We start from the raw sequence: 57671 nt of genomic DNA, 5'->3' as shown, positions 1-57671 counted from the left end.
TTTAATAAATAAAAAAAAAAAATTAGAAATAGAATATAAAAATATTATACAAATATTATCTTCAGATAAAAAAATTAATATTTTATTAAAAAAAGAAATAATATTATTATCTAATAATTATAATGATAATCGTCGTTCAATTTTAAAAAAAAGAAAAGAAGCAAAATTATTAAATGAATCAGAATTAATTTTAAGCGAACCTATTACAATTATCTTATCTAAAATGGGATGGATCAGATGTGCAAAAGGACATACTATAGATCCCTTAAATCTTAATTATAAATCTGGAGATTCATTTTTACTTTCTGTAAAAGGAAAAAAAAACCAAACTATAGTAATTTTAGATTCTACTGGACGTTCTTATAGTATTGATACGATTTCATTACCTGCAGCAAGAAGTCAAGGAGAACCTTTAAATGCTAAATTAAATATTTCTAAAGGATCTATAATTAAAAGTTTATTAATGGAATCTAATAATAGAAAAATTATTTTATCTTCTAGTTCTGGTTATGGATTTATATGTAAATTTCATGATTTAATTGCATGTAATAGAAATGGAAAATTATCTATTATTTTATCTAAAAATGCAGAAATATTATCACCTTTAGTTATTAAAAATAAAAATACTAAAATTTTAACTATATCTCTATTAAATAGATTTTTATTATTTTCCATAAATGAAATTCCTAAATTATCAAAAGGAAAAGGAAGTAGATTAATTTTTATTGATAGTAAAGAATTTATTCAAAATAAAGATAAATTAAAATGGATATTTTGTATTAATAAAAATTCTACAATTTATATAAAAACTAATAAAGAACAGTTTATATTAAATTATGAAGAAATAAAAAAATTTTATTCCTTAAAAGGTAAAAAAGGTTTTTTTTATAAGAATTTAAAAAATATTGAAGATATCTTTATTAAAGATAATAATTAAAAGTATTTTATTATTATTTTAATTTATATAAAATAAATAAATTAAATATTTTAGTTTTAATAAAAACTATATTAATATATATTTATTTTATAAAAATTATAAATATCTAACTATTTATATTTTTATATTTTAAAAATAAATATAGGTTTAATAATATGAAAGTATTAAAATTTGGTGGAACTTCATTAAAAAATGCAGAAAAATTTTTATTAGTAACAAATATAATTAATAATTATTTAAAAAAAGAAAAAATAGCTGTTGTCTTGTCTGCTCCTGCAACTATTACTAATAGTTTGGAATTAATAATAAAAAAAAAATTAGAAAAAAAAAATGCTAAAAAAGACTTTATATACATAAAAAATTTTTTTATTAATTTAATTAATAATTTAAAAGAAAGAGTTAATGATATAGATATTATTTTTTTACATGATAAAATAAAGAAAATTTTATCTCAAATAAAAGAATTATTACATGGTATTAAATTAATAAACTATTGTCCAGATATAATTAAAGCAAAAATTTTATCACAAGGTGAAAAATTTTCTATACTTTTATTAGAATCTTTATTAAAGATCAAAAAACATAAAATATATATTATTTCTCCTAAAAAATATTTATTAGCTTATGGTAATAATTTAGAATCAACAGTAGATATTTCTATAACTTCTAAAAATATTCAAAAAATTAATTTATCTAATATTGATCTAATATTAATGCCTGGTTTTTTTGCTGTGAATAAAAATAATAATACTGTTTTATTGGGTAGAAATGGTTCAGATTATTCTGCTGCAGTATTAGCAGTTTGTTTAAAAGCTAGTTGTTGTGAAATTTGGACTGATGTTAATGGTATTTATACTGCAGATCCTAATATTATACCTGATACACAATTATTAAAATTTATTAATTATCAAGAAGCAATAAATTTATCATATTTTGGCGCTAAGGTCATTCATTATAAAACATTACTACCTATGTTAAAAAATAATATACCTTGTGTTATAAAAAATATTATGAATCCACAATTTAATGGAACTTTAATTAAAAATTTTGATATAACTAAATATTTATCACCAAAAATAAAAGGTATTGTTGAATTAAAAAATATATCAATGCTAAATATTTTTGGTAATAAAAATAAATATACAAATAATATCATATCAAAAATATTATTTTTTATATTTCAATCCAAAATATCTATTTATTTTATAACTCAGTCTTCTGAAGACTGTAATATTAATATATTTTTATTAAATAAAGATTTAGATAATTTAAAAAGTTTATTAGAAGAAGAATTATATTTAGAATTTAAATATAATTTAATAAAATCTATACAAATAATTAGAAATTTATCATTAATTACTTTAGTTATTAATAAAGTTAATTATTCTAAAAATATAATTTCTAATTTTTTAAAAATATTTAAAATAACAAAAACAAGTATTTTTGGTATATCACAAAATATTTCCCAAAATTATATTACTGTGGCCATAAAAAAATATTATGCACAAAATATTATAAAAATAATACATGAAATTTTATTTCATAAAAAAAAAATATTAGAAATTTTTATTATAGGTACTGGAGGTATTGGAAGTACTTTATTACAACAAATTCATCAAAACATAGATTTTTTTAAAAAAAAAAATATTATTTTAAAAATTTGTAGTATTTTAAATACAAAATATTTATTAATAGATTTTAATGGAATTAATATTAAAAATTGGCAAGAACAAATAAAACATAATTATTCTTCTAATAATAAAATACAATATTTATTACACAATATTAAAAAATATAAATTAATTAATCCAGTTATTATTGATTGTACTTCTTCACAAGAAATTGCTGATCAATACATTAATTTTTTTAATTATGGTTTTAATATAATAGCTGTTAATAAAAAAGCAAATTCTTCCAGTATAAAATACTATAATCAAATACGTTTAACAGCAAGTAAATTAAATTTAAAATTTTATTATGAAACAAACGTTGGTGCTGGTTTACCAATTATTAATACTTTAAAAAATTTATTACAAACAGGTAATAAACTTAATAAATTTATTGGAATTTTATCCGGTTCATTATCATTTATTTTTGGTAAATTAGAAGAAGGAATAACTTTATCTAAATCCATAATAATGGCTCAAAAAATGGGTTTTACGGAACCAGATCCTCGTATAGATCTTACAGGTATAGATGTAGCTAGAAAATTACTTATATTAGCTAGAGAAATTGGTTTTAACATAGAATTAAAAGATATAATTATTGAATCTATTATACCTAATAAATTTAAATTAAATCAAGATTCTTCTATTAAAGAATTTTTAAATTCTTTATCAAAAATAGATGAAATTTATATAAAAAAAGTTCAATATGCAAAACAAAACAACAAAGTTTTACGTTATGTAGGAAGTATAGATAAAAAAGGTATATGTAAAGTAGAAATTATTCAAATTGATAATAATCATCCATTTTTTAATATAAAAAATGGAGAAAATTCTTTTGCTTTTTATACTAATTATTATCAACCTTATCCATTAGTATTAAGAGGATACGGTGCTGGTAATAATGTTACTGCAGCAGGGGTATTAACTGATTTATTACATATTATCTAGTAAAATAAATAAGGAATTATTATTTATGATAAAAATTTATTCTCCTGCTTCTATTGGTAATATTAATGTAGGTTTTGATACATTAGGAATAGCACTATCTAGAATAGATGGAGGAATTTTAGGAGATTTTATAACAGTTTCTACTTCTAAAAAATTTAAATTAATAAATAAAGGTTTATTTTTAAATGATTTACCAAAAAATGATTATGAAAATATTATTTTTAATTGTTGGATAAAATTCTGTGATAAAGTTGGAAAACAAATTCCTTTAAAAATAATTTTAGAAAAAAATATTCCTGTAGCATCAGGATTAGGTTCAAGTGCATGTTCCATAGTTTCTTGTTTAAAAGCAATAAATTTATTTTTTAATAATCCATTAAATAATTTAACTTTATTAAAATTAATGGGAGAATTAGAAGGATCTTTATCAGGTAAAATACATTATGACAATATTGTACCTTGTTTATTAGGAGGTATGAAATTAATACTTATAAATAAAAATGATTTAATTATTCAAAATATACCAATTTTTCAAAATTGGTTTTGGGTAATTGCATATCCTGGAATAAAATTATCTACATTACATTCTAGAAAAATTTTACCAAAATTATATAAAAGAGAAACTTTTATTAAACAAAATCAATATTTAGCTTCATTTATTAATGCTATATATACAAAACATGAATTATTAGCTGCAAAATTAATGAAAGATTTTATAGCTGAACCATATCGAAAATTATTTATACCTAATTTTGATAAAATTTCTCACAAAGCAAAAAAATTAGGAGCTTTAAGTTATGGAATTTCAGGATCAGGACCTACTATGTTTAGTATTTTTAATGATTTAAATATTGCATATAATATGGTTAATTGGTTACAAAAAAATTATTTAGAAAATAAAACAGGTTTTGTTCATATATGTAAAATAAATAATATAGGCACTAAAATTATGGAGAACAAATGAAATTCTATAATCTTAACGAGCATAAAGAAAAAAAAAATTTTAGTCAAGTTTTACAACAAGGATTAGGTACAAATCAAGGTTTATTTTTTCCTGAATATTTGCCTAAATTAAATAACAAAACTATTGAGAATATACTAAATCTTAATTTTATAGATAAGAGTAGTTATATACTTTCACTTTTTTTAAAAAAAGAAATAAAATTAAAAATTTTGAAAAAAAAAATAAAAAAAGCATTTAATTTCCCTTTAATATTAAATTTTTTTAATACAAATCTTGCTTGTTTAGAATTATTTCACGGGCCTACTTTAGCTTTTAAAGATTTTGGTGTTCGTTTTATGGCACAAATGATAGAATTTTTTAATAAAAAAAAACAAAATAAAATTATTATTTTAACTGCTACTTCTGGAGATACAGGAGCTGCTGTTGCCCATGCATTTTATAATATTAAAAATATTGAAATAGTAATATTATATCCCTATAAAAAAATTTCTATTTTACAAGAAAAATTGTTTTGTACATTAGGAAATAATATAAAAACTATTGCTATTGAAGGAAATTTTGATGATTGTCAAAATTTAATTAAACAATCTTTTAATGATCAAGAATTAAAACAAAATTTAAATTTAAATTCTGCTAATTCAATTAATATTAGTAGATTAATTGCACAAATATGTTATTATTTTGAAGCATTTAGTCAAATACCTTTAGATCAGAGGGGAAAAAAAATAATTATATCAGTTCCAAGTGGAAATTTTGGAAATTTAACTGCTGGTTTAATGGCTAAAGTTATTGGATTACCTATAAATAAATTTATAGCTGCAACTAATATTAATGATACAATACCTAGATATTTACATACAGGATGTTGGAAACCAAAAAAAACCATATCTACATTATCTAATGCTATGGATGTAAGTATTCCCAATAATTGGCCTAGAATTAAAGAAATTTTTAAAATTAATAATTGGGATTTAAATTTATTAGAATCTAAATCTATAACAGATTTAGAAACAAAAAAAACAATAATAAATGTATTTAATAAATACAAATCTATTTTAGAACCACATACTGCTGTCAGTTTTTGTGCATTAAAAAAATATATTCTAGAAAAAGATACTTTTAATATATTTCTTGGGACTGCACATCCAGCAAAATTTAAAGATTATATTTATGATATTTTACATAAAAAAATAATATTACCTAAAATTTTAGTTAATTGCATAAAAAAAGAAAATTTATCTTATAAATTACCTAATAATTTTTTAGTTTTAAAGAATTTTTTAATAAAAAATTATATTATTTAAATTATATACTTTTTTATATAAAGAAAATTAATTATGTTAATAAATAAATTAACTGATAATTATGAATATTTTATTTTATTTCAAATACTTGCTATTTTTATTAGTTGTATAATGATATTAATATCTTTTTTTTTAGGAGAACGTTCATCTAATTTAGATAAACAAACACCATTTGAATCAGGAGTAATTTCTTATGGAAATTCAAAAATAAAAATACATATTAAATTTTATTTAATAGCAATACTTTTTATTATTTTTGATATTGAATCCTTATATTTATATTTATGGTCTCTTTCTATAAAAAAAATAGAATTAGCAGGTTTTATTGAAGGAATTTTATTTATTTTAACTATTTTAGTTACTTTATTTTATTTATTTAAAACAAATATATTAAATTGGAAATTTAAAAATATTTAATAAAATTAAAATATTGAACGTATAATACAATATGAAATATATTCTTAATAAAAATAAAAATAAGAAAAAAAAATACCCCATACAAGAAGAAAAATATATTAGTACAGATCCTTTAAATGATCAAATTCATAAAAATATTTTTTTAGGTAATTTAAAAAAAATTACTCATCAAATTATTAATTGGGGCAGAAAAAATTCTTTATGGCCTTATAATTTTGGTTTGTCATGTTGTTATGTTGAAATGACAACATCATTTACATCAATTAATGATATTTCACGTTTTGGTTCAGAAGTTTTAAGAGCTTCTCCGAGACAAGCTGATTTTATAGTAATAGCAGGAACATGTTTTTTAAAAATGGCTCCTATAATACAAAAATTATATGATCAAATGTTAGAACCTAAATGGGTTATTTCTATGGGATCATGTGCTAATTCTGGAGGAATGTATGATGTATATTCAGTAGTACAAGGAGTAGATAAATTTTTACCTGTAGATATCTATATTCCAGGATGTCCCCCAAGACCAGAAGCATATATACAAGCATTATTATTATTACAAAAATCTATTAGTTATGAAAGACGTCCTTTATCTTGGATTATAGGAGATCAAGAAATTTATAAAGCTAAAATAAAATCACCTAATAAAAATTTTTATAATAAAAATTTTAAATTTAAATCACCTAAAAATATCTAATAATATATATAGGCATCTATTTATGAAAAATCTTTTTAACAAAATAGTTAATCAAATAGGAGATAAACATAATCAATCATTTTCTAAAAAAAAAATAGAACCCATAATAGATGAATTAAATAATAGATTTTCTTTTAAAGATTTTATTATACAAAATAGTTATAATAAAAAAATGCCATTAGTTATTTGGATTAGAGCTGATGATTTGATAAAATTTATAAACTTTTTTTCAAAAATTATTCATGATCCATATAATATGTTATATGATATGCATGGTGTAGATGAAAGATTACATTCAAATAAATTTTATCTAATGAAAAAAATAGATTTTTCTTTATTTTATCATTTAATTTCTATTAATAGAAATTCAGATATTATTATAAAAATTCCTTTTAAAAAAAAATCATTATATATTAATAGTATTACAAAAATTTTTAAAAATTCAAATTGGTACGAAAGAGAAATTTGGGAAATGTTTGGAATTAATTTTATTAATCATCCTTGTTTGTCACATATTTTATTACCAAAAAATTGGGATAATGGTTATCCTTTACGTAAGGATTTTCCCTCTAGAGCTACTGATTTAACACCATATATTTTAACAAAAAAAAAATATAAAATAGACATTGAAGCCACAAAATTTTCTCCAAAAGATTTTAATATGTTAGAAAAAAATAAATATGATGATTATATGTATCTTAATTTAGGACCTAATCATCCTTCTGTACATGGTGTATTTAGAATTATTTTACAATTATCAGGAGAAGAAATTATACAATGTATACCAGAAATTGGTTATCATCATAGAGGTGCAGAAAAAATAGCTGAAAGACAAACATGGCATACTTATATACCATATACAGATAGAATTGAATATTTAGGTGGTTGTATAAATGAAATGCCTTACATTTTAGCAATAGAAAAATTAGCTAATATTATTGTTACAGATAGAATTAAAGTAATTAGAATAATGTTATCAGAATTATTTCGCATTAATAGTCATTTATTATATTTATCAACTTTTATACAAGATGTAGGTGCAATGACTCCTATATTTTTAGCTTTTACAGATAGACAAAAAATATATGATATTATTGAAGCAATTACTGGTGCTAGAATGCATCCTGCTTGGTTTAGAATAGGAGGATTAGCACAAGATTTACCTCATGGATGGAATATTCTTGTAAAAAAATTATTAATATGGTTACCTAAAAGATTAATTCTGTATAAAAAAATAGCTTTACAAAATAGTATTTTAATATCCAGAACAAAAAATATAGCAGTTTATGATCAAAAAGAAGCAATATCTTGGGGAATAACTGGCGCAGGTTTGAGAGCTACTGGGTTAGATTTTGATGTAAGAAAATGGCGTCCTTATTCAGGATACGAAAATTTTGATTTTGATATTCCTGTTGGTAACAATATTAGTGATTGTTATTCTAGAGTATTATTAAAGTTAGAAGAAATTTGGCAAAGTTTACATATTATAAAACAATGTTTAAGTTATATGCCTACAGGAGAATATAAAGTTGATCATCCTTTAACAACACCACCACCAAGAAAAAAAATGTTAAATAACATAGAAAATTTAATTCATCATTTTATACAAGTATCATGGGGCCCATTAATACCTGCTAATGAATCATTCCAAATGATTGAAGCTACTAAAGGTATTAATAGTTATTACTTAATAAGTGATGGTAATACAAATAGTTATCGTACTAGAATAAGGACACCTAGTTTTCCTCATTTACAACAAATACCATCTGTTATTTGTGGTAGTTTAATATCTGATTTAATTGCTTATTTAGGTAGTATTGATTTTGTTATGTCGGATGTAGATCGTTAAAATAATATTATGAAAAAAAAAAATGATAATATAAGTTTATATTTAGATAAAAAAGATTGTAAAATCATTAATAAAATTATAAATAATTATGGGTGTAATAATGCGGCTATTATTGAAGTATTAATATTTTTTCAAAAAAAATATGGATGGATATCTGATAAAATCATTATGAATATTTCTAATATTTTAAATATACATCCTTCTGAAATTGATAGTATAGCAACATTTTATAGCCAAATTTTTCGTTCTCCAGTAGGTAAATATATTATTAAATATTGTGATAGTATTGTTTGTTATATAACAAAATATAAAAAAATTTTAAAACACATTGAACAAAAATTAAAAATTAAATCAGGAGAAACAACTCCTGATAAATTATTTACTTTAATACCTATATGTTGTTTAGGACATTGTGAAAATAGTCCTGTGATAATGATTAATGAAAAAATTTATACTTCATTATCTATTAATTATATAGATCAAATATTGGATAATTATATTAATGAAAATTACAAAACCCAACCCAGAAACACATCCCCTAACATGGCGTGTTAGTAAAAACAAAACATTATTTTTAAAACAATATATACAAAAAGATGGTTATAAAATTTTAAAAAATACTTTAATAAAAAATATACCACAAGATATAATTAATGTTGTAAAAAAATCAAAATTAAAAGGTAGAGGAGGTGCCGGATTTTATACTGGGTTAAAATGGAGTTTAATTCCTCAAAAAAAAAACGATAATGAAATTCGATATTTTTTATGTAATGCCGATGAAATGGAACCAGGAACATATAAAGATCGTTTTTTAATAGAACATATTCCACATCAATTAATAGAAGGAATAATTATAAGTGCTTTTGCAATACAAGCTAATAAAGGATATATTTTTTTAAGAGGAGAATACATAAAATGTATAAAAATTTTAAATATAGCCATAAAAGAAGCATATAATGCTAAATTTTTAGGAAGAAATATATTAAATAGTAATTTTAATTTTGATTTATATCTCCATACAGGGGCGGGAAGATATATATGTGGAGAAGAAACAGCTTTAATTAATTCTTTAGAAGGAAAACGTCCTAATCCTCGTTTTAAACCTCCATATCCTGCTACAATTGGTTTATGGGGAAAACCTACATGTGTAAATAATGTTGAAACTATTTTTAATATACCTAGTATAATAAAATATGGATTTAAGTGGTATCATAATATATCTAATAGTATATATGATAGTGGTACAAAAATGTTAGGTTTTTCAGGGAATGTTAAGAATCCTGGTTTATGGGAATTACCTTTAGGTACACCTGCTCGCATAGTTTTAGAACAATATGCAGGTGGGATGAAAAAAGGATTTTTTCTTAAAGCTTGGCAACCAGGGGGTGCTGGAACTAGTTTTTTAACAAAAAATCATTTAGATTTACCAATGGATTTTATGAATATTAGTAAAGCTGGTAGTAGATTAGGAACAGGTATTTCTCTTGCTATAGATACAAGTGTAAATATTATATCTATATTAAAAAATTTAGAAATATTTTTTGCTAGAGAATCTTGTGGATTTTGTACTCCTTGTAGAGAAGGTTTACCTTGGATTGTTAAAATATTAAATAAACTAGAAAAAAAAAAAGGATTAAAAAAAGATATTTATCTTCTTAAAGACGTAAGTAATCAGTTAATCAATGGGGGTTCTTTTTGTGCTCATGCTCCCAGTGCAATGGAACCTTTAAATAGTGCATTAAAATATTTTTTAAATGAGTTTGAAAATGGAATAATTAAAAAATTTTAATATCAAAATTTTATTTTGTATATTATAAATAATAAATTAAAAATATTTTTTATACTACTAAATTGTAGTAAGGAATATATATTATGATTAATATTAACATAGAAGGTCAATACTATAAAGTTAATAAACAAGATAATTTATTAAAAATATGTTTATCTTTAGGTTTTAATGTGCCATATTTTTGTTGGCATCCAATTTTAGGAAGTATAGGAGCTTGTCGTCAATGTGCGATAAAACAGTCTAATAATTTACAACAAAAAAATAAATTTATAATTATGTCCTGTATGTCTGCACCTATTAATAATTCATATATTACTATTAATGATGATGATTTAATTAATTTTCGTAAAAAAAATATTGAACTATTAATGTTAAATCATCCACATGATTGTCCTATTTGTGATGAGGGTGGTAATTGTCATTTACAAGATATGACAGTTATGGCAGGACATAATAATCGTAGATATGATTTCTCTAAAAGAGAATATAAAAATCAATATTTAGGTCCTTTTATCTCTCATACAATGAATCGTTGTATTACATGTTATCGTTGTGTAAGATTTTATAAAAATTATGCAGATGGAAAAGATTTTAATGTATTTGGATCTAAAAATAATATTTATTTTGGTAGATATTCAGACGGTAGATTACAAAATCCGTTTTCAGGAAATTTAATTGAAATATGTCCTACTGGAGTTTTTACTGATAAAATATATAATATAAATTATTCAAGAAAATGGGATTTACAATATTCTCCAAGTATTTGTCAAAATTGTTCATTAGGATGTAATATATTTATTGGAGAACGTTATGGAAAATTATCTAGTATACAAAATAGATTTCATGAAAAAATAAATCATTATTTTTTATGTGATAAAGGTTATTTTGGTTATGATTATACTTATTTAAAAAATAATCCTATTAAAATTATCCTTTTTAAAAATAAGAAAAAATTTTTTTATAATTATGATAAAATTATAAAAAATATTATTCATTTAATTTTAAATTCTAAAAATATTATTGGTATTGGCTCATCAAGAGCAAGTATAGAAAGTAATGTAATTTTAAAAAAATTAGTTGGAAAAAAAAATTTTTATTTAGGTATTTTAAGAAATGAAAAGAAACAAATCAATTATATTATTGATATAATACAAAATATGGATATATATTTTCCTACATTATCTGAAATTGAAAATTATGATACTATTTTAATAGTAGGAGAAGATTTAAGTAATACTAATCCTAGAGCTGCTTTAGCTGTTAGACAAGCTATAAAAAAATATTTTAATATTACAAAAACAAATAATAATTTAGATATTTCCTATTGGGAAACTGATGCAATTTTAAATATGAGAAATAAAAAACTGAATCCACTATTAATAGTGAGTCATAAGGAAACATTATTAGATGATATTTCTTTATTTAATTATTATGCATCTACTTTAGATCAATCTATATTTTGCTTTACATTGGCAGATTATATTAAAAATGATAATACTATTATAAATGATAAAAATTTAAAAAAAAAAATTATAAAAATAAAAAAAATATTATTAAATTCTAAAAAACCTTTAATTATTTCTGGCACAGGTTCTAATTCTTTATCATTAATTTCAGCATCTTATTCAATAGCAAAAGAATTATATAAAAAAAATCAAGATGTAGGATTATTTTATACATTAAATGAAGTAAATAGTATGGGAATTAGTTTAATTAAAGGAAAATCTTTAAATAGTTTATTTATAAATCAAAAATCTATTATTCATAATAATTCTAATATAGATACTATTTTAATAATGGAAAATGATTTATATATTTATGAAAATAAAAATATATTAAATAATTTTTTTAAAAAAATTCCTAACATTATCGTATTAGATCATATTTTAACTAGAACTATGAAAAAAGCAAATATAATATTACCAGTAACAAATTTTATGGAAAATAGTGGTACTGTTATTAATAATGAATGTAGAGCACAAAGATTTTTCCAAGTTTATGATCCTACTTTTTATAATAAAAAAAACGATAGAAAACCTAGTTGGAAATGGATATATAAAATATATGCAAAATTAAATAATTTAAATGAAAGTATTACTTTAGATGAAATTATAAAAAAATGTGAAAAATATATCCCAAGACTTAATGGTATTAGTTTAGCAGCACCCCCAGCCACTTATAAAGTATATAATAGAAAATTTGCAAGAACTCCAATTAGATATAGTGGAAGAACATCAATGTTTTCTCACATAAATGTACATGAACCTCAACAACCAAAAGATAAAGATACTATTTTTAGTTTTTCTATGGAAGGAAATTATGGTTCAAATATTAATTATAAACATATACCATTTTTGTGGGCTCCCGGATGGAATTCTTCACAAGCATTACATAAATTTCAAAAAGAAATTGGTGTTTCGTCTAAGTATGGTATTACAGGATTTAAAATTTGTCAAAAAAATAAGTATAAAGTACATATTAAAAGAATATATCATGTATGTAATAATATTAATAATAATCACAATCAATTAATAATTATTGCACATCAAAATTTATTTCAAAATAATAGTGTAATACAAAAATCCAATTTAATAAAAAAATATTTTAATAATTATTATATAATTTTTAATAAAAATGATGCTAAACAATTAGGAATTTTAAATAATGATTTAGTTCAAATATATTGTTTAAAAAACAAATTTATATTAAAAACACATATTTCAAATTTTTTAAATAAAGGTTTAGTAAGTCTTCCATTAGGTGTTAAAAATATTCCATTATCTTTTTTAGGTAAAATTATTGAAAAAATAAAGGTATTAAAATGATATTTTCTTCTTTATTTCATTCTATAAAATTATTTTATGTACTGCAAATATTATTTATATTATTATTATTATTAATAAGTAGTGCTTTTTTAAGTTTTATAGAAAGACGGATACTTGCTTTATTTCAAAATCGTTATGGTCCAAATAGAGTAGGATTTTTTGGATGTTTCCAATTATTAGCTGATATGATAAAAATTTTTTTTAAAGAAGATTGGAATCCACATTTTTCTAATAAATTATTATTTAATTTGGCTCCTATTTTAGCATTTAATACATTATTGTCTGTTTTCGCTACATTGCCTATTACTCCTTATATAATAATATCTAATTTAAATATTGGAATACTTTTTTTTTTAATGATGGCTAGTATTTCAGTATATTCTATCTTATTTGCAGGATTAGCAAGTAACAATAAATATGCTTTACTAGGAGTTATAAGAGGAGTAGCACAAATTATTAGTTATGAAGTATTTTTAGGATTATCATTAATGGGTATTGTGTGCCAAACAGGATCTTTTAATTTATTAGATATAATAAATTATCAATTTAATCATTATTGGAATATTATTCCTCAATTTTTTGCTTTTATCCCATTTTTAATTGCTTCTATAGCATTATGCCATAGACATCCTTTTGACCAACCAGAAACAGAACAAGAACTTGTTGATGGTTATCATATAGAATATTCTGGAATGAAGTTTGGACTATTTTTTATAGGGGAATATGTTAATATAACAGTATTATCTTCTTTAATTGTTATTTTATTTTTTGGTGGATGGTTAGGCCCATTTTTTACACCCATGTTATGGTTTTTAATTAAAACTATTTTATTTATAATATTATTTTTTTTAATCAGAGCATCATTACCTAGACCTCGTTATGATAAAGTAATATATTTTGGATGGTTTATATGTTTACCATTAACATTGATTAATCTTATAATTACTGCATGTTTAACAACATTTACATAATCTTTTAAAATTAAATAATGAATATTAAAAAATTTTTTATTAATATAATAAGTCAAATAAAAAGTATTTTTTTTGTTTTACTAAATTCTTTTAGTAAAAGAGAAACAATTATGTATCCAGAAAAAAAAGTTTATTTACCCCCAAGATATAGAGGAAGAATAATATTAACATCTGATTTAGATAATAATGAACGTTGTGTTGCTTGTAATCTTTGTGCAGTTGTTTGTCCAGTTAGTTGTATAACTTTAAAAAAATCTATAAATAAAAATGGACGATCATATGCAAAATTTTTTAGAATAAATTTTTCTAGATGTATTTTTTGTGGATTCTGTGAAGAAGCTTGTCCTACATCAGCTATACAATTAATTCCTGATTTTGAATTATGTGAATTTAATAGAAGAGATCTAGTATATGAAAAAAAAAATTTATTAATTAATAATCCAGGAAAAGATGTAAAATATAATTTTTATAATATTGCAGGAGTTAAAATAAAAAATAATAAAAAAAATAATATCAAACATTCAAGTATAGAAGTAGATATAAAAAATATTTTACCATAATTATGATTATTTAGAGGTATTTTATATGGAAATAATATTATATTTATTAGGATTTATATCAATAATTTTTACATTTTTAATTATTATTAGTGTTAATCCTATTTATACACTATTATATTTTTTAATCTCATTAATTTCAATATCATGTATATTTTTTTTATTAGGTAATTATTTTGCTGGAGCATTAGAAATTATTATATATGCTGGAGCTATTATTATATTATTTATATTTGTTTTAATGTTTTTAAATGATAAAAAAATTGAGTTAGAAGAAAAGTATTTTTTTATAAAAAAAAAATTATTTATAATTAACATTTTAATTATAAATTGTTTTTTTTTAATATTTATATTTTATATATTAAAAAATTTATATATACAAAAATTAATTATTCATAATTTTATTAATATCCAAAATATTGGTATAAATTTATTTACACAATATAAAATTATTGTAGAATTAATATCAATACTTTTATTATCTGGTGTAATTATTATTTTACACATAGGTAATAGAAAAAAATATTAAATATTTATTTATTTTTATATAATAAAGAAGAATATAAAATGATACCTTTATATCATATTTTAATATTTATTATAATAATATTTATTACTGGATTAATAGGAATATTAATTAGAAATAATATGTTATATATTTTAATTTGTACTGAATTAATGATTAATGCTTCTACCTTATCATGTGTAGTTTCTGGTAATTATTGGAAACAAACTGAAGGAGAAATTATGTATATTATATCTATTAGTATATCAGCTATAGAAACTTGTATAGGTTTAATTTTATTAATAAAATTATATTATTATAAAAATAATATTAATATTGATTCAATTAGTGAGATGAAGGGATGAAATTTCTTTTTTTAATTATCTTAATGCCATTAATTAGTTTTTTACTACTATCATTAATTTCTAATTATTTAAATAAAATTCAAATTTCAATTATTGGAGTTACTTTTATAGGTATAAGTGCAATATTAACATTAATAATAGGATATATTTTTTTAAAAAATAGATTATTTTTTTATAAACAATCTTTGTGGGAAATAGTAAATATTAATTCTTTACATATTAATTTTAGTTTGTATTTAGATATGTTATCTTTAATCATGTTGTTTATCACTACATGGGTAGGATTTTTTATTCACATATTTTCCATTTGGTATATGAAAAATGAAAAAGGATATTCTAGATTTTTTGCATATACTAATTTATTTATTGCTAATATGATATTACTTATTTTAGCTGATAATTTTATTTTGATGTTTTTTGGCTGGGAAGGAGTAGGAGTATGTTCTTATTTATTAATAGGTTTTTTTTATAAAAAATCATCAAATGGATTATCTGCTATAAAAACATTTTTAATAACTCGTTTTAGTGATATTTTTTTAATTATTGGAATATTTTTTATATTTAGAACCTTTAATACTCTTAATTTTACAGAAATATTTAATGTTTCTACATCATCTTCTATTTATTATAAGGCATTTTATTTAAAAATAATCTCTATAATGATTATTATAGGATCTTTAAGTAAATCAGTGCAATTTCCATTAAATACTTGGTTAATAGATGCGATGGTAGGGCCTACTCCTGTATCTGCTCTTATCCATGCTGCTACTATGGTTACTGCTGGTATTTATTTAATTCTACGTAATAATATTTTATTTTTAATGAATAACCATATTTTATTTTTATGCAGTATTATTGGTGCGATAACAATATTATTATCTGGTTATTCTGCTTTAATACAAAATAATATTAAACGTATTTTAGCATATTCTACAATGAGTCAAATTGGTTACATGTTTTTAGCATTAGGTATTAATTTATGGAAAGCTGCTTTATTTCATGTGATATCACATGCTTTTTTTAAAGCATTACTTTTCTTATGTGTTGCCTCTATTATTTTTTTATGTAAAAATGAACAAAATATATTAAAAATGGGAGGAATAAAAAAATATTTCCCATTTATATATTATATTTTTTTATTTGGTGCAATGTCTTTAATTTCGTTACCTTTTATTACTATGAGTGGTTTTACAAAAGAAAAAATATTATATGAAATTTTTATGAGTAAATATAATTTTTTACTTATTATTAGTTTTATAGGTAGTATTTTTACTTCTTTGTATACTTTTCGTATGATTTATAAAATTTTTTATGGTAAAAGTAATATTTTTTTTAATAAAATTACAAATAATGTATTTATACATAATATTCCATTAATAATATTAACAATATTATCTAGTTTTATTGGTATAATATTTTTACCAATAAAAAAAAAATTTTTACTTCCCAGTAAATTATTTATATTAAATAATAAAAATTATTTTTTTTTAGAAATAATATCTATATTAATTTTAATTAACAGTTATTTATTATACATTTTTTATGTAAAAAATAATTTTTTAATAAAAAAGATTATTAAAAAATATTATTATTTTAATTTTATAAATAATTTTTTTTTAAACGGTTATTATATAGATTTTTTTTATAAAAATTTAATTACAAATATTTTTAAAAAATTTTTATTATTAATAAAAAATGATCCTATTTCAAAAATAATAGATTATTTTTTTATAAAATTTTTAAAAAAAATAGGATATTTATTATTAACAAGTGAAAATGGATACATTCGTTGGTATATATTATCCATATATATAGGAACAATAATAATTTTAGTGTATTTAACAATATTTATTAATAATCAATATTATTTTACATAATAAATTTTTTTATATATTAAATAATAAAAATATAATTAGGAAATTTTATGTTATTACCCTGTTTTATATTAATTCCTTTTTTTGGTGGTTTAATTTGTTGGCAAAGTGAAAAAATAAATTCTAAATTTCCTCGTTGGATATCTTTAATTGCTATTAGTTTTATTTTTATAATATCAATTATTAAATTAATTACATATACATTTTTTTTTAAAAATCATATATTTTTTTTATATCCTACATGGATTTCAGAATTTATTTTAAATTGGATGCCTCAATTTGGAATACATTTTCATCTAGCTATAGATGGATTATCATTAATAATGATAAATTTAACTGGATTATTAGGTATAATGGCTGTATTATGTTCTTGGAATGAAATAAAAAAACTTCATGGTTTTTTCCATTTAAATCTATTATGGATTTTAAGTGGAGTTATTGGTGTATTTTTATCTGTAGATATGTTTTTGTTTTTTTTATTTTGGGAAATAATGTTACTACCTATGTATTTTTTAATATCTATATGGGGACATAAAGATATTAAAGGAAATAGTCGTATTAAAGCTGCAACTAAGTTTTTTATTTATACACAGACTAGTGGTTTATTAATGTTATGTGGAATTATTACTTTAGTTTTTTCTTATTATAAATCTACTGGTATATTAACTTTTGAATATGATGCTTTGTTAAATAGTCATTTAAATCTAAAAACAGAATTTTTTTTAATGTTATCTTTTTTTATTGCATTTGCAGTTAAAATGCCTATTATCCCATTTCACGGATGGTTACCTGATGCACATAGTCAAGCTCCTACTGCAGGATCTGTTGATTTAGCAGGTATTTTATTAAAGACAGCTGCTTATGGTTTATTAAGATTTACATTACCCTTATTTCCTGTATCATCTTTAAAATTTTCATTTACTGCAATAGTATTAGGAATGTTCGGTATTTTTTATGGATTATGGATGGCTTATACACAAAATGATATAAAAAAAATTATAGCATATACGTCTATATCTCATATGGGATATATTTTAATAGGAATTTATAGCTTTAATAAATTAGCTTATCAAGGTGTAATAATACAAATGGTATCACATGGTATTTCAGCTTCTGCACAATTTATTCTGTGTGGACAAATATATGAAAAATTAAAAACACGTAATATTAAACTAATGGGGGGGTTATGGGATAGTATAAATATACTACCAGGTTTATTTGTGTTCTTTGCTTTAGCTAGTATTGGTATACCTGGTACAGGAAATTTTATAGGGGAATTTTTAATTTTATTAGGTGTTTTTTATAAACATCCTATTTGTGCATGTATTTCTACTTTTAGTTTATTATTTTCTAGTATTTATTCATTAAATATGATACAAAAAATTTTTTATGGTTCTAAAACTAGAATAAATATTTTAGAAAAAAATATATTTTTAAGAGAAAAAATTATTTTATTCATATTATTAATTTTATTAATATTTTTAGGTTTCTATCCACAATTTATATTAAATATATCAAATAATACTATTAATAATCTATATAATAGAATTATATTGATTAATTATTAATTAAATCTATATATTATTTTTAATAAATTTTTTAAAAAAATAGAAAATTTTATGACTAAATCATTAATACCATTAATACCTTTAATTATTATTATAATATCATTAATATTTTTATTAATTAAAATAACAATAAAACGTGATAATATATCAAGTTTAATTATTACAATTATTGGATTTATATTTACAATAATATCTCTTTTTTATATACAAAATAATAATTTTTTTATAAATAATTTATTTTTACAAGATAAATATTCAATTTTTTATAAGATAATATTATTATTTAATAATATAATAGTATGTTTATTAGCTTATAAATGGTTATCTATTATTAGGTATAATAAAGATGAATTTTATTTATTAATTATAATTTCAACTATAGGAAGTTTAGTATTATTAGATTCAAATAATTTAATTTCAATGTTAGTTGGTATTGAATTAATATCTATACCTATTTTTGGTCTTATATTTTATAACTTAAAATTAAAATATGCATTAGAAGCTAGTATTAAATATACGATACTTTCTATGTTAGTTTCATCATTCCTAATATTAGGAATATCTTTTATTTATTTAGATAATGGTAGTTTACATTTTGTTAATCTACTAAATAGTGATATAATCCATAATTTTTTTTCTATAAATTATTTAACAATAATTGGTCTATTATTAATAATAATAAGTTTAGGCTTTAAATTATCAATAGTACCATTTCATTTATGGACTCCAGATGTTTATCAAGGATCACCAACTGTTGTTACATTATTTTTAACAACATTTAGTAAATTATCAATTTTTATATTTTTGTTTAAATTTTTAATTAATTTTGCATATATTAATTATATGCAATCTTTTATATTACAAATAATAATTTTATTATCAATATTATCAATATTATTTGGTAATATTATGGGTATGATTTCTAAAAATAATATTAAACGTTTATTAGCATATTCATCTATAGCTCATATGGGATATATGTTCGTAATACTGATTTATAATCAAAAATATGAAACACATATTTTTTCATTAGAAATTATGATTATATATATTATCGGATATTTAATAAATAATTTAGGTATTTTAGGAGTAATGAGTATATTTGCTAGTTTAAATATTGATGAAATAAATATAGATAAATTATATTATTATCGTGGTTTATTCTGGTATGATCCTATTTTAACTTTTATTTTAACAATAATGTTATTATCTTTAGCTGGTGTTCCTATTACTATAGGTTTTATTTCAAAATTCTATTTAATAGCTTTGTGTATAAAAATGAAAATGTGGTATTTAACCTATATAATTATATTTGGTAGTTCTATGGGAATATATTATTATTTAAATATAATTATTAGTTTGTATTTAAAACCATCTAAAATGAATAAAAATTTTTATCTTTTTAAAATAAAAAATAATCATTATTATTTTTTTATAAAAAATTTATTATTATTATTTGCAATACTAACAATTATATTAGGATTATATCCTGAATTTTTAATAAAGTTAATTATAAATTAAAATTTATAAAATATAATTATTTAAAATATTTAAATTTTATCTTTATGAATTTGAATAGAAAAAAGATTATTATTAATAATAAAAAAATAAATAAAAAATATTGAATAATTTTAGTAATATCTTTTATCCATGTAGAAATAATTTCACCAAAAAAATATCCAGAAATAGTAAAAAAAAAAGTCCAAATAAAAGCTCCAATAATATTGGATAAAAAAAATTTTACATTAGAAATTTTAGTAATACCCATTGTTATGGGACTTATTAATCTAAATCCATAAATAAATCTTGTTATAATGATAAAAAAATAGGGATATTTTTTAAATAAAAAACGATATTTTTGAATTTTTAAATTATAATTTTTTAAAATAAATAAAAAATTTTTACTGTATTTTTTGCCTATATAAAATAGTATTTGGTTACTTAAGATAGAACCTATTATAGTAATAATTATAATATTATTTAAATTTAAAATTTTTTTATGAGCTAACATACCAGCAATAATAATAAATGTTTCCCATTCAATTAAAGAACTAAATAATACTATTAAGTAACCATATTTATACATTATTTTAGTTAAATTTATATCAAACATATTAATATCATATTTTAAAATGGTTAATATATATATTTTATTTTGGTGAGAAGGGGATTCGAACCCCTGATATGTTTCCATATACATACTTTCCAGGCATGCACCTTAAACCACTCGGTCATCTCACCATAATTAATTAATAATTATTGTAAAAATATCAATAATATATTATTGTATTATATACTATGTTAAAGAAAAAAAAATTAAAATTTAATTTTTTATTTTATGATTATGAAACTTTTGGTTTAAATCCTAAAAAAGATAGAATTGCTCAATTTGCTTGTATACGTACTGATATTAATTTTAATATTATTCATAAACCTACGGTACTTTACTGTAAAATACCTAACGATTATTTACCTGATCCTCAATCAATAATAATACATAATATAGATCCGTATCTGGTAAATTCAAAAGGATTACAAGAAAATAAATTTGCTAATCTTATTAATAGTATATTTTTATACCCAAATACTTGTATTATTGGATATAATAATCTTTATTTTGATGATGAATTTAGTAAATTTTTATTTTATCGAAATTTTTATGATCCATATAGTTGGTTTTGGAAAAATAATAATAGTAGATGGGATATATTAACTTTAGTTAGAGCATGTTATGTATTAAGACCTAATGGAATTGTTTGGCCTAAAATTAATAATATTCCTATTTTTAATCTTGAAAAAATTGCAAAATTAAATAATCTTATACCATACAAAGTTCATGATGCATTATCTGATGTATATACCACAATAGCTATTACAAAATTAATTAAAAATAAACAACCGCTATTATATAAATATTTTTTTAAAAATAGAAATAAACAAAAATTAATAAAAATTATAGATTTATCAAGAATTCAAATTTTAATTCATATTAGTAATATTTATAAAAATAAAAATAACAATATAAATTGTGTAACTCCATTATTTTGGTATGAACAAAATAAAAATATATTAGTTACTTTTAATTTAAAAAAAGATATAAATTATTTTTTACAAATTTTTAAAAAGAAAAATCAATTATACTCAAAATATATCTATTCATACATACAACTTATTAATTTTAATAAAATACCATTATTATTACCATTTTATTTTTTAAAACAAATTGATATTAATCGTTTAAAATTTGATAAAATTTTTTATATAAAAAATTTTATTTTATTACAAAATAATTTTTTAAAAATAAAAAATATTATCAAATTTTTTCTAATTAATAATATCGTAAAAAACGATGATAAAACTAATATTTATAATGTTGATGAACAATTATATAACAATTTTTTTTCTGATGAAGATTTATTAAAATTTAAACAAATACAAGATGAAAAATTTTTTTTTTTAAAAAAATTATTTTTTAAAGATCAAAGAGCTAATGTTTTATTTTTTAAATATAAAGCAAGAAATTTTCCTATAAAATTAAATATAATTGAACAAAAAAAATGGGATGTATATAAAAAAAATATATTTAATCAAAATTTTCTTAAAAAATATATTTTTCAAATAAAAAAACTTTTAAAAAAAAAATTTTGTAATAAAAAAAAATTAACTTTAAAAAAGTTACTGAAATATGTTAAAAATAATTTTAGTATCAAAATATATTAAATATTATTAAAATAATAAATGTTTTAATTTTAAATATTTAGTATTTAAATATTTAAAATTATAAATATTATAATTTATAATTAATGGTATTCTATCTATAATATTTATTCCATATTTTTTTAAAATTCTAATTTTGTATGGATTATTTGTTAATAGTTTAATATTTTTAATACCTAAAATTTTTAATATATTAATACAAGAAAAAAAATCTCTCTCATCTGCCCGAAATCCTAATTTATAATTAGCTTCTACAGTATCTAATCCTTTATCTTGTAAATTATAAGCTTTAATTTTATTTAAAATTCCAATATTTCTTCCTTCTTGTCTATGATAGATTAATATTCCACATGTTTCTTTAGCAATTCTATCCAAAGATAATTTTAATTGTAAACCACAATCACAGCGTAAACTGTAAAATACATCTCCAGTTAAACATTCTGAATGTATTCTTGTTAAAATAATTGAATTTTTATTTATATTTTTTAAACCTTTTACTAAAGCAATATGATTATTACCTGTATTTTTTTCTTTAAAACCTATAATAATAAATTTACCCCATTTTGTAGGTAATTTTGCTCTAGATATTTCTTTTATATTCATAAATATTTTCCTTTTTTTTTAAAAATTAAATTTTATAAAAAATAAATATCTATTTAAATTTTTTAATAAAAAATAATATTAAATCTTTTTTTCTAAAAGAAAATAATTTATTATATTGAATTTTTTATTAAAATAATTTATCTATATAATAAACTATTATTTTTAGGAATTATATGAATTTATTAAAATCATTAACGACAGTTAGTATAATCACATTATTTTCTCGATTATTAGGCTTTATAAGAGATAGTCTCATCGCAAAAGTTTTTGGTGCTGGTATTTATAGTGATTCTTTTTTTATAGCATTTAAATTACCTAATTTATTAAGACGTATATTTGCAGAAGGAGCTTTTTCTCAAGCTTTTACTCCTATATTAGCCGAATATAAAAATAAAAAAAGTAATAAAGAAACAAAAAATTTTATTGCTTCTACATTAGGTATATTAATTATTATACTTTCTATAATATTAACATTAGGTATAATATTTTCTTCTTTTATTATTTCTATTATCGCACCAGGTTTTATAAATACAGATTTTAAATTAAAACTTACATCAAAAATTTTAAAAATGACTTTTCCATATATTTTATTAGTATCATTATCATCATTAGCAAGCTCTATTTTAAATATTTGGAAAAATTTTTTTGTACCAGCTGTAACACCGATTTTATTAAATGTAAGTATGATATTATTAATTATTATATTTCCTAATCTTTTAGAACCATCAATATTAATTTTAGCTTGGGCTGTATTAATTGGTGGATTATCACAAATTTTTTATCAATTAATTTATTTAAAAAAAATAAATATGTTAATTTTACCAAGTTTTAAAAATTTTGATAAAGGAGTAATAAGAGTTTTAAAAAAAATGTGCACTGCAATTATTGGTGTCACAATAACACAGATATCTTTATTAATTAATTCTGCTTTTTCTTCTTTTTTAATTACAGGATCAATTACTTGGATTTATTATTCTGATCGTCTTATGGAATTACCTGTCGGTATGTTTGGAATAGCATTAACAATAGTATTATTACCTGCTTTAACTGATGCTTATAATCAAAATAAAGAACATGAATATAACCAATTAATGGATATAGGTTTACGTTTATGTTTTTTATTAATAGTACCTAGTTCATTAATTTTAGGATTTTTATCAAAATTATTATTAATTTCATTCTTTCAATATGGAGCATTTACTTATTTTGATGTTTTAATGACTCAAATGAATATTATTATATATTCTGTAGGAATATTATTCCTAATTATTTCTAAAGTTTTAGCAATAGGATTTTTTGCAAGACAAGATGTAAAAACACCTGTCCAAATTAACATATTTGTTTTAATTATTACTCAGTTTATAAGTCCTATATTTATCTTTTTTTTACATCATATAGGATTTCCTATATCAATAGATATAGCTGCTTTTTTAAATGTAATTTTATTGTATAATACATTAATTAAAAGAAATTTATATAAACCAGAAAAGGGTTGGTTATATTTTTTATTACGTATTCTGATAGTTACAGTAATTTTAAGTATTATCTTATTATTAATTGTTAATAAATTACCTGAAAAGTGGTTAATTTTATCTTCATTTAAAATACGTATTTTTTGTTTATTAAGTATTTGTTTTCTAATTTTTATTTTATATATTTTAATATTATTTTTATTAGGTTTCCGTGTTAAAGATTTTTCTTTAAAAAATATAATTAAATAATTATATTTTTATAGACTATAAATAATAATTTAAATACTATATTGATATATATTTTTTATATTAATTTAAGTAATTATATTATTCTTTTTTTTAAAAGAAAAAATTCTTTATTTTTAATTTTTAAAATTAAAATAAATAAATAATATTTATAGGTTTTTTGTATGAAAAAAAAAAAAGATTTAATACATTTAATATGTGCAAAAAATAATTATAAAGGTTTATATATAACACAAACAGCATCATTACAAATAAATAAAATAATTAAAAAAAATAATAGTAAAGGAATAAAATTATTTTTAAAAAAATCTGGTTGTTTTGGATTAAAATATAACATTTTATTATTAGATAAATTATTAAATAATGAAATTATTTTTCAAAAAAATAAAATATGTATATCTGTTAATAATGAAGATCTTATTTTTATAGATGGTACTATTATTGATTTTATAAAAGATAATTTTTATCAATCTTTTCAATTTTACAATAATAAAATTAAACAATTTTGTGGATGTAAAAAAAGTTTTACTTTTAAATAAAAAAAGAATAAATAAAATGAATATTAATTCTAAATATTTTAAAAAAAAAAATTTATATAAAGAAGGATTTTTTACCAAATTAAAAAATAAAAAATTTATTCCAGGTATTAATATGGATATTATATATAAAATTTCTAAAATTCGTAATGAACCACCATGGATGTTACAATTTAGATTAAAAGGATATAATTCTTGGCTAAAAAAAACAGAACCTCATTGGTTAAATGGACATTTTAAAAAATTAAATTATCAAAAATATATTTATTATTCAGCTCCTTCATATAATATACTAAATAATAATATTAAAAATAAATATTTTACATCTGAAATTAAAAATACTTTTCATAAATTAAAATTACCTATTAAAAATAATTCAAATATAGCAATTGATGCTATTTTTGATTCTGTTTCAGTTATTACAACTAACCAGAAACAACTTTTAAATAAAGGAATAATTTTTTGTTCATTAAATTATGCTATTAAACATTATCCTAAATTAGTTCAAAAATACTTAGGGTTTGTAGTACCTGCCGACGATAATTTTTTTGCATCATTAAATGCAGCTGTTATTTCAGATGGTACATTTATTTATATTCCAAAAAATACAAAATGTCCTATAGATTTATCTACTTATTTTAGAATTAATCAAAAAAATATTGGTCAATTTGAACGTACTATTTTAGTAGCAGATGAAAATAGTTATGTAAATTATATAGAAGGTTGCTCTGCACCGATTAGAAATAATTCTCAATTACATGCTGCTGTAGTTGAAGTAATCCTATATAAAAATGCACAAGTAAATTATTCAACCGTACAAAATTGGTTTTCGGGTAATGAAAATAATAAAGGAGGTATTCTAAATTTTGTAACTAAAAGAGCGATATGTTATGGAGAAAATAGTAAAATGTCTTGGACACAATCAGAAACTGGTGCAGCTATTACTTGGAAATATCCGAGTGTTATTTTAAAAGGAAAAAATTCAGTAGGAGAATTTTTTTCTGTTTCATTAACTAATGGTAATCAACAAGCTGATACTGGTACTAAAATGATACATATAGGTAAACATACAAAGTCGACAATCATTTCTAAAAGTATTTCTACAGAAAAAAGTAAAAATACTTATCGTGGGTTAGTTTATATTGATAAAGATGCTGAAAATTCTCGTAATTTTACTCAATGTGATTCAATTTTAATCGGATCTAAGTGTAGTACACATACATATCCTAATTTAAAAATATTAAATAATACTGCACAAGTTGAACATGAAGCTTCTACTTCTAAAATAGAAGAAAATCAAATTTTTTTTTGTTTACAAAGAGGATTAAATAAAGAAGATGCTATATCTCTTATTATTAATGGTTTTTGTAGAGATATTTTTATAAAATTTCCTTTAGAATTTGCAGTTGAAGCACAAAAATTATTATCTATTCATTTAGATGATAGTATAGGATAAAATAAGATATTTAGTAATAATAATTTAAAAAACTATGTTAAATATTAAAAATTTATGTGTTAATATAAATAATAAAATTATTTTAAATAAATTTAATTTATCTATAAATCCAGGAGAAATTCATGCCATTATGGGACCTAATGGTTCTGGTAAAAGTACGTTATCATATGTAATATCTGGTAAAAAAGAATACCTTATTACTAAAGGAGAAATATTATTTAAAAAAAAAAAATTATTACATTTAGAGCCAGAAATTAGAGCTAGGGAAGGTATTTTTGTTTCTTTTCAGTATCCTATTGAAATACCAGGAGTTACCAATAATATATTTTTATATAATTCTCTAAAAGCAATAAAAAAATATAGAGATAATAAAACATTAGATAGATCATCTTATCATAAAATAATAGATGAAAAAATAAAAATTTTAGGTAAAACAAAAGATTTTTTACAACGTTTTGTAAACGTCGGATTTTCTGGAGGAGAAAAAAAAATTAATGATATATTACAAATGTTTGTATTAGAACCAAATCTCTGTATTTTAGACGAAATTGATTCTGGATTAGATATAGATGCTCTAAAATTAGCATCTAAAATAATTAATTTAATGAAAAATAAAAACAGATCATTTTTAATTATTACACATTATCGTCGTATTCTTGATTATGTTAATCCTGATTATATCCATATATTATATAATAAAAATATTATAAGGTCAGGAAATATGAGTATTCTTTCTGATTTAGATAAATATGGATATGGGTATATTAATGAAAAATAATATTTATAATAAATTAAAAAATCTTTATAAATTGAATAAAAAATATTTTTATTATAAAAAAACAAAAAATGATTTATATAAATTAAAAAATTTTTTAAAAAAAGAATTATTACGTGATAATCAAAAATTATTATTTAAATATTTAAATAATAATTTATTAATTAATTCAAAATCATTACCTATTAATAATAATAAATTATTTAAATCATTATTTCCAATAGATGCAATTATATTATTTTTTATTAATGGTAAAATTGACAAAAATCTTAGTAATATAAATAATAAATATTATAACATTCATATTAACTTATATAATGATATTCATTATAGTAATTTTTTTAAAAAAGATATTTATCATTATTTATCTGAATCTTTTACTAAAGAAAATGTAATAATTAATATTAATAATATAAAAAAGATTAAGTTTAAAAAACCATTATATATTGTATATTTTAATGATAAAAATAAAAAAAATGAAATTGCTATATTTAATTATAGAAATTTTATTTACATAAAAAATACTTTTTCTACTATAATAGAACATCATATAAATACAGATAAGTCATATATTAATAATATTTATAATACTTTTATTATAGATAATAATTCTAAATTAGAACATTATACTTTTATAACTAATTATAATAATAATAATAATAATAATTTTTGTTCTATTAGTAATGAATTTATTTTATATGATAATGTTCTTTATAAAAAAGAAGATATATTGATGTCAAATCAATATATTAATCAAAATAATAATTTTTGTTTTTTAGGAGAAAAAACAAAATTAATATATAATAGTTTATTATTTTCTAAAAATTCTAACATAATAAATGTAAATAATTATTTAGAGCATAATAAAAAAAATTCTTGTAGTGTACAATTACATAAAACAATTACCTTAGATCAGTCAATAATAAATTTAATAGGATTATTAAAAATTAATAAATATGCTATGAAAACTAATGGACAATTAAATTATAGTAGTTTACTTTTAAATAAACTATCTAGGGTAAATATCCAACCTAATCTAGATATTTTAAATGATAATGTAAAATGTACACATAGTGTGTTTACAGGTAGAATAGATTATAATCAAATTTTTTTTTTAAAAACTAGAGGTATAAGTTTTAAAAAAGCATATAGTCTTTTACTTATGTCTTTTATATTAGATTCTTTAAATGAAATTAGTAATAATATTATTAAAAATGAAATTTTAAAAAAAATATCGTTTTATTTATCAGTAGAGAATTTTATAAATGAATTTTAATATAAAAAATATCAGGAAACAATTTCCTATTTTTTCAAAAAAAATTAATGGCAATAAACTTATTTATTTAGATAATGCAGCTACTGTACATAAACCTCAAAAAGTAATTTCTTCATTAAATAATTTTTATGAGAATGAATATTCTTCAGTAAATAGAGGTATTTATAGTTTAAGTGTAAATGCAACAAAAAAAATGGAACAAATACGTGCTCAAATAGCTTGTTTTATTAATGCAAAATATGCAGAAGAAATAATTTTTACTAAAAGTACTACTGAAAGTATTAATTTAATTGCTAATACTTGGGGAATAAAAAATATTTCATCATATAATAATATTATTATATCTGAAATGGAACATCATTCTAATATTATTCCATGGATAATATTATCTAAAAAAATAGGATTTAATATTCGTGTTATACCATTAGATAAAAATGGAAATTTAAAATTATATAAAATTAATGAATTAATTGATAAAAATACTTGTTTAATATCAATTACACATATTTCTAATATTTTAGGAACTATTAATCCGATTAGAACTGTAATAAAAATAGCTAAAAAAAAAAATATTATTACTTTAATTGATGGTGCTCAATCAATTTCAATTCAGAAAATTGATGTTCAAAAATTAGATTGTGATTTTTTTGTATTTTCAGGACATAAAATTTTTGGGCCTACTGGTATAGGTATATTATATGGTATCAAAAAAATATTAGGATCTATGCCACCATGGCAAGGGGGAGGAGGGATGATCATAGATTTACATCAAAATAATCCTGTTTGGGAAAGAATACCTTGGAAATTTGAAGCAGGTTCTCCTAATATATCTGGTATTATAGGATTAGGTGCTGCTTTATCATGGTTTATGTCATTTAATATAGATGATATTATTAAACATAATCAATATTTAACAAAATATACTTTTAAAAAATTTCATTCTATTCCTAATATTAAAATTTTTGGACAAAAATATTCTCTTAATAGAATTGGTATAATTTCATTTAATCTAGCTAATTATCATTCCTATGATATAGGTAGTTTTTTAGATCAATATGGTATCGCTATACGTACTGGTCATCACTGTTCTATTCCTGTTATGAAATTTTATAAAGTAAAATCTATGTGTAGAATTTCTTTTTCTATTTATAATAATAAAAATGATATTGATTATTTTATAGATAGATTAATATATATAAAAAATTTATTAAATAGATAATAATATATGTTATATAATTTACCTAGTCAGAATGAAATTAAAAATAATTTTTTAAATTGTAGTAATTGGGAAGAAAAATATCTTTATATAATAGAATTAGGCAATCAAATTCCTATTTTATCAAAAGAAAAACATTCTTTAGAAAATTTTATACCAGGATGCCAAAGTAGAGTTTGGGTTTCAATAGAAATTGATTCAAATAATAATGTAAAATTTCAAGGTGATAGTGATTCCTCAATTATTAAAGGATTATTAACAATGATTTTTATTTTCTATAATAAAAAAAATTATGATGAAATTATAAATTTTAATATTCAAGGTTGTTTTAAAAATTTATCTTTTGATAAATATTTAACAACTTCTAGATTAGAAGGTATAAATGTTATTATAAAAACTATTAGAAATAAATTAAAAAAATTAATTTGCAAATAATTTAAATAAGATTATTTAATAAATAATAATATAATAAATTTTATTTAAATTTATGATTTTAATTAAATATATTCAGGAAAGATAAATTTTATGAAAAAAACAAAAATAGTATGTACTATAGGACCTAGTTCAGAATCTAAATATATTCTATCTCAATTTTTAAAATTAGGAATGAATGTTGCTAGATTAAATTTTTCACATGGTGATCATAATGATCATAAAAAAAGAATAATTACATTACAAAATGTAATTAAAGAAACAGGTATCTATGCTGCAATTTTATTAGATACAAAAGGACCAGAAATACGTACTATGAAATTATATAAAGGTAAAGATGTATATTTACAATCTGGAAAATTTTTTACATTAACAACTAATCAAACAATTATTGGTAATAATAAATGTGTGGCAATTACATATCCATATCTAATTCAAGATTTAAAAATTGGAAATAAAATATTAATAGATGATGGTTTAATTGCAATGGAAGTAATAAAAATAATTAATAATAATATTATTTGTAAAATATTAAATGATGGTAAATTATCAGAAAATAAAAGTATTAATTTACCTGGTATATCTATTAATTTACCTTCTCTATCTGAGAAAGATAAACATGATTTAATTTTTGCATGTAAAAATAAAATAGATTATATTGCGGCTTCTTTTATTCGTAAAAAACAAGATATTTTAGAAATAAGAAAATTTTTAAAAAAACATAATGGTAGTAATATTCAAATTATAGCTAAAATTGAAAATCAGGAAGGATTAAATAATTTTGATGAAATATTAACTGTATCTGATGGGATCATGGTTGCAAGAGGTGATTTAGGAGTAGAAATTCCTGTAGAAAATGTTATTTTTGCTCAAAAAATGATTATAAAAAAATGTAATTTTTTTGGAAAAGTAGTGATAACAGCAACACAAATGTTAGATTCCATGATTAAAAATCCTAGACCAACTAGAGCAGAAGCAGGTGATGTAGCTAACGCTATTTTAGATGGAACTGATGCTGTAATGTTATCTGGAGAAAGTGCTAAGGGACAATATCCATTAGAATCTGTATCTATTATGTCTATAATTTGTGAAAGAACAGATATTACTATGACTAATAGAATTAATTATTATAATAATAATGACATGAGTATTACTGATGCTGTATGTCGTAGTGCAGTTGAAATAGCTGAAAAACTAAAAGCTCCTTTAATAATTGTAGCCACTCAATTGGGGAAATCAGCTAAATCTATTAGAAAATATTTTCCTAAATCAATAATTTTAGCTTTAACTACTAATAAAAAAACAGTAAAACATTTAATTTTAAGTAAAGGAATAATACCTAAATTAGTCAATAAAATATCATCGACAGATGATTTTTATATAATAGGTAAAAAAGTAGCATTATCTAGTAAATATGCAACAAAAGGAGATGTTATTGTAATGGTTTCTGGTGCTTTAGTACCTAGTGGAACTACAAATACAACTTCTGTACATATTATTTAATATGTATAAAATATAAAAATTATAATCTTAGTTTAAGTTTATAAATATTTTGTTTTAATTTTTTTAATAATAAAATTTAATTTTTTAATTGTATAATCTATTTCTTTTTCAGTAGTAAATTTACCGAAAGAAATACGAATAGAACTTTGAATTAGTTTATCATTTAATCCTAAAGATTTTAATACATAAGATAAATAATATTTATTTGAATTACATGCAGAAGAAGTAGATATTGCAATATTTTTCATTTCTGATAAAAGTATTTTATTAAAAATATTTTTAAAACCTATATTTATTATATAGGGAGAACTATATTTAAAATTACCGTTTAAATATATACCTGGAATATTTTTTATCCCATCCCATAATTTTTTTTTTAAACATGATATTCTTTTTTTTTCTTGTTTTATTATAGAATTAGCAATTTTTAATGCTGTAGAAATGCCAACAATTTGATGTACAGCTAAAGTTCCTGATCTTAAACCATTTTCTTGCCCACCACCATGTAATAAGGGTAAAAAATTTGTTTTTTTTTTGATATTTTTTATATATAAAACACCTATACCTTTAGGTCCATAAAACTTATGAGCTGAAAATGATAAAAAATCAATATTCATATTTTTTAAATTAAATGAATATTTACCTACACTTTGTGTAGCATCAACATGAAAAAATGTATTTTTTTTTTTACAAATACAACCAATACGATTTATATCATTAATAGTACCAATTTCATTATTAATATGCATTATTGATACTAAGATAGTTTCATTTGTAATTTTTTTTTCTAATATATTTAAATCAATTTTTCCTATATGAGAATTTTTGATATATATAATTTTTATACCTAATTTTTTTACGAAATTACAAGTTTCTAATACAGCTTTATGTTCCATCATACTTGTAATAATATTTTTATTTTTATAATTTAAATAGTTAAATGCAATTCCTTTAATTGCTAAATTAATAGATTCTGTTGCACTAGATGTAAAAATAATTTCTTCTTTTTTACTACCAATAATATTGGATATATTTATTCTAGCATTTTCAACAGTATTTTTTGCATTTATACCAAATAAATGTAAGTAAGAAGAAGGATTACCAAATATTCCTTTTATAGTAAAAAAATTTTTCATTTCTTTTAAAACTTGTTGATCAACTGGAGTTGTAGAAGCATAATCTAAATAGATTAATTTTTTCATAATTTTATTATATAATTTTAATTTAGATGTTTTTAAAAACAAATTTATTCATTTAAATAAATACTATATATTATATAATATTGAAAATTAAATATTTTAATATATAAAATGCAATAAATTAGGATTTTTATGAAAAAAAAAATTTTAACATTACAAACTACTATTTTTATTTTTGATTCTGGATTAGGTGGTATTACAATATTTAATTATATCAAAAATATTTTTTTAAATATAAATTTTATCTATCTTTTAGATAATAAATATTTTCCATATGGAAATAAATCAAAAAATTTTATTTTACAACGTTTAATTAAAATTTTACAAAAAATTTCACTATTTCATAATATTTCATTAGCTATTATAGCATGTAATACGGCTAGTATTACAAGTTTACCTGAATTAAAAAAATATTTTAATTTTCCTATTATTGGTGTTACTCCTGTAATTAATTTAGCTATTGCAAAAACAAAAAACCAAGTAATTGGTTTTTTAGCTACAAATACTACATTACAAAATTATAAAATACGAAATAAAATATATTTATTAAAAAAAAAATATATGATAAAAATGATATCATCTCCTAAATTAGTTTTTTTAGCAGAACGAAAATTATTGGGAGATAAAATTATATTAAGTGAAATAAAAAAAATTTTTTTTTCTTGGTATAAATTAAAAATATTTCCTGATACTATTATATTAGGTTGTACTCATTTTCCTTTAATCAAGGATGAATTAAAAATTATTTTTCCTAAAAATATATATTTTTTAGATTCAAAAAAATATATTATTGATAAATTTAAAAAATTAATTCAATATAATAAAAATTTACTAAATATAAAAAAAAATATTCTTTACTATACAAAAAAAAATAAAGATACAAATAGAATAAAAAATATTTTTAAAAATATGAATTTTCATATTTTTAAAAAATTTAAAATATAAACTTTTTTTAAAAAAAAATTAAAATAAAACACTTGACTATTTGTTATATGGATGTAATATAATAGTTATTAATTCTGTAGTTCTTTAAAAATTTATAAAAAACTTTTGAGGGCACTCTCTTTAAAAGAGAGTATTAAATTTGTAAATTTATTTAAAATAGAATTTATAAATTTATTTTGTTAATTATTTATATAAAATTGAAGAGTTTGATCATGGCTCAGATTGAACGCTGGCGGCAAGCCTAACACATGCAAGTCGAGCGGCAGCGAAATGAGAAAAAGTTTTCTTTTTTTTTATTGTCGGCAAGCGGCGGACGGGTGAGTAATATCTGGGGATCTGCCTTATGGAGAGGGATAACTATTGGAAACGATAGCTAATACCTCATAATATCTTTTAAAAGATCAAAGTAGGGGATTTTATATTTTTTATATAAAACCTTATACCATTAGATGAACCCAGACGAGATTAGCTAGTAGGTAGAGTAAAAGCCTACCTAGGCGACGATCTCTAGCTGGTCTGAGAGGATAATCAGCCACACTGGAACTGAGACACGGTCCAGACTCCTACGGGAGGCAGCAGTGGGGAATATTGCACAATGGGCGAAAGCCTGATGCAGCTATGCCGCGTGTATGAAGAAGGCCTTAGGGTTGTAAAGTACTTTCAACAAGAAAGAAGCAATGGAATCTAATACATTTCATTATTGACGTTACTTGTAAAAGAAGCACCGGCTAACTCCGTGCCAGCAGCCGCGGTAATACGGAGGGTGCTAGCGTTAATCGGAATTACTGGGCGTAAAGAGCACGTAGGCGGTTAATTAAGTCAGATGTGAAATCCCTAAGCTTAACTTAGGAACTGCATTTGAAACTGATTAACTTGAGTTTCGTAGAGGGGGGTAGAATTCTAGGTGTAGCGGTGAAATGCGTAGATATCTGGAGGAATACCAGTGGCGAAGGCGACCCCCTGGACGAATACTGACGCTCAGGTGCGAAAGCATGGGGAGCAAACAGGATTAGATACCCTGGTAGTCCATGCTGTAAACGATGTCGACTTGAAGGTTGTAAGCTTGACTTATAGCTTTCGTAGCTAACGCGTTAAGTCGACCGCCTGGGAAGTACGACCGCAAGGTTAAAACTCAAATGAATTGACGGGGGCCCGCACAAGCGGTGGAGCATGTGGTTTAATTCGATGCAACGCGAAGAACCTTACCAGGGCTTGACATGCCGCGAATCCTCTTGAAAGAGAGGGGTGCCTTCGGGAACGCGGAGACAGGTGCTGCATGGCTGTCGTCAGCTCGTGTTGTGAAATGTTGGGTTAAGTCCCGCAACGAGCGCAACCCTTATTCTTTGTTGCCATCAGTTAAAGCTGGGAACTCAAAGAAGACTGCCGGTGATAAACCGGAGGAAGGTGAGGACGACGTCAAGTCATCATGGCCCTTACGACCAGGGCTACACACGTGCTACAATGGTATATACAAAGAGAAGCATCCTTGTAAAAGTAAGCGGATCTCACAAAATATATCTTAGTTCGGATTGGAGTCTGCAACTCGACTCTATGAAGTCGGAATCGCTAGTAATCGTAGATCAGAATGCTACGGTGAATACGTTCCCGGGCCTTGTACACACCGCCCGTCACACCATGGGAGTGGGTTGTAAAAGAAGTAAGTTGTTTAACCTTTTGTAAAGAAGGAGGACGCTTACCACTTTATGATTCATAACTGGGGTGAAGTCGTAACAAGGTAACCGTAGGGGAACCTGTGGTTGGATCACCTCCTTTACTTTCAAAGTTCTCTTAAAGAAGAGTGCCCTCAAAAGTTTTTTAAGTTTTTTAAAAATTAGGAAATAAAAATTTAATAAATATTAATTAAATAACAAATTTTGTTATAAAATTTGTTTAAAATATTTAGACGATTGTGGGTTGTAAGGTTAAGTAAATAAGCGTATATGACGGATGCCTTGGCAGTCAGAGGCGATGAAGGACGTGTAAATCTGCGAAAAGCGTCGATAAGTTGATATAAAACGTTATTAGTCGGCGATTTCCGAATGGGGAAACCTAATATATGTAATTATATATTATCGTAATTTAAATACATAGAATTACGAAGTGAACCAGGAGAACTGAAACATCTAAGTATCTTGAGGAAAAGAAATCAACAGAGATTTTCTTAGTAGTGGCGAGCGAACAGGAAACAGCCCGAGATATATTTTAATTATTATATTAGTAGAAATAACTGGAAAGTTATACGACACAAGGTGATAGTCCTGTATATTAAAATATAATAGTTATAATCTCAATGAGTAGAACGAGACACGAGTAATCTTGTTTGAACATAGGGGGATCATCCTCTAAGGCTAAATACTACTGACTGACCGATAGTGAACTAGTACCGTGAGGGAAAGGTGAAAAGAACCCCGGTTAGGGGAGTGAAATAGAACCTGAAATCATATACGTACAAGCAGTAGGAGCACTTTAAAAAAGTGTGACTGCGTACCTTTTGTATAATGGGTCAGCGAGTTATATTTTGTAGCAAGGTTAACTGTATAAGGAAGCCGTAGGGAAACCGAGTCTTAAAAGGGCGTTTAGTTGCAGGATATAGACCCGAAACCCGGTGATCTAACCATGAGCAGGTTGAAGGTTGGGTAATTCTTACTGGAGGACCGAACCGACTAATGTTGAAAAATTAGCGGATGACTTGTGGTTAGGGGTGAAAGGCCAATCAAACCGGGAGATAGCTGGTTCTCCCCGAAAGCTATTTAGGTAGCGCCTCGTGGATTCATATTTGGGGGTAGAGCTCTGTTTCGGTTAGGGAATCTACCAGATTTACCAATCCGATGCAAACTACGAATACCAAATTTATGTTATCACGGGAGACACACAGCGGGTGCTAACGTCCGTTGTGGAGAGGGAAACAACCCAGATCGCTAGCTAAGGTCCCTAAGTTATAATTAAGTGGGAAACGAAGTGGAAAGGCATAAACAGCCAGGATGTTGGCTTAGAAGCAGCCATCATTTAAAGAAAGCGTAATAGCTCACTGGTCTAGTCGTTCTGCGCGGAAGATATAACGGGGCTAAATTATACACCGAAGCTGCGACAATAAAAGAAGTATTATTTTATTGGGTAGGGGAGCGTTCTGTAAATTGTTGAAGGTAAATTGTAAAATTTATTGAAGATATCAGAAGTGCGAATGCTGACATGAGTAACGATAAAATAGGTGAAAAACCTATTCGCCGAAAGACTAAGGGTTCCTATCCAACGGTAATCGGGGTAGGGTAAGTCGATCCCTAAGATGAGGCTGAAAAGCGTAATCGATGGATAACAGGTTAATATTCCTGTACTCATTATTGTTGTGAAGGGGGGACGAAGAAGGTTAGATTATCCAAGCGATGGTTATCTTGGTTTAAGCGTGTAGATGGATTATCTAGGAAAATCCGGATAATTATTAACATTAAGGCGTGATGACGAAATACTTTACTGTATTGAAGTAATTGATACCATACTTACAAGAAAATCCTCTAAACTTAAATAATATTGAATCGTACTCTAAACCGACACAGGTAGTCAGGTAGAGAATACTAAGGCGCTTGAGAGAACTCAGGTGAAGGAACTAGGCAAAATAGTGCCGTAACTTCGGGAGAAGGCACACTGATTGTAAGTAAAAAAATTTACTTTTTAAGCTGAAATCAGTCTAAGATAACAGCTGACTGCAACTGTTTATTAAAAACACAGCACTGTGCAAACACGTAAGTGGACGTATACGGTGTGACGCCTGCCCGGTGCCGGAAGGTTAATTGATGGGGTTATTATTTTATAAGAAGCTCTTGATCGAAGCCCCGGTAAACGGCGGCCGTAACTATAACGGTCCTAAGGTAGCGAAATTCCTTGTCGGGTAAGTTCCGACCTGCACGAATGGCGTAATGATGGTCAGACTGTCTCCACCTGAGACTCAGTGAAATTGAAATTGCTGTGAAGATGCAGTGTACCCGCGGCAAGACGGAAAGACCCCGTGAACCTTTACTATAGCTTGATATTGACTAATAAATATTGATGTGTAGGATAGGTGGGAGATAATGAAGTATTAGCGCTAGTTAATATGGAATCAACCTTGAAATACCACCCTTTAATACTTATTATTCTAACCTAAATCCGTAATCCGGATTAGAGACAATGTCTGGTAGGTAGTTTGACTGGGGCGGTCTCCTCCTAAAGAGTAACGGAGGAGTACTAAGGTCAGCTAATCACGGTCGGAAATCGTGAGGTTAGTGCAAAGGCATAAGCTGGCTTAACTGTAAGAATGACAATTCGAACAGATGCGAAAGCAGGTCTTAGTGATCCGGTGGTTCTGTATGATAAGGCCATCGCTCAACGAATAAAAGGTACTCCGGGGATAACAGGCTAATACCGCCCAAGAGTTCATATCGACGGCGGTGTTTGGCACCTCGATGTCGGCTCATCACATCCTGGGGCTGAAGTAGGTCCCAAGGGTATGGCTGTTCGCCATTTAAAGTGGTACGCGAGCTGGGTTTAGAACGTCGTGAGACAGTTCGGTCCCTATCTGCCGTGGGCGTTGGAAGATTGAAAGGATTTGCTCCTAGTACGAGAGGACCGGAGTGAACATATCTATGGTGTTCGGGTTGTCATGCCAATGGCATTGCCCGGTAGCTAAATATGGAAAAGATAAGCGCTGAAAGCATATAAGTGCGAAACTTACCTTAAGATTAATCTTCCCATGATTTTTGTTAATTATTTACAAAAATCTCTTAAGGGACGTTAGAGACTATAACGTTGATAGGCTAGATGTGTAAGCATAGTAATATGTTAAGCTAACTAGTACTAATAAACACCCGTGAGTCTTAACCTTACAACACCAGAATCGTTTAGATTAAATTATTAAGTAATATTTAGTAAAATCCTGGTATAAATAACGCAATGGTACCACCTGAATCCATTCCGAACTCAGAAGTGAAACATTGTAGTGCCAATGGTAGTGTGAGGTTTCCTCATGTGAGAGTAGGTAAATACCAGGATAAAAGTAAAAATAATTTAATTTTTTTTAAAATATATTATATATAAAATATTTAAATAAATTAAATATGCCGGCTTAGCTCAGATGGTAGAGCAACTGACTTGTAATCAGTAGGTCACCAGTTCAATTCCGGTAGCCGGCATTGTATATTTTACAACACTTTATATTTTTTTTTAATATTAAAACGGTGGGATACCCAAGTGGTTAAAGGGAGCAGACTGTAAATCTGTCGTCATAGACTTCGAAGGTTCGAATCCTTCTCCCACCAAAATTTTTTTATAAAAATATAGTATTATAATTTAATATATAGCAGATATCGTATAATGGTATTACTTTAGCCTTCCAAGCTAAAAATACGGGTTCGATTCCCGTTGTCTGCTCTAATAAATTTTTAATATAAAATATAAATATTATTTATATTTTTAGCTGATATAGCTTACTAGGTAGAGCACATTCTTGGTAAGAATGAAGGTCCCAGTTCAATTCTGGGTATCAGCATACTTATGCTACATAAAATATTAAATACCAATATTTTATATAGAAAAAAATTTTTTATTAATTTTATAAAAATAAAAGATAGTAGAAGGATAATTACTAATGTTTTTTCAGTTACAAAAAGATTCTACTTTAGAGTGGTTTCTTTCTTATTGTAATATTAATAAATACCCTGCTAAAATGATTTTAATAAAACAAGGAGATATTTCTAAAAATTTATATTATATATTAAAAGGGAGTATCGTTGTTTCTATTAAAAATAAAAATGGCAAAGAAATAATACTTAATTATTTAAATGCAGGTAGTTTTGTTGGTGAAAATGGAATTTTTAATAATTCTTATAAAGAAATTACATTATTTAAATTAAGAACAGAATGTGAATTAGCAAAAATTTCATATAAAAATTTTTTTAATTTAATTAAAATTAATCATGATATTATCATGAAAATTTCTTCACAAATTGTTAATAAGTTACAAATTACATTTAAAAAAATTAGTAATTTAGCTTTTTTAGATGTTACTCATAGAATTTCTAAAACATTACTAAATTTAGCTAAATCTCCAGATGCAATTACACATCCAGATGGAATGCAAATTAAAATAACTCGGCAAGAAATAAGTAAAATAGTTGGTTGTTCTCGAGAAACTGTAGGACGTACACTTAAAATTTTAAAAAACCGTAATTTAATTTATGCTCATGGTAAAACAATTGTTGTATATGGAACAAGATAAATTTATTTAATATTTAATCCGATTATATTATGTACTTTTTTTAAAGTACTTTTAGCATATTTTTCCGCTTTTTGTGCTCCATTAATTATAATACTTTTTAACAAAGTTTCATTTTTTCTATAAAGAAAAAATTTTTTTCTAAATTTTTTTAGGAAAAAACATAAATTGAAAATAATAAATTCTTTTAAATCATGATAATTTTTTTTATAGAAATAATATTCTAATTTTTGTATAGATATTTCAGTTATATTAGATAATATAATAAGTAAATTAGAAATTCCTGGTTTATTTTTTAAATCAAATTTTATATTAGGTGGATTATCAGAATCAGTAACTGCATGTTGAATTTTTTTTCTGATTGTTAAATCACTATCAAATAAAGTAATTATGTTATTTTTATTATCATCAGATTTAGACATTTTTGTCATAGGAGATAACAATGACATTATACATGAACCATAATTTTCATGTAATTTTTTTTTGGGAATTGTAAATATTTTTTTCCCATACGTTTTATTAAAACGATATGCAATGTCTCTAACTAATTCAATATGTTGAATTTGATCTTTTCCTACAGGTACTTTATATGTTTGATATAATAATATATCTGCTGCCATTAAAATGGGATAACTAAATAATCCAGCATTAATATTTTTATTTAGATGAATTTTTTTTTTAAATTGTGTCATTCTTTTTAAAACACCAAAATTCGTAAAACAATTTAAAATCCAATTTAATTGAGTATGTTGAGAAACATGAGATTGTATAAAAATAATATTTTTTTTAGGATCAATACCAGAGGCTAAACAAACAGATAGAGTATCTAATATATTTTTATTTAAAACATTTTCTTTTTGGTAAATAGTTAAAGCATGTAAATCAGCTATACAATAAATACAAAAATATTTTTTTTGTAATTTTTTCCATTGACTTAATGCCCCAATATAATTTCCTATAGTCAATAAACCAGTAGGTTGAATCCCACTAAATACTATTTTTTTTTTCATAATTATATAAAAATTTTTTTTTAATTTTTTTTAGATTATGTACTTAATTTCAATTTTAAATTTTGAATAGTATCATAATATGATAATGAATTTTTAAATATAGCTGACCCTATAACAAGAATATCTGCTCCAGCAAGAGCAATTTTTTTTATATTATTAATATTAATACCTCCATCTACTTCTAATAAAATATTTTTTTTTTTAATAATTTGTTTAATTTTAATAATTTTATCATAAATATGATTTAAAAATTTTTGTCCTTCAAAACCAGGATTAACAGACATAATTAAAATTGTATCTAACTTATGAAAAAGATAATCTAAATAACATAAAGATGTGGAAGGATTTAAAGCTAAACCAGCTTTGCATCCATAACTCTTAATTAAAGAAATACTTTTATCTAAATGATAAGAACTTTCTGGATGTAAAGTAATAATATCAGCACCTGATTGTGCAAATTTAATTATTAAATCATCTACTGGTTTGGTCATTAAATGTACATCTATTATAGATTTTATTCCATAGTTTCTTAAAGATTTTAAAACTAAAGGTCCAATAGTTAAATTAGGTACATAATGGTTATCCATCACATCAAAATGTATTATATCAGCTCCTGCTTTAAGTACATCTTTAATTTCTTTTCCTAAATATGCAAAATTAGCAGATAAAATAGATGCAGCAATCAAAATATTTTTCATTTTATAAAAAAACATAAATATAATTTTATTATATACTAATAATTTAAAATAATAAATTTTTATTACTATTAATAGCATTAATAATTATTTTCTCAGATATATTATTATATATAATAACTTTACCAATTCTAACTGGTAGAATAATATTAATCTGTTTTTTTTTAACTTTTTTATCTTTATAAATATGTTTTAAAAGTTTATTTACATCTATATTTGATGGTAATTTAGTAGGTAATTTATATTGTTTTAATAAATTAATAATTTTTATTACATCAAAATTATTTAATAAATTTAATTCTTTAGATATTACAGATGCAATAACAATACCTACTGCTACAGCTTCTCCATGTAACCATTTACCATATCCTAATTCTGCTTCTATAGCATGAGCATATGTATGACCTAAATTTAATAATGCTCTTTGATTATTTTCATATTCATCTTCATAAACTATTTTTGCTTTTAATTTACAACATTTATTAATACAATAAAAAATTTTATCTTTATTTAAAGTAAATAACTTAGTTATATTATTTTCTAACCAAGAAAAAAATTTTTTATCAAAAATAATGCTATATTTTATAACTTCAGCTATTCCAGCTGAAAATTCTCTTTGAGATAAAGTATACAAACAACTTAAATTAATTATTACAATATTAGGTTGATAAAAACTACCAATCATATTTTTCCCTAAATCATGATTTACAGCTGTTTTACCTCCGATAGAAGAATCTACTTGTGATAACAAAGTAGTAGGTATTTGTATATACTTTACACCTCTTTGATAAATAGAAGCAGCAAATCCAGTTATATCTCCTATAACTCCCCCTCCTAATGCAACTAATGTAGTATCTCTATTATGTAAATTTTTAAGTAATGTTGTAAAAATCATATTGACAGTAATTAATGTTTTATATTTTTCACCATCAGGGAGAATAATATAATCAATTTTAAGACCAATATTATCAAATTGATTAAATATTTTTTTAAAATATAAAGAAAAAACCTTTTGATTAGTAACAATCATAATACTATCACCTTTCTTAAGAAAGGGAAAAAATATTTTTTTATCAAATAAATTAAAATTTATAATAATAGGATAATTATTTTTTTTTGTTGAAATTGAAATGGTTTTTTCCATATATATTATTATCCTTTCTTTACATTTAAAAAAATTAATAAAATTAATTTTTTTCTAATAAATTAATAAGTTGACTAGCAACAACTTTAGCACTTTGTTTATCTGTTTTAATTATAATATCAGCTATTTCAGTATATAAATGATTTCTTTTTTTAGCTAAATCTTCTAAAATTTCTTTAGCTAATTCATGCTGTTTATTTTTTAATAAAGGACGTTTTTTATCTCTTTTAGTTCTAATTAATTGTTTTTCTATAGTAGTTTTAAGATATACAACAATTCCTCTGGATGAAAGAATTTTTCTAACTTCTTTAGATTGAATAGAACCTCCTCCTGTAGCTAATACAATTCCCTGTTTTTTAGTAATTTCATCAATAATTTTTTTTTCACGTTTTCTAAAACCTTTTTCTCCTTCTACATCAAATACCCAATTTATATCTGCACCTGTACGATGTTCAATTTCTTGATCTGAATCAAAAAAATCCATTTTTAATAAATTTGCTAGATGACGACCAATTGTACTTTTACCAGCTCCCATAGGGCCTATTAAAAATATATTTCTTTTTTTTGCCATTTTTTTATTAATAATTTATTATTATTGTGAATAAAATTCTTATTTTTAAAAAACAATAAGACATACATTTATACAAATTTTTATATTATAAATATTTTAATTAAATCATAAAAGTATTTTTTAAAATAGTAAATAGTTTATTTTAAAAAAAATATTTAAAATACTAAAATATATTTAAAAAAAAGATAAGATAATTAATTTTTATAATTATCTTATCTACATCATGTTTAAATTTTAGATAAAAATTTATTTATACGATCAATAAATTTATTTGGATTTTCTAATGTACCTTTTTCCGCTAAAATAGCTTCATCTAATAATAGATTAACAAATTCAGCAAAATATTCTTCATCTTTAATTACTAATATTTTTTTAATTAGAACATGATTTGGATTTAATTCAAAATTATATTTTATTTTTGGAGTTTCTTGTCCTGCAGCTGCAAATAATTTTGCCATTTGTGTACTCATTTCATTTAAATCAGTAGTAACAATAGCAGGAGTATTAATTAATCTACTAGTTAATTTTACTTTTTTTATTTTATTACCTAATAAATTTTGTATTTTTTTTAAAAACGGTTTAAATTCTTCTTTTATTTTATCTTCTATAATATGATTTTTATTTTTAATAAATTCATCTAATGAATCATCTTGTTTACTAATAGATTGAAATTTTTTTCCTTCAAATTCATTAATATAACTCATCATCCATTCATCAATATGATCTATTAATAATAATACTTCTATTCCTTTTTGATAAAAAAATTCTAAATGAGGACTGCTTTTAGCAGAAAGATAGTTATCTGATGTTAAAAAATATATTTTTTTTTGTCCTTTTATCATTCTTTTAACATAGTCATCTAAAGATACATTTTGTTTTGAATTATTATTAAATGTTGAAGCAAAGCGTAATAATTTAATAATTATATTTTTATTTCTTATATCTTCTGCCGGACCTTCTTTAAAAATTAAACCATATTTTTCCCAAAAATTATTATATTTTTTTGAATCTTTAGTAAGATTCATTAACATATTAAGAACTTTTTTTGTTAATGTAACCTTCATATTATGAATAATACTATTTTTTTGTAAAATTTCTCTTGAAATATTTAAAGGTAAATCATTAGAATCAACTAAACCTCTCATAAATCTTAAATATTTAGGTAATAATTGTTCTGCATCTTCCATAATAAAAACTCTTTGCACATATAATTTTAATCCATTTTTATAATCACGATTACGTATATCCCATGGGATAGTAGAAGGAATATATAATAAACTAATATATTCTTGTTTACCTTCTACATGATTATGAATCCAAATCATTGGATCAGTACTATCATATGTTAATTGTTTGTAAAATTCTTTGTATTCATTTTCACTAATATCTGTTTTATTACGTAACCAAAGAGCTTGTGCTTTATTAACTTGTTCCCAATAATATTTTTTTTCCTTTTCATTATACATTTCTATTTCTATAGGTAAAGAAATGTGCTCTGAATATTTACTTATTATTGTTTTGATACGCCATGTGTCTAAAAATTCATCATATTTTGGACGTATATGTAGTATAATTTCAGTTCCTCTAAATTCTTTATTAATATTAGATATATGATAATTTCCTTCTCCTGTAGATTCCCAAAAAACACCTTCATCTATAGTTTTACCAGCAGCTCTAGTTTTTACTATAACTTTATCAGCTACTATAAAAGCTGAATAAAATCCTACACCGAATTGACCTATTAATTGTGTATTTAATTCTGTTTTATTATTTGAAGATAAATTTAAAGATTTAATAAAATCTTTAGTACCAGATTTAGCAATTGTACCTAAATTTTCAATAACTTCGTTACGAGTCATCCCGATACCATTATCATTAATAATAATTAATCTTTTTTTCTTGTCTATAGAAATTTGTACCTTTAATATTGAATTATTTTCATATAGATTTGGTTTTGACAAAGCTTGAAATTTTAATTTATCTACAGCATCAGAAGCATTAGATATTAATTCTCTTAAAAAAATTTCTTTATTTGAATAAAGTGAATGAATCATCAAATTTAATAATTGTTTTACTTCAGATTGAAAACTTAGTGTTTCTCTTTTTTTCATAATTATATTACTCTTTTTTATATAAATATTTAATAAGTATATATATTTGTATATTATAAAATACAATAATAAAAAATAATTTTTATATATATAAAAGTATTTAATTCATAAAATTTTTTATATTTTACTTTTATTTTTAAAATAAATTATTATTTCCAATATAATCATTTCAAATCCTATTTTGGGATTCGGAGATAAATACAGATTTTTTTTTCCTGTATTTAAAATATTATATAAAAATTTTAATTCAATTTCTGAAAATCTATTTAATATTTTTTTATAAAATAAAATTTCACTTTTTGTAAAATTAAAATCTAATAAAAAATTACTACAGTTTTTATCTAAAATATTAATTTTTAAAATGTTATGTATTATTATCATTAATTCTGTTATCAAATTAATCCAGTTAACATTAAAAGTAGATATTTTATTAATTAAATTAAAAATTAAATTATATTTTTGTGCTTTAAAATTTTTTATTAATGAAAATAAATATTTTTTTTTTATTAATCCTAACATTAAATTAATATTTTCTGTAGTTAATTCTCCCATAGATATTAATTGATCTGTTAAATTTAAAGCATCACGCATGCTACCACATGCAGCAATAGATAAAGTTTTTAATGCATTTTCATCATATGTAAAATTTTCTTTATTTAAAATATTTTTTATTTGATTGAAAATCATATTTTCATCTATTAATTTTAATTTAAATTGTATACATCTAGATAATATTGTAGATGGTATTTTTTGTAGTTCTGTTGTTGCAAATATAAATTTTATATATTTTGGAGGTTCTTCTATTATTTTTAGTAATGCATTAAAACTATGTTTAGATAACATATGAAATTCATCAAAAATATATATTTTATATCTTCCTTTTACAGGAGGATAATAAATTATTTCTAATATTTCTCTAATATCTTCTACTTTTGTCTTAGATGCTGAATCTAATTCAATTAAATCCAAAAAAGAATTTTTTTTTATAGATATACAATTTTCACAACATCCACATGGATGTGATGTTATTCCTTGTAAACAACTTAATCCCATAGCAAATATCCTTGCTATTGTAGTTTTACCTACACCCCTACTACCTGAAAGTATCCAAGCAGGATGAATTTTTTTAGTTAATAAACTATATTTTATAGCTTGTATAACATGATTTTGACCAACAACGTCATTAAATGAATAAGGACGCCATTTAAAAGCTAAAATATGAGAATTCATTTTTTGATTTTTTATAAAATTAAATAATAAAACATGATTATCTACTTACACATATTATATTTACTACAGCTGCTTCTTTCCAGACCTGACTGGATTAATAAAATAATATTGTTTTTAATAATCATGTTTATACGAAATTATACATAATTTTATTAATTAGTCAATATTTAATTAATTATTTATCACTTACTATACTAATTTGTTTTTCAGTTAAAATTTTTTCATGAAATTTAAAAATTACAGTATATTTTCCAGTATATTTGAAACCTCCTTTTGGTAAAATAATTTCTTTTTTTATAATATTAAATCCAATTTTTTTAAATTCTTTTAATATATCATTTTTACCTATTGAACCAAATAATTTTCCATTTTTTCCTGTTTTAGCAATAATTCGAATTTTATTTTTTATAAAATTAAATTTTTTTAATCGTATTTTTGCTTTATTTAAAATATTTAATAATTTAGATTTTTTTTCTAAAATTTTTTGTTTTAAAATAACAATATTTTTTTTTGTAGCAATAATTACTTTATTTTTTGGTATTAAAAAATTACGTGCATAACCAGGTTTTACATCTATGATTTGAGATTTTTCTCCTATATTAGGAATAGAATCTAATAAAATTACTTTCATTATTTTTACTCTTTATAAAAAAATTTTATTTAAAATAATTATATAAATTATTTATGATGATCAGTATAAGATATTAAAGATAAATATCTTGCTAATTTTATAGCTCTAGTTAATTGACGTTGATATTTTGCTTTAGTACCAGTAATTCTACTAGGAACAATTTTTCCACTTTCAGTAATAAAATTTTTCAAAATATGAATATCTTTATAATCAATTTCTTTAATACCTTCTGCAGTAAAACGACAAAATTTACGACGACGAAAATAACGTATCATAATTTAAACTCCAAATATTTATAAAATAAATCATACTTGTTCTTATAAAAATTAAAATTGATATTATATTATATTGTTTTAATTATATCACTACGTTTTTCTTGATATTCATCTTTAGATTTTAAAATAAAAGATAAATTTTTTCTTTCTGTTTTTGTTTTAAGAATAAGATATCTTATAATATTTTCATTAATTCTTAAATTATTTTCGATTTCTTTTATTATATTAATTTTTGTTAAAACAATATTAATTAATATATAATGTGCTTTATGTAATTTTAATATAGGATATGCTAATTGTCTTCTACCCCAATCTTCAAATCTTGAAATATAACCATCATTTTTATGAATAAGTTTTTTATAATATTCTGTAATATTATTTACTTGATCACTTTGATTAGGATTGATCATTAATACTATTTCATAATAATTCATTTTTTTTCCTTATGGTTGTAGTTTTTAATATAAATTAAAAACAAGGATAAAATTTTATTTTTATATTAACATAATATAATATTTTTTAAAAATTTATATTTATTTAAAATAATTTAAAATATTATGAAAAATAAAAATTTTATATGGAAAAAATTTTTCCAAAAAGAAATAAAAAAAAAATATTTTATAAAATTAATAAAAAAAATTTATAAAGATATTAATAATAAAAAAATTATTTATCCTCAAAAAAAATATATTTTTAATATTTTTAAAAAAATTAATTTTAATAATTTAAAAGTAGTTATTTTAGGTCAAGATCCATATTATGGTATAAATCAAGCTAATGGTTTTGCATTTTCTGTTATGCCAAACATTAAAATACCTCCTACATTGAATAATATTTATAAAGCAATAAAATTTGATATACCTAATTTTATTATTCCTAATCATGGTTATTTAATAAATTGGGTTAATGAAGGAGTAATGTTATTAAATTCGATACTAACAGTAGAAAAAGGAAAACCACAATCTCATGCTAATATTGGTTGGGAAATTTTTACAAATAATGTAATTAAAACAATTAATCAATATTATAAAAATATTGTTTTTTTATTATGGGGAATATATGCTAAAAAAAAATGTGTTTTAATAACATCAAAACATTTAATATTAACTACATCACATCCTTCACCTTTATCCTTTTATAAAGGATTTTATATTTGTAAACATTTTTCTAAAACGAATAAATATTTAATTTTAAATAAAAAAAAACCAATTAATTGGAATATAAAATTAATAAAATAATACGTATTATTATGACATAATTATTTTTAGATTTTAGAATAATTCTCTAATAGATTTTAAAATTAGTAATTACAATATATTTTATATAAAATAAATAAAAAATAATTTATAAGGTATAAATAATGAAAAATGTAGGATTTATTGGTTGGAGAGGAATGGTAGGTTCTGTTCTTATAAAAAGAATGATAAAAAAAAAAGATTTTAATAATATTAATGCTATTTTTTTTTCTACTTCACAATATGGAAAATTAATATCTCATTTTAATATAAAAAATAAATTTTTAAAATTAGAAAATGCTTATAATTTTGAAAAATTATTTGAATTAGATATAATTTTAACATGTCAAGGAAGTGAATACACAAATAGAATTTATTTTAAACTACGTAAAATGGGTTGGAAAGGATATTGGATAGATGCTGCTTCTAAGTTAAGAACTTTAGATGAATCTATCATCGTTTTAGATCCTATTAATTTTCAATATATACAACAAAAAATAAATTCAGGTACAAAAACTTTTGTTGGTGGTAATTGTACTGTTAGTTTAATGTTAATGGCCTTAGGTGGTTTATTTAAAAATAATTTAATTGAATGGATTTCTGTTTCTACTTATCAAGCAGCATCTGGTGCTGGTTCAAAATTTATGAAAGAACTTATTTTACAAATGAAGTTTATATATCAAAATATATCTTCTTTAATTAATAATTCTTCAATTAATATTTTAGATATAGAAAAAGAAATTTCAAAACAAATGTATTCTTCTAATTTTCCTAAACAAAATTTTAATGTTCCTTTAATTAATAGTTTAATTCCATGGATAGATAAAAAAATAAAAAATACTGGTCAAACAAAAGAAGAATGGAAAGGGCAATTCGAAACTAACAAAATTCTAAATACAAATAAAATTATTCCAGTAGATGGTATTTGTGTAAGAATACCTACTTTACGTTCACATAGTCAATCATTTACAATAAAATTAAATAAAGATTTATCTATAAATAATATTAAAGATATTATTTATGAAAATAATAATTGGGTTAAAATTATACCAAATAATTTTCATGAAACTATCAATTTTCTTACACCATCTTTTGTAAGTGGTAAATTGGATATCAATGTAGGAAGAATAAAAAAATTAAATATCAATAAAAATTGTTTTTCTATTTTTTCAGTAGGAGATCAATTATTATGGGGAGCTTCAGAACCATTAAGAAGAATGTTAAAAATATTAATTTAATTTTTTTAAAAAAGAAAATTTAACTTGTTTTTTTTTATTAAAAGTAATAATTTATATAAAATAAGATAATATAATTATCTTATTTTATATATAAAATTTTAATGTGTTGAAAATTATTAATATTGTTAAAAATTTTTGGAGAAAAAATGAAATTTTTTACTAAAAAAAATTCAATATTTATTATATTAATTTTAAGTATTGGTTTAAATATATCTAATACAAACGCATTTACATTAAAAAATGTATCATGGTGGCCAAATAAAGAAAAAACTAAAAATGTTACAAAACAAAAAACAATAATTCATAAAAAAAAACATGGTGTAAAAAACAAAAAACAAAAAGAATTTTTTAAAAATGATAATGATAAAATTGCATATTCTTTAGGAATAACAATAGGGAAATATTTAACACGTACATTTCAAGTACAAAAAACATTAAAAATGGTATTAAATAGAAAATTTATTCTTCAAGGTGTATCTGATGCACTAGATAAAAAATATAAACTTTCTAATAATGAAATCGATAGAGTACTTCAATTATATGATGCTAATGTAAAAGCTTTTAGTCCTAATGAAATTCAAGAAGAAATTAAAAATAATGGAAATATAGGTAAAAAATATATTCAAAAAATTTTAAAAGAAAAAGGTTTTAAAAAAACTAGTACTGGATTAGTGTACAAAATACATAAAATTGGTAAAGGTAAAAAAATTACTAATAATAATCAAATAATTGTTATTAAATATACAGGAAAATTAATTGATGGTACTAAATTTGATAGTACTGAAAAAAATAAACCTTTATTTATATGTTTAAAACAAGTAATAGCAGGTTGGCAAGAAGGTTTAAAATATATAAAAAAAGGTGGTAAAATAACATTGATTATTCCTCCAAAATTAGCTTATGGTTCAGAAATTATTTCTGGTATACCATCTAATTCAACTTTAAGATTTGAAATTGAACTTTTAGATATAAAAAATTCAGTATCTAATTAATCAATTAAATTATTTGTTTTAATTTATTAAATAAATTTTTATTTATAAAAATTTATTTATATATAATTAAATATAAATATATTTTATAATGATATTTTTTAAAATTTAGGTTTTTTAAATATGATTTTCGTAATATTTATAACAACAGCTCCATATAATGGGCAAAATGCCTATTCTGCATATTTATTTACTAAAGCAGTAATAAAAGAAAAAAAAATAGTAAAAGATATATTTTTTTACCATGATGGAGTTTCTAATTCTAATAAAAATATTTTTTTTGATAAAAATGAATTTAATTTAATTAATCATTGGAAAAAATTAAGTATAAAATATCATATAAATTTATATATATGTATTACCTCTGCTAAAAAAAGAGGCTTAATAATGAAAAATAATTCCCATAAAAAAAATTTATTAAATCATAACAAAAAATATGATATTATTGACAACATATTTAAAATAACTACTTTAAGTAAATTTACAACATCTATATTAACTTGTGATTACTTAGTTCAATTTTAATGAATAAAATAGCATTTATATTTACGAAATCTCCGTATGGAAATAGTATTGGAAAAGCAGGACTTGATGTAATTCTATCTATATCCTCATTCACTGAGGATATAGCTTTATTTTTTATAGGAGACGGAGTTTTACAAATATATCATAAACAAAATACAAAAAATTTTTTATTAAATAATTATAATATTAGTTTTAATATTTTAAAACTTTGTAATATTAAAAATTATTATATTTGTTCAAAATCTCTAAAAAATTTAGGGATGGAAAATAATAAAAAAAATAATTGGATCTTACCTATTGAAATTATTAATCCTTTAATATGGAAAAAAAAAATTAGTGATTATGATATAATCATTAACTTTTAATTAAAAAATATATTCTATATGTTATATACCTTATTTAGTTCTCCAGCATCTTGTAATTTTTCTTTATTATTAAATTTTTTAAATAAAAATGATGAGTTACTTCTTATTCAAGACGGAGTATTAGCTGGATTAAAAAATAGTTTATATATTAAAAAAATTATTAAAATTAAACAAAAAATGAAAATATTAATCTTTGCTATAAATAATGATATATTAGCTAGAGGTTTAAATTTAAATATTTCAAACCAAATTATACGAATAAATTACAAAAAATTTGTTTATTTGATAATAAAACATAAAAAACAAGTATTATGGTAATTTTAAAATTATAATAAATTAAATCATTTTAGATTAGGAAAAATATGGTAACAATTAATCAATTAGTTCGTAAAAAAAGATCTCGTAAAATTATTAAAACTAATGTCCCAGCTTTAAATTCTTGTCCACAAAAAAGAGGAGTATGTACAAAAGTTTATACAACAACCCCTAAAAAACCTAACTCCGCTTTAAGAAAAGTATGTAGAGTAAGATTAACAAATGGTTTTGAAGTTACTTCTTATATTTCAGGTGAAGGACATAATTTACAAGAACATTCTGTTATTTTAATTAGAGGTGGAAGAGTAAAAGATCTTCCTGGTGTAAGATATCATACTATTAGAGGTACTTTAGATTGTACAGGTGTTAAAAATCGTAAAAAAGGAAGATCAAAATATGGAGTTAAAAAACCTAAATAATATTAACATAATATTATTTTTTTATAAATTAATTTTATTAAAATCATGGAGTAAGTATTATGCCTCGTAGACGTATAGTTAGTCAACGAAAAATCTCACCAGATCCTCAATTTGAATCAGATTTATTAGCTAAATTTATTAATATAATTATGGTAAATGGTAAAAAATCTATTGCAGAATTCATTGTTTATTCTGCTTTAAATCAAATTACAAAAAAAACAGGTAAAAAAGAAATAGATATTTTTTTAAATGCATTAGAAAATATTAAACCTGTAGTAGAAGTAAAATCAAGAAGAGTGGGTGGTTCAACTTATCAAGTACCAGTAGAAATAAGACCTACTAGAAGAAATACTTTAGCTATACGTTGGTTAGTTAATTCTGCAAGAAAAAGACAAGAAAAATCTATGATTTTAAAATTAACTAATGAAATATTAGATGCTTTAGAAAATAAAGGAAACGCTGTTAAAAGAAAAGAAGAAATACATAAAATGGCAGAAGCTAATAAAGCATTTGCTCATTATCGTTGGTAATAAAATAATTACAAAAATCTAAATAATTTTAATTATAATAAAATGAATCAATTAATCAATAACATATATCGTGACTAAATCAATATTTTTATTAAAAATAATATTTAATATCATTTTTAAATTTTATCTATTAAAATAGAGGAATAATATATGAATCGTATAACTCCTATAAAACGATATCGTAATATTGGTATTAGTGCACATATTGATGCTGGTAAAACTACTACAACAGAAAGAATTTTATTTTATACAGGAGTAAATCATAAAATAGGAGAAGTACATGATGGTGCAGCTACAATGGATTGGATGGAACAAGAACAAGAAAGAGGTATTACTATAACTTCTGCAGCTACTACAGCATTTTGGTCAGGAATGTTTAATCAATATAAATCACATAGAATAAATATTATTGATACTCCAGGGCATGTAGATTTTACCATTGAAGTAGAACGTTCTATGAGAGTATTAGATGGTGTAGTTATGATTTATTGTGCTGTTGGTGGAGTACAACCTCAATCAGAAACAGTATGGCGACAAGCTAATAAATATAAAGTACCTAGAATTGCTTTTATAAATAAAATGGATAGAATGGGTGCAAATTTTATAAAAGTTATAAATCAAATAAAAAATAATTTATTAACAGAAGCAATACCATTACAATTACCTATAGGATCTGAAGAAAAATTTACTGGTGTAATTGATTTAATACAAATGAAAGCATTAAATTGGGATGAAAAAGATCAAGGAATTAATTGTAATTATATTAATATACCTCAAAAAATGGAAAAAGAAGTCCAAATATGGCATAAAAAATTAATAGAAACAGCAGTAGAATCAAATGAAATATTATTGGAAAAATATTTAAATGAGGAGAAAATATCTATACAAGAAATAAAATCTGCTTTAAGAAAAAGAGTATTAAATAATGAAATTACTTTAATTACATGTGGATCTGCTTTTAAAAATAAAGGAGTACAAGCATTATTAGATGCAATAATCGATTATTTACCTTCTCCTAAAGATATTCCTCCTATTCAAGGAATATCTAATAATAATAAAAATATATTAACACGTCATACTAATGATAATGAATTATTTTCAGCATTAGCTTTTAAAATTGCTAATGATCCTTTTGTTGGTAATTTAACTTTTTTTAGAGTATATTCTGGAACTGTTAGTAGTGGAGAAATGATATATAATCCAATAAAAAGACAAAAAGAACGTATTGGTAGAATAGTACAAATGCATGCTAATAAAAGAGAAGAAATAAAAAAAGTTTATGCAGGAGATATAGCAGCTGCTATTGGATTAAAAAATGTAACAACAGGAGATACATTATGTGATATTAATAAATGTATCATTCTTGAAACAATGGATTTCCCTGAACCTGTCATTTCTATTGCTATAGAACCTAAAACTAAAATAGATCAAGAAAAAATGGGTTTAGCTTTAAATCGTCTCATTAAAGAAGATCCTTCTTTAAGAACATGGACTGATGAAGAAACTAATCAAACTATTATAGCAGGAATGGGTGAATTACATTTGGAAATAATTGTAGATAGGATGAAAAGAGAATTTAATGTATCGGCTAAAATTGGAAAACCTCAAGTTTCTTATCGTGAAACTATACAAAAAAGTGTTACTGATATAGAAGGTAAATATATAAAACAAACTGGTGGAAGAGGGCAATATGGACATGTTGTAATAGATATTTCCCCATTAAAATCACAAAAAAATAATACAGGTTATTTATTTACTAATGATATAAAAGGTGGTGTAATACCTAATGAATATATATCAGCTATAGATAAAAGTATTCAAGAGCAATTAAAATCAGGTCCTATGGCAAATTATCCTGTAGTCAATATTGCTGTTAGACTTCATTATGGATCTTATCATGATGTAGATTCTTCTGAATTAGCTTTTAAATTAGCTGCGGCTATTGCATTTAGAAATGCTTTTAAAAAAGCTCATCCTGTTTTACTTGAACCTATAATGAAGGTAGAAGTTGAAACACCTGAAGAATATATGGGGGATGTTATCGGTGATTTAAACCGTAGAAGAGGAATTATAGAAGGTATGAATAATATTTCTACCGGTAAAACTATAAGTGCTTGTGTACCATTATCGGAAATGTTTGGTTATGCTACTGATTTACGTTCTTATAGCCAGGGAAGAGCATCTTATACGATGGAATTTTTAAAATACGTTAAAGCACCTAATAGTATTACAAAAATAATTATGGAATCTAAATCTAAATTATAATACTTAATTAAATAATAATTACATATTTTAACTTTTATTAGAAGGATATTATCCTGTGTCTAAAAAAAAATTTGAACGTTCTAAACCTCATATTAATGTAGGTACTATAGGACATGTAGATCATGGAAAAACAACTTTAACAGCAGCTATTACAACTGTTTTATCAAAAAAATATGGTGGTTCTGCTAAAGCTTTTGATCAAATTGATAATGCACCAGAAGAAAAAGCAAGAGGTATAACTATCAATACATCTCATGTTGAATATGATACAAAATATCGTCATTATGCTCACGTTGATTGCCCAGGACATGCAGATTATGTAAAAAACATGATTACAGGTGCTGCTCAAATGGATGGAGCAATTTTAGTAGTTGCAGCAACAGATGGGCCTATGCCACAAACAAGAGAACATATTTTATTAGCTAGACAAGTAGGAGTTCCTTATATTATAGTATTTCTAAATAAATGTGATTTAGTTAATGATAAAGAATTATTAGAATTAGTAGAAATGGAAGTACGTGATTTATTAACACAATATAATTTTCCTGGAGATACAACTCCTATCATTCAAGGATCTGCTTTAAAAGCATTAGAAGGAGATAAAATATGGGAAAAAAAAATTAATGAATTAGCTAATTCACTAGATACTTATATTCCTAATCCTATAAGAAAAATTGACAAACCTTTTTTATTACCAATAGAAGATGTTTTTTCTATTTCAGGTAGAGGTACAGTAGTAACTGGAAGAGTAGAAAGGGGTGTAATAAAAGTAGGAGAAGAAGTAGAAATTATAGGTATTAGAAATACTATAAAATCTATTTGTACTGGAGTAGAAATGTTTCGTAAATTATTAGACGAGGGACGTGCTGGTGAAAATGTAGGTATTTTGCTTAGAGGTATTAAAAGAGAAGATATAGAAAGAGGTCAAGTTTTAGCAAAACCAGGATCAATTACACCACATACAAAATTTGAAGCAGAAGTTTATATTTTATCAAAAGATGAAGGTGGAAGACATACAGCCTTTTTTAAAGGATATCGTCCTCAGTTCTATTTCAGAACTACAGATGTTACAGGTACTATAGAATTACCATCCAACATTGAAATGGTAATGCCAGGAGATAATATTAATATGATTGTCACATTAATTCATCCAATAGCTATGTCTAATGGTTTACGTTTTGCTATTCGTGAAGGAGGACATACTGTAGGTGCTGGTGTGGTGACAAAAGTATTAAAATAAATATATCAAAAAAGAAGATAAGGGAAAAT

At 22.2% G+C, this 57671-nt stretch carries 50 protein-coding genes, 5 tRNA genes, 3 rRNA genes and 1 other RNA gene (1 of these 59 only partly in view); 45 read left to right on the top strand and 14 right to left on the bottom strand.

Annotated elements, in window-relative coordinates; all coding sequences use genetic code 11:
* From parC to GJT99_RS01820, 17 genes are all read left to right on the top strand, one after another.
* Positions 1-937: the end of a DNA topoisomerase IV subunit A gene (gene parC, locus GJT99_RS01900; protein ID WP_168894021.1), read on the top strand. 1316 nt of this gene lie to the left of the window's left edge; 937 of the gene's 2253 nt are visible here — the last part of the coding sequence; its start codon lies off the left edge, out of view; its stop codon occupies positions 935-937.
* A gap of 155 nt (positions 938-1092) precedes the next feature.
* The gene (gene thrA, locus GJT99_RS01895; RefSeq protein ID WP_168894020.1) at positions 1093-3552 is read left to right on the top strand and encodes a bifunctional aspartate kinase/homoserine dehydrogenase I; all 2460 of its coding nucleotides are present in this window, start codon (positions 1093-1095) and stop codon (positions 3550-3552) included.
* A 25-nt stretch (positions 3553-3577) separates the two neighbouring features.
* Complete coding sequence (gene thrB / locus GJT99_RS01890) at positions 3578-4516, top strand: homoserine kinase (protein WP_168894019.1); 939 nt, start codon at positions 3578-3580, stop codon at positions 4514-4516.
* Entirely contained in the window at positions 4513-5820 is a 1308-nt protein-coding gene (thrC, locus tag GJT99_RS01885; RefSeq protein ID WP_168894018.1) for a threonine synthase, read from the top strand. Before thrB ends, thrC begins: the two co-directional genes overlap by 4 nt.
* 33 nt (positions 5821-5853) lie before the next feature.
* Positions 5854-6237 carry an NADH-quinone oxidoreductase subunit A gene (ndhC, locus tag GJT99_RS01880; protein ID WP_168894017.1) on the top strand — a complete coding sequence of 128 codons (384 nt, stop codon included), beginning with the start codon at positions 5854-5856 and terminating at the stop codon, positions 6235-6237.
* 31 nt (positions 6238-6268) lie between these two features.
* Positions 6269-6931 (top strand): NuoB/complex I 20 kDa subunit family protein, encoded by a 663-nt coding sequence (locus GJT99_RS01875; RefSeq protein WP_168894016.1) that lies wholly within the window; start codon positions 6269-6271, stop codon positions 6929-6931.
* A 22-nt stretch (positions 6932-6953) separates the two neighbouring features.
* Positions 6954-8780, top strand: a complete 1827-nt coding sequence (gene nuoC, locus GJT99_RS01870) for an NADH-quinone oxidoreductase subunit C/D (RefSeq protein ID WP_168894015.1) — start codon at positions 6954-6956, stop codon at positions 8778-8780.
* A gap of 9 nt (positions 8781-8789) precedes the next feature.
* A complete protein-coding gene (nuoE, locus tag GJT99_RS01865; RefSeq protein WP_168894014.1) occupies positions 8790-9335 on the top strand; it encodes an NADH-quinone oxidoreductase subunit NuoE in 546 nt (181 codons plus the stop codon).
* Positions 9283-10569: an NADH-quinone oxidoreductase subunit NuoF gene (gene nuoF, locus GJT99_RS01860; protein WP_168894013.1), complete on the top strand. Its 1287-nt coding sequence runs from the start codon at positions 9283-9285 to the stop codon at positions 10567-10569. The genes nuoE and nuoF overlap by 53 nt, the downstream gene beginning before the upstream one ends.
* Before the next feature lie 83 nt (positions 10570-10652).
* Positions 10653-13394 (top strand): NADH-quinone oxidoreductase subunit NuoG, encoded by a 2742-nt coding sequence (nuoG, locus tag GJT99_RS01855; RefSeq protein WP_168894012.1) that lies wholly within the window; start codon positions 10653-10655, stop codon positions 13392-13394.
* A complete protein-coding gene (nuoH, locus tag GJT99_RS01850; RefSeq protein ID WP_168894011.1) occupies positions 13391-14365 on the top strand; it encodes an NADH-quinone oxidoreductase subunit NuoH in 975 nt (324 codons plus the stop codon). Before nuoG ends, nuoH begins: the two co-directional genes overlap by 4 nt.
* A 17-nt stretch (positions 14366-14382) precedes the next feature.
* On the top strand, positions 14383-14925 hold the full coding sequence (nuoI, locus tag GJT99_RS01845) for an NADH-quinone oxidoreductase subunit NuoI (protein WP_168894010.1): 543 nt from the start codon (positions 14383-14385) through the stop codon (positions 14923-14925).
* A 25-nt stretch (positions 14926-14950) separates the two neighbouring features.
* The gene (locus tag GJT99_RS01840) at positions 14951-15451 is read left to right on the top strand and encodes an NADH-quinone oxidoreductase subunit J family protein (protein WP_168894009.1); all 501 of its coding nucleotides are present in this window, start codon (positions 14951-14953) and stop codon (positions 15449-15451) included.
* Between the two features lie 38 nt (positions 15452-15489).
* Positions 15490-15792, top strand: coding sequence for an NADH-quinone oxidoreductase subunit NuoK (gene nuoK / locus GJT99_RS01835; protein ID WP_168894008.1), 303 nt, complete (start codon positions 15490-15492; stop codon positions 15790-15792).
* On the top strand, positions 15789-17669 hold the full coding sequence (gene nuoL / locus GJT99_RS01830; protein WP_168894007.1) for an NADH-quinone oxidoreductase subunit L: 1881 nt from the start codon (positions 15789-15791) through the stop codon (positions 17667-17669). The genes nuoK and nuoL overlap by 4 nt, the downstream gene beginning before the upstream one ends.
* Before the next feature lie 47 nt (positions 17670-17716).
* Positions 17717-19234, top strand: a complete 1518-nt coding sequence (gene nuoM / locus GJT99_RS01825) for an NADH-quinone oxidoreductase subunit M (protein ID WP_168894006.1) — start codon at positions 17717-17719, stop codon at positions 19232-19234.
* Positions 19235-19285: 51 nt separating this feature from the next.
* Positions 19286-20755 carry an NADH-quinone oxidoreductase subunit N gene (locus GJT99_RS01820; protein WP_168894005.1) on the top strand — a complete coding sequence of 490 codons (1470 nt, stop codon included), beginning with the start codon at positions 19286-19288 and terminating at the stop codon, positions 20753-20755.
* Between the two features lie 16 nt (positions 20756-20771).
* Here the strand turns inward: GJT99_RS01820 and GJT99_RS01815 are convergent, their stop codons facing one another.
* Complete coding sequence (locus GJT99_RS01815) at positions 20772-21428, bottom strand: DedA family protein (protein ID WP_168894004.1); 657 nt, start codon at positions 21426-21428, stop codon at positions 20772-20774.
* Positions 21391-21475: transfer RNA gene (locus GJT99_RS01810), tRNA-Ser, on the bottom strand. The genes GJT99_RS01815 and GJT99_RS01810 overlap by 38 nt, the downstream gene beginning before the upstream one ends.
* A 57-nt stretch (positions 21476-21532) precedes the next feature.
* Between GJT99_RS01810 and sbcB the strand changes: the two genes are divergently transcribed.
* The gene (gene sbcB / locus GJT99_RS01805; protein WP_168894003.1) at positions 21533-22954 is read left to right on the top strand and encodes an exodeoxyribonuclease I; all 1422 of its coding nucleotides are present in this window, start codon (positions 21533-21535) and stop codon (positions 22952-22954) included.
* A gap of 6 nt (positions 22955-22960) precedes the next feature.
* Here sbcB and ribA read toward each other — a convergent pair whose 3' ends face one another.
* Entirely contained in the window at positions 22961-23554 is a 594-nt protein-coding gene (gene ribA / locus GJT99_RS01800) for a GTP cyclohydrolase II (protein WP_168894002.1), read from the bottom strand.
* A gap of 173 nt (positions 23555-23727) precedes the next feature.
* Between ribA and murJ the strand changes: the two genes are divergently transcribed.
* The 8 genes from murJ (at position 23728) to pykF (ending at position 32466) form a co-directional block, all read left to right on the top strand.
* Positions 23728-25275, top strand: a complete 1548-nt coding sequence (gene murJ / locus GJT99_RS01795; RefSeq protein WP_168894001.1) for a murein biosynthesis integral membrane protein MurJ — start codon at positions 23728-23730, stop codon at positions 25273-25275.
* A 161-nt stretch (positions 25276-25436) separates the two neighbouring features.
* On the top strand, positions 25437-25811 hold the full coding sequence (locus GJT99_RS01790) for a HesB/IscA family protein (protein ID WP_168894000.1): 375 nt from the start codon (positions 25437-25439) through the stop codon (positions 25809-25811).
* Between the two features lie 16 nt (positions 25812-25827).
* Positions 25828-27264, top strand: a complete 1437-nt coding sequence (sufB, locus tag GJT99_RS01785) for a Fe-S cluster assembly protein SufB (RefSeq protein ID WP_168893999.1) — start codon at positions 25828-25830, stop codon at positions 27262-27264.
* Between the two features lie 34 nt (positions 27265-27298).
* Positions 27299-28042, top strand: a complete 744-nt coding sequence (gene sufC / locus GJT99_RS01780; protein WP_168893998.1) for a Fe-S cluster assembly ATPase SufC — start codon at positions 27299-27301, stop codon at positions 28040-28042.
* Entirely contained in the window at positions 28032-29315 is a 1284-nt protein-coding gene (locus GJT99_RS01775) for a SufD family Fe-S cluster assembly protein (protein ID WP_168893997.1), read from the top strand. Before sufC ends, GJT99_RS01775 begins: the two co-directional genes overlap by 11 nt.
* Positions 29305-30534 (top strand): SufS family cysteine desulfurase, encoded by a 1230-nt coding sequence (locus tag GJT99_RS01770; RefSeq protein WP_168893996.1) that lies wholly within the window; start codon positions 29305-29307, stop codon positions 30532-30534. Before GJT99_RS01775 ends, GJT99_RS01770 begins: the two co-directional genes overlap by 11 nt.
* 6 nt (positions 30535-30540) lie before the next feature.
* Entirely contained in the window at positions 30541-30966 is a 426-nt protein-coding gene (sufE, locus tag GJT99_RS01765; protein ID WP_168893995.1) for a cysteine desulfuration protein SufE, read from the top strand.
* Positions 30967-31056: 90 nt separating this feature from the next.
* On the top strand, positions 31057-32466 hold the full coding sequence (pykF, locus tag GJT99_RS01760; protein WP_168893994.1) for a pyruvate kinase PykF: 1410 nt from the start codon (positions 31057-31059) through the stop codon (positions 32464-32466).
* A 38-nt stretch (positions 32467-32504) separates the two neighbouring features.
* Here pykF and GJT99_RS01755 read toward each other — a convergent pair whose 3' ends face one another.
* A complete protein-coding gene (locus tag GJT99_RS01755) occupies positions 32505-33710 on the bottom strand; it encodes a cysteine desulfurase family protein (protein ID WP_211080575.1) in 1206 nt (401 codons plus the stop codon).
* 87 nt (positions 33711-33797) lie between these two features.
* Between GJT99_RS01755 and murI the strand changes: the two genes are divergently transcribed.
* From murI to crp, 9 genes are all read left to right on the top strand, one after another.
* The gene (gene murI, locus GJT99_RS01750) at positions 33798-34610 is read left to right on the top strand and encodes a glutamate racemase (RefSeq protein WP_168893992.1); all 813 of its coding nucleotides are present in this window, start codon (positions 33798-33800) and stop codon (positions 34608-34610) included.
* 194 nt (positions 34611-34804) lie between these two features.
* Positions 34805-36383: ribosomal RNA gene (locus GJT99_RS01745) — 16S ribosomal RNA — on the top strand.
* A gap of 147 nt (positions 36384-36530) precedes the next feature.
* Positions 36531-39465, top strand: a 23S ribosomal RNA gene (locus tag GJT99_RS01740).
* Positions 39466-39515: 50 nt separating this feature from the next.
* Positions 39516-39631 (top strand): 5S ribosomal RNA (gene rrf, locus GJT99_RS01735).
* Together the 16S, 23S and 5S rRNA genes with 4 tRNA genes alongside form the textbook arrangement of a ribosomal RNA operon.
* A gap of 68 nt (positions 39632-39699) precedes the next feature.
* Positions 39700-39772 (top strand) — tRNA-Thr (locus tag GJT99_RS01730).
* Between the two features lie 44 nt (positions 39773-39816).
* Positions 39817-39898, top strand: a tRNA-Tyr gene (locus GJT99_RS01725).
* A gap of 41 nt (positions 39899-39939) precedes the next feature.
* Positions 39940-40010: transfer RNA gene (locus tag GJT99_RS01720), tRNA-Gly, on the top strand.
* Positions 40011-40055: 45 nt separating this feature from the next.
* Positions 40056-40128: transfer RNA gene (locus GJT99_RS01715), tRNA-Thr, on the top strand.
* Between the two features lie 99 nt (positions 40129-40227).
* Positions 40228-40857 carry a cAMP-activated global transcriptional regulator CRP gene (gene crp, locus GJT99_RS01710; RefSeq protein ID WP_168893991.1) on the top strand — a complete coding sequence of 210 codons (630 nt, stop codon included), beginning with the start codon at positions 40228-40230 and terminating at the stop codon, positions 40855-40857.
* A gap of 2 nt (positions 40858-40859) precedes the next feature.
* Here crp and trpS read toward each other — a convergent pair whose 3' ends face one another.
* The 10 genes from trpS to rpsF all read right to left on the bottom strand — a co-directional run bounded on the left by trpS (position 40860) and on the right by rpsF (position 48955).
* Complete coding sequence (gene trpS / locus GJT99_RS01705; RefSeq protein WP_168893990.1) at positions 40860-41864, bottom strand: tryptophan--tRNA ligase; 1005 nt, start codon at positions 41862-41864, stop codon at positions 40860-40862.
* A gap of 35 nt (positions 41865-41899) precedes the next feature.
* On the bottom strand, positions 41900-42562 hold the full coding sequence (rpe, locus tag GJT99_RS01700) for a ribulose-phosphate 3-epimerase (RefSeq protein WP_168893989.1): 663 nt from the start codon (positions 42560-42562) through the stop codon (positions 41900-41902).
* 43 nt (positions 42563-42605) lie between these two features.
* Complete coding sequence (aroB, locus tag GJT99_RS01695; protein ID WP_168893988.1) at positions 42606-43703, bottom strand: 3-dehydroquinate synthase; 1098 nt, start codon at positions 43701-43703, stop codon at positions 42606-42608.
* A gap of 43 nt (positions 43704-43746) precedes the next feature.
* Complete coding sequence (gene aroK, locus GJT99_RS01690; protein WP_168893987.1) at positions 43747-44274, bottom strand: shikimate kinase AroK; 528 nt, start codon at positions 44272-44274, stop codon at positions 43747-43749.
* A gap of 227 nt (positions 44275-44501) precedes the next feature.
* Positions 44502-46391, bottom strand: coding sequence for a molecular chaperone HtpG (gene htpG / locus GJT99_RS01685; protein ID WP_211080581.1), 1890 nt, complete (start codon positions 46389-46391; stop codon positions 44502-44504).
* 111 nt (positions 46392-46502) lie between these two features.
* On the bottom strand, positions 46503-47615 hold the full coding sequence (gene dnaX / locus GJT99_RS01680; RefSeq protein WP_168893985.1) for a DNA polymerase III subunit gamma/tau: 1113 nt from the start codon (positions 47613-47615) through the stop codon (positions 46503-46505).
* 35 nt (positions 47616-47650) lie between these two features.
* An RNA gene (gene ffs, locus GJT99_RS01675) (signal recognition particle sRNA small type) lies at positions 47651-47739 on the bottom strand.
* A gap of 51 nt (positions 47740-47790) precedes the next feature.
* Positions 47791-48246 carry a 50S ribosomal protein L9 gene (gene rplI / locus GJT99_RS01670; RefSeq protein ID WP_168893984.1) on the bottom strand — a complete coding sequence of 152 codons (456 nt, stop codon included), beginning with the start codon at positions 48244-48246 and terminating at the stop codon, positions 47791-47793.
* A 47-nt stretch (positions 48247-48293) separates the two neighbouring features.
* Positions 48294-48521, bottom strand: a complete 228-nt coding sequence (gene rpsR / locus GJT99_RS01665; protein WP_168893983.1) for a 30S ribosomal protein S18 — start codon at positions 48519-48521, stop codon at positions 48294-48296.
* Between the two features lie 68 nt (positions 48522-48589).
* Complete coding sequence (gene rpsF / locus GJT99_RS01660; RefSeq protein WP_168893982.1) at positions 48590-48955, bottom strand: 30S ribosomal protein S6; 366 nt, start codon at positions 48953-48955, stop codon at positions 48590-48592.
* Positions 48956-49078: 123 nt separating this feature from the next.
* Here rpsF and ung point away from each other — a divergent pair, with 123 nt between their 5' ends.
* From ung to tuf, 10 genes are all read left to right on the top strand, one after another.
* Positions 49079-49759 carry a uracil-DNA glycosylase gene (gene ung / locus GJT99_RS01655; RefSeq protein ID WP_168893981.1) on the top strand — a complete coding sequence of 227 codons (681 nt, stop codon included), beginning with the start codon at positions 49079-49081 and terminating at the stop codon, positions 49757-49759.
* 119 nt (positions 49760-49878) lie between these two features.
* Entirely contained in the window at positions 49879-50994 is a 1116-nt protein-coding gene (gene asd / locus GJT99_RS01650; RefSeq protein WP_211080580.1) for an aspartate-semialdehyde dehydrogenase, read from the top strand.
* Positions 50995-51140: 146 nt separating this feature from the next.
* Positions 51141-51986, top strand: a complete 846-nt coding sequence (fkpA, locus tag GJT99_RS01645) for an FKBP-type peptidyl-prolyl cis-trans isomerase (protein WP_168893979.1) — start codon at positions 51141-51143, stop codon at positions 51984-51986.
* Between the two features lie 120 nt (positions 51987-52106).
* On the top strand, positions 52107-52508 hold the full coding sequence (tusD, locus tag GJT99_RS01640) for a sulfurtransferase complex subunit TusD (protein WP_168893978.1): 402 nt from the start codon (positions 52107-52109) through the stop codon (positions 52506-52508).
* Positions 52508-52873, top strand: coding sequence for a sulfurtransferase complex subunit TusC (tusC, locus tag GJT99_RS01635; protein ID WP_168893977.1), 366 nt, complete (start codon positions 52508-52510; stop codon positions 52871-52873). Before tusD ends, tusC begins: the two co-directional genes overlap by 1 nt.
* Before the next feature lie 18 nt (positions 52874-52891).
* Positions 52892-53191, top strand: coding sequence for a sulfurtransferase complex subunit TusB (gene tusB, locus GJT99_RS01630; protein WP_168893976.1), 300 nt, complete (start codon positions 52892-52894; stop codon positions 53189-53191).
* Between the two features lie 44 nt (positions 53192-53235).
* Positions 53236-53607, top strand: a complete 372-nt coding sequence (gene rpsL, locus GJT99_RS01625; protein ID WP_168893975.1) for a 30S ribosomal protein S12 — start codon at positions 53236-53238, stop codon at positions 53605-53607.
* Between the two features lie 59 nt (positions 53608-53666).
* Positions 53667-54137, top strand: a complete 471-nt coding sequence (gene rpsG / locus GJT99_RS01620; protein ID WP_168893974.1) for a 30S ribosomal protein S7 — start codon at positions 53667-53669, stop codon at positions 54135-54137.
* A gap of 150 nt (positions 54138-54287) precedes the next feature.
* Complete coding sequence (fusA, locus tag GJT99_RS01615; protein WP_168893973.1) at positions 54288-56402, top strand: elongation factor G; 2115 nt, start codon at positions 54288-54290, stop codon at positions 56400-56402.
* Between the two features lie 55 nt (positions 56403-56457).
* Complete coding sequence (gene tuf, locus GJT99_RS01610) at positions 56458-57642, top strand: elongation factor Tu (protein WP_168893972.1); 1185 nt, start codon at positions 56458-56460, stop codon at positions 57640-57642.
* The last annotated feature ends 29 nt before the right edge of the window (positions 57643-57671 follow it).

Source organism: Enterobacteriaceae endosymbiont of Donacia cincticornis, from assembly GCF_012568845.1.
Classification (GTDB): domain Bacteria; phylum Pseudomonadota; class Gammaproteobacteria; order Enterobacterales; family Enterobacteriaceae.
This window is presented reverse-complemented; position numbering and strand designations above follow the sequence as displayed.

Bases quoted from the DNA above. Each gene is read 5' to 3' on its own strand.
- thrA (WP_168894020.1), top strand. From the start codon at position 1,093: ATGAAAGTATTAAAATTTGGTGGAACTTCATTAAAAAATGCAGAAAAA.
- thrB (WP_168894019.1), top strand. From the start codon at position 3,578: ATGATAAAAATTTATTCTCCTGCTTCTATTGGTAATATTAATGTAGGT.
- thrC (WP_168894018.1), top strand. From the start codon at position 4,513: ATGAAATTCTATAATCTTAACGAGCATAAAGAAAAAAAAAATTTTAGT.
- ndhC (WP_168894017.1), top strand. From the start codon at position 5,854: ATGTTAATAAATAAATTAACTGATAATTATGAATATTTTATTTTATTT.
- GJT99_RS01875 (WP_168894016.1), top strand. From the start codon at position 6,269: ATGAAATATATTCTTAATAAAAATAAAAATAAGAAAAAAAAATACCCC.
- nuoC (WP_168894015.1), top strand. From the start codon at position 6,954: ATGAAAAATCTTTTTAACAAAATAGTTAATCAAATAGGAGATAAACAT.
- nuoE (WP_168894014.1), top strand. From the start codon at position 8,790: ATGAAAAAAAAAAATGATAATATAAGTTTATATTTAGATAAAAAAGAT.
- nuoF (WP_168894013.1), top strand. From the start codon at position 9,283: ATGAAAATTACAAAACCCAACCCAGAAACACATCCCCTAACATGGCGT.
- nuoG (WP_168894012.1), top strand. From the start codon at position 10,653: ATGATTAATATTAACATAGAAGGTCAATACTATAAAGTTAATAAACAA.
- nuoH (WP_168894011.1), top strand. From the start codon at position 13,391: ATGATATTTTCTTCTTTATTTCATTCTATAAAATTATTTTATGTACTG.
- nuoI (WP_168894010.1), top strand. From the start codon at position 14,383: ATGAATATTAAAAAATTTTTTATTAATATAATAAGTCAAATAAAAAGT.
- GJT99_RS01840 (WP_168894009.1), top strand. From the start codon at position 14,951: ATGGAAATAATATTATATTTATTAGGATTTATATCAATAATTTTTACA.
- nuoK (WP_168894008.1), top strand. From the start codon at position 15,490: ATGATACCTTTATATCATATTTTAATATTTATTATAATAATATTTATT.
- nuoL (WP_168894007.1), top strand. From the start codon at position 15,789: ATGAAATTTCTTTTTTTAATTATCTTAATGCCATTAATTAGTTTTTTA.
- nuoM (WP_168894006.1), top strand. From the start codon at position 17,717: ATGTTATTACCCTGTTTTATATTAATTCCTTTTTTTGGTGGTTTAATT.
- GJT99_RS01820 (WP_168894005.1), top strand. From the start codon at position 19,286: ATGACTAAATCATTAATACCATTAATACCTTTAATTATTATTATAATA.
- GJT99_RS01815 (WP_168894004.1), bottom strand. From the start codon at position 21,428: ATGGAAACATATCAGGGGTTCGAATCCCCTTCTCACCAAAATAAAATA.
- sbcB (WP_168894003.1), top strand. From the start codon at position 21,533: ATGTTAAAGAAAAAAAAATTAAAATTTAATTTTTTATTTTATGATTAT.
- ribA (WP_168894002.1), bottom strand. From the start codon at position 23,554: ATGAATATAAAAGAAATATCTAGAGCAAAATTACCTACAAAATGGGGT.
- murJ (WP_168894001.1), top strand. From the start codon at position 23,728: ATGAATTTATTAAAATCATTAACGACAGTTAGTATAATCACATTATTT.
- GJT99_RS01790 (WP_168894000.1), top strand. From the start codon at position 25,437: ATGAAAAAAAAAAAAGATTTAATACATTTAATATGTGCAAAAAATAAT.
- sufB (WP_168893999.1), top strand. From the start codon at position 25,828: ATGAATATTAATTCTAAATATTTTAAAAAAAAAAATTTATATAAAGAA.
- sufC (WP_168893998.1), top strand. From the start codon at position 27,299: ATGTTAAATATTAAAAATTTATGTGTTAATATAAATAATAAAATTATT.
- GJT99_RS01775 (WP_168893997.1), top strand. From the start codon at position 28,032: ATGAAAAATAATATTTATAATAAATTAAAAAATCTTTATAAATTGAAT.
- GJT99_RS01770 (WP_168893996.1), top strand. From the start codon at position 29,305: ATGAATTTTAATATAAAAAATATCAGGAAACAATTTCCTATTTTTTCA.
- sufE (WP_168893995.1), top strand. From the start codon at position 30,541: ATGTTATATAATTTACCTAGTCAGAATGAAATTAAAAATAATTTTTTA.
- pykF (WP_168893994.1), top strand. From the start codon at position 31,057: ATGAAAAAAACAAAAATAGTATGTACTATAGGACCTAGTTCAGAATCT.
- murI (WP_168893992.1), top strand. From the start codon at position 33,798: ATGAAAAAAAAAATTTTAACATTACAAACTACTATTTTTATTTTTGAT.
- crp (WP_168893991.1), top strand. From the start codon at position 40,228: ATGTTTTTTCAGTTACAAAAAGATTCTACTTTAGAGTGGTTTCTTTCT.
- trpS (WP_168893990.1), bottom strand. From the start codon at position 41,864: ATGAAAAAAAAAATAGTATTTAGTGGGATTCAACCTACTGGTTTATTG.
- rpe (WP_168893989.1), bottom strand. From the start codon at position 42,562: ATGAAAAATATTTTGATTGCTGCATCTATTTTATCTGCTAATTTTGCA.
- aroB (WP_168893988.1), bottom strand. From the start codon at position 43,703: ATGGAAAAAACCATTTCAATTTCAACAAAAAAAAATAATTATCCTATT.
- aroK (WP_168893987.1), bottom strand. From the start codon at position 44,274: ATGGCAAAAAAAAGAAATATATTTTTAATAGGCCCTATGGGAGCTGGT.
- dnaX (WP_168893985.1), bottom strand. From the start codon at position 47,615: ATGAATTCTCATATTTTAGCTTTTAAATGGCGTCCTTATTCATTTAAT.
- rplI (WP_168893984.1), bottom strand. From the start codon at position 48,246: ATGAAAGTAATTTTATTAGATTCTATTCCTAATATAGGAGAAAAATCT.
- rpsR (WP_168893983.1), bottom strand. From the start codon at position 48,521: ATGATACGTTATTTTCGTCGTCGTAAATTTTGTCGTTTTACTGCAGAA.
- rpsF (WP_168893982.1), bottom strand. From the start codon at position 48,955: ATGAATTATTATGAAATAGTATTAATGATCAATCCTAATCAAAGTGAT.
- ung (WP_168893981.1), top strand. From the start codon at position 49,079: ATGAAAAATAAAAATTTTATATGGAAAAAATTTTTCCAAAAAGAAATA.
- fkpA (WP_168893979.1), top strand. From the start codon at position 51,141: ATGAAATTTTTTACTAAAAAAAATTCAATATTTATTATATTAATTTTA.
- tusD (WP_168893978.1), top strand. From the start codon at position 52,107: ATGATTTTCGTAATATTTATAACAACAGCTCCATATAATGGGCAAAAT.
- tusC (WP_168893977.1), top strand. From the start codon at position 52,508: ATGAATAAAATAGCATTTATATTTACGAAATCTCCGTATGGAAATAGT.
- tusB (WP_168893976.1), top strand. From the start codon at position 52,892: ATGTTATATACCTTATTTAGTTCTCCAGCATCTTGTAATTTTTCTTTA.
- rpsL (WP_168893975.1), top strand. From the start codon at position 53,236: ATGGTAACAATTAATCAATTAGTTCGTAAAAAAAGATCTCGTAAAATT.
- rpsG (WP_168893974.1), top strand. From the start codon at position 53,667: ATGCCTCGTAGACGTATAGTTAGTCAACGAAAAATCTCACCAGATCCT.
- fusA (WP_168893973.1), top strand. From the start codon at position 54,288: ATGAATCGTATAACTCCTATAAAACGATATCGTAATATTGGTATTAGT.